65 protein-coding genes (2 of these 65 only partly in view) are annotated in these 53966 nt (G+C 70.4%); 58 read left to right on the top strand and 7 right to left on the bottom strand.

Annotated features, from left to right (window positions below; genetic code table 11):
- The 9 genes from JEK78_RS13625 to JEK78_RS13665 all read left to right on the top strand — a co-directional run.
- Positions 1–1788 carry the end of a DNA-directed RNA polymerase subunit beta' gene (locus JEK78_RS13625; protein ID WP_200258850.1) on the top strand. The gene continues 2130 nt to the left of window position 1, outside the view, so 1788 of the gene's 3918 nt are visible here — the last part of the coding sequence; its start codon lies beyond the left edge, outside the window; the stop codon is at positions 1786–1788.
- A gap of 145 nt (positions 1789–1933) precedes the next feature.
- Positions 1934–2404 carry a DUF1707 and DUF4190 domain-containing protein gene (locus tag JEK78_RS13630; protein ID WP_200258851.1) on the top strand — a complete coding sequence of 157 codons (471 nt, stop codon included), beginning with the start codon at positions 1934–1936 and terminating at the stop codon, positions 2402–2404.
- Between the two features lie 323 nt (positions 2405–2727).
- On the top strand, positions 2728–3099 hold the full coding sequence (rpsL, locus tag JEK78_RS13635) for a 30S ribosomal protein S12 (protein ID WP_003948652.1): 372 nt from the start codon (positions 2728–2730) through the stop codon (positions 3097–3099).
- Between the two features lie 2 nt (positions 3100–3101).
- Positions 3102–3572 (top strand): 30S ribosomal protein S7, encoded by a 471-nt coding sequence (rpsG, locus tag JEK78_RS13640; RefSeq protein ID WP_003998848.1) that lies wholly within the window; start codon positions 3102–3104, stop codon positions 3570–3572.
- A gap of 39 nt (positions 3573–3611) precedes the next feature.
- Positions 3612–5738 carry an elongation factor G gene (gene fusA / locus JEK78_RS13645; RefSeq protein WP_200258853.1) on the top strand — a complete coding sequence of 709 codons (2127 nt, stop codon included), beginning with the start codon at positions 3612–3614 and terminating at the stop codon, positions 5736–5738.
- A 156-nt stretch (positions 5739–5894) separates the two neighbouring features.
- Entirely contained in the window at positions 5895–7088 is a 1194-nt protein-coding gene (tuf, locus tag JEK78_RS13650) for an elongation factor Tu (RefSeq protein ID WP_200258855.1), read from the top strand.
- Between the two features lie 548 nt (positions 7089–7636).
- Positions 7637–8302 (top strand): hypothetical protein, encoded by a 666-nt coding sequence (locus JEK78_RS13655; protein ID WP_200258858.1) that lies wholly within the window; start codon positions 7637–7639, stop codon positions 8300–8302.
- Positions 8299–10623, top strand: a complete 2325-nt coding sequence (locus tag JEK78_RS13660) for a bifunctional serine/threonine-protein kinase/ABC transporter substrate-binding protein (protein ID WP_200258860.1) — start codon at positions 8299–8301, stop codon at positions 10621–10623. Before JEK78_RS13655 ends, JEK78_RS13660 begins: the two co-directional genes overlap by 4 nt.
- Positions 10623–12812: a bifunctional serine/threonine-protein kinase/ABC transporter substrate-binding protein gene (locus JEK78_RS13665; protein WP_200258862.1), complete on the top strand. Its 2190-nt coding sequence runs from the start codon at positions 10623–10625 to the stop codon at positions 12810–12812. The genes JEK78_RS13660 and JEK78_RS13665 overlap by 1 nt, the downstream gene beginning before the upstream one ends.
- A gap of 43 nt (positions 12813–12855) precedes the next feature.
- Here JEK78_RS13665 and JEK78_RS13670 read toward each other — a convergent pair whose 3' ends face one another.
- Both JEK78_RS13670 and JEK78_RS13675 read right to left on the bottom strand, forming a co-directional pair.
- The gene (locus JEK78_RS13670) at positions 12856–13755 is read right to left on the bottom strand and encodes an NAD-dependent protein deacetylase (protein ID WP_200258863.1); all 900 of its coding nucleotides are present in this window, start codon (positions 13753–13755) and stop codon (positions 12856–12858) included.
- 69 nt (positions 13756–13824) lie between these two features.
- Positions 13825–14190, bottom strand: coding sequence for a nuclear transport factor 2 family protein (locus JEK78_RS13675; protein ID WP_200258864.1), 366 nt, complete (start codon positions 14188–14190; stop codon positions 13825–13827).
- A gap of 100 nt (positions 14191–14290) precedes the next feature.
- Between JEK78_RS13675 and JEK78_RS13680 the strand changes: the two genes are divergently transcribed.
- The 31 genes from JEK78_RS13680 (at position 14291) to rplQ (ending at position 32428) form a co-directional block, all read left to right on the top strand.
- Positions 14291–15181, top strand: a complete 891-nt coding sequence (locus JEK78_RS13680; RefSeq protein ID WP_200258865.1) for a LysR family transcriptional regulator — start codon at positions 14291–14293, stop codon at positions 15179–15181.
- Between the two features lie 635 nt (positions 15182–15816).
- A complete protein-coding gene (rpsJ, locus tag JEK78_RS13685; RefSeq protein ID WP_003948644.1) occupies positions 15817–16125 on the top strand; it encodes a 30S ribosomal protein S10 in 309 nt (102 codons plus the stop codon).
- A gap of 17 nt (positions 16126–16142) precedes the next feature.
- A complete protein-coding gene (gene rplC, locus JEK78_RS13690; RefSeq protein WP_107465881.1) occupies positions 16143–16787 on the top strand; it encodes a 50S ribosomal protein L3 in 645 nt (214 codons plus the stop codon).
- 8 nt (positions 16788–16795) lie between these two features.
- Entirely contained in the window at positions 16796–17452 is a 657-nt protein-coding gene (rplD, locus tag JEK78_RS13695) for a 50S ribosomal protein L4 (RefSeq protein WP_200258866.1), read from the top strand.
- On the top strand, positions 17452–17871 hold the full coding sequence (gene rplW / locus JEK78_RS13700; protein ID WP_200258867.1) for a 50S ribosomal protein L23: 420 nt from the start codon (positions 17452–17454) through the stop codon (positions 17869–17871). The genes rplD and rplW overlap by 1 nt, the downstream gene beginning before the upstream one ends.
- 54 nt (positions 17872–17925) lie before the next feature.
- A complete protein-coding gene (rplB, locus tag JEK78_RS13705; protein WP_200258868.1) occupies positions 17926–18762 on the top strand; it encodes a 50S ribosomal protein L2 in 837 nt (278 codons plus the stop codon).
- A 12-nt stretch (positions 18763–18774) separates the two neighbouring features.
- Positions 18775–19056, top strand: a complete 282-nt coding sequence (rpsS, locus tag JEK78_RS13710) for a 30S ribosomal protein S19 (protein WP_053759516.1) — start codon at positions 18775–18777, stop codon at positions 19054–19056.
- Between the two features lie 44 nt (positions 19057–19100).
- The gene (gene rplV, locus JEK78_RS13715) at positions 19101–19448 is read left to right on the top strand and encodes a 50S ribosomal protein L22 (protein ID WP_200264155.1); all 348 of its coding nucleotides are present in this window, start codon (positions 19101–19103) and stop codon (positions 19446–19448) included.
- Complete coding sequence (gene rpsC, locus JEK78_RS13720) at positions 19448–20275, top strand: 30S ribosomal protein S3 (RefSeq protein WP_200258870.1); 828 nt, start codon at positions 19448–19450, stop codon at positions 20273–20275. The genes rplV and rpsC overlap by 1 nt, the downstream gene beginning before the upstream one ends.
- A 5-nt stretch (positions 20276–20280) precedes the next feature.
- Positions 20281–20700, top strand: a complete 420-nt coding sequence (gene rplP / locus JEK78_RS13725) for a 50S ribosomal protein L16 (RefSeq protein WP_200258872.1) — start codon at positions 20281–20283, stop codon at positions 20698–20700.
- Positions 20700–20924 (top strand): 50S ribosomal protein L29, encoded by a 225-nt coding sequence (gene rpmC / locus JEK78_RS13730; RefSeq protein WP_004984525.1) that lies wholly within the window; start codon positions 20700–20702, stop codon positions 20922–20924. The genes rplP and rpmC overlap by 1 nt, the downstream gene beginning before the upstream one ends.
- The gene (rpsQ, locus tag JEK78_RS13735; RefSeq protein ID WP_200258875.1) at positions 20924–21229 is read left to right on the top strand and encodes a 30S ribosomal protein S17; all 306 of its coding nucleotides are present in this window, start codon (positions 20924–20926) and stop codon (positions 21227–21229) included. The genes rpmC and rpsQ overlap by 1 nt, the downstream gene beginning before the upstream one ends.
- A gap of 129 nt (positions 21230–21358) precedes the next feature.
- Positions 21359–21727 carry a 50S ribosomal protein L14 gene (gene rplN / locus JEK78_RS13740; protein ID WP_003998823.1) on the top strand — a complete coding sequence of 123 codons (369 nt, stop codon included), beginning with the start codon at positions 21359–21361 and terminating at the stop codon, positions 21725–21727.
- Between the two features lie 2 nt (positions 21728–21729).
- Positions 21730–22053 (top strand): 50S ribosomal protein L24, encoded by a 324-nt coding sequence (gene rplX, locus JEK78_RS13745; protein WP_200258877.1) that lies wholly within the window; start codon positions 21730–21732, stop codon positions 22051–22053.
- Positions 22053–22610: a 50S ribosomal protein L5 gene (gene rplE, locus JEK78_RS13750; protein ID WP_200258879.1), complete on the top strand. Its 558-nt coding sequence runs from the start codon at positions 22053–22055 to the stop codon at positions 22608–22610. The genes rplX and rplE overlap by 1 nt, the downstream gene beginning before the upstream one ends.
- Before the next feature lie 5 nt (positions 22611–22615).
- Entirely contained in the window at positions 22616–22801 is a 186-nt protein-coding gene (locus tag JEK78_RS13755; protein ID WP_003956452.1) for a type Z 30S ribosomal protein S14, read from the top strand.
- Positions 22802–23040: 239 nt separating this feature from the next.
- A complete protein-coding gene (gene rpsH / locus JEK78_RS13760; RefSeq protein ID WP_200258880.1) occupies positions 23041–23439 on the top strand; it encodes a 30S ribosomal protein S8 in 399 nt (132 codons plus the stop codon).
- Between the two features lie 24 nt (positions 23440–23463).
- Positions 23464–24003, top strand: coding sequence for a 50S ribosomal protein L6 (gene rplF, locus JEK78_RS13765; protein WP_200258882.1), 540 nt, complete (start codon positions 23464–23466; stop codon positions 24001–24003).
- Positions 24004–24006: 3 nt separating this feature from the next.
- Positions 24007–24390, top strand: coding sequence for a 50S ribosomal protein L18 (rplR, locus tag JEK78_RS13770; protein WP_200258883.1), 384 nt, complete (start codon positions 24007–24009; stop codon positions 24388–24390).
- Between the two features lie 66 nt (positions 24391–24456).
- Positions 24457–25062 carry a 30S ribosomal protein S5 gene (gene rpsE / locus JEK78_RS13775; RefSeq protein WP_200258884.1) on the top strand — a complete coding sequence of 202 codons (606 nt, stop codon included), beginning with the start codon at positions 24457–24459 and terminating at the stop codon, positions 25060–25062.
- A 2-nt stretch (positions 25063–25064) separates the two neighbouring features.
- Positions 25065–25247, top strand: coding sequence for a 50S ribosomal protein L30 (gene rpmD / locus JEK78_RS13780; protein WP_200258886.1), 183 nt, complete (start codon positions 25065–25067; stop codon positions 25245–25247).
- 2 nt (positions 25248–25249) lie between these two features.
- Complete coding sequence (gene rplO / locus JEK78_RS13785; protein ID WP_200258888.1) at positions 25250–25705, top strand: 50S ribosomal protein L15; 456 nt, start codon at positions 25250–25252, stop codon at positions 25703–25705.
- A 241-nt stretch (positions 25706–25946) separates the two neighbouring features.
- Positions 25947–27260 carry a preprotein translocase subunit SecY gene (secY, locus tag JEK78_RS13790; RefSeq protein WP_200258890.1) on the top strand — a complete coding sequence of 438 codons (1314 nt, stop codon included), beginning with the start codon at positions 25947–25949 and terminating at the stop codon, positions 27258–27260.
- Positions 27260–27913 carry an adenylate kinase gene (locus JEK78_RS13795; RefSeq protein ID WP_200258893.1) on the top strand — a complete coding sequence of 218 codons (654 nt, stop codon included), beginning with the start codon at positions 27260–27262 and terminating at the stop codon, positions 27911–27913. Before secY ends, JEK78_RS13795 begins: the two co-directional genes overlap by 1 nt.
- A gap of 236 nt (positions 27914–28149) precedes the next feature.
- On the top strand, positions 28150–28986 hold the full coding sequence (map, locus tag JEK78_RS13800) for a type I methionyl aminopeptidase (protein ID WP_200258895.1): 837 nt from the start codon (positions 28150–28152) through the stop codon (positions 28984–28986).
- Positions 28987–29132: 146 nt separating this feature from the next.
- The gene (infA, locus tag JEK78_RS13805) at positions 29133–29354 is read left to right on the top strand and encodes a translation initiation factor IF-1 (protein ID WP_003948620.1); all 222 of its coding nucleotides are present in this window, start codon (positions 29133–29135) and stop codon (positions 29352–29354) included.
- A gap of 67 nt (positions 29355–29421) precedes the next feature.
- The gene (gene rpmJ, locus JEK78_RS13810) at positions 29422–29535 is read left to right on the top strand and encodes a 50S ribosomal protein L36 (RefSeq protein WP_003974245.1); all 114 of its coding nucleotides are present in this window, start codon (positions 29422–29424) and stop codon (positions 29533–29535) included.
- A gap of 195 nt (positions 29536–29730) precedes the next feature.
- The gene (gene rpsM / locus JEK78_RS13815; RefSeq protein ID WP_200258898.1) at positions 29731–30111 is read left to right on the top strand and encodes a 30S ribosomal protein S13; all 381 of its coding nucleotides are present in this window, start codon (positions 29731–29733) and stop codon (positions 30109–30111) included.
- Between the two features lie 65 nt (positions 30112–30176).
- Positions 30177–30581: a 30S ribosomal protein S11 gene (gene rpsK, locus JEK78_RS13820; protein ID WP_003948617.1), complete on the top strand. Its 405-nt coding sequence runs from the start codon at positions 30177–30179 to the stop codon at positions 30579–30581.
- Positions 30582–30723: 142 nt separating this feature from the next.
- Positions 30724–31746, top strand: a complete 1023-nt coding sequence (locus JEK78_RS13825; RefSeq protein WP_069171149.1) for a DNA-directed RNA polymerase subunit alpha — start codon at positions 30724–30726, stop codon at positions 31744–31746.
- A gap of 175 nt (positions 31747–31921) precedes the next feature.
- On the top strand, positions 31922–32428 hold the full coding sequence (gene rplQ, locus JEK78_RS13830) for a 50S ribosomal protein L17 (protein ID WP_200258900.1): 507 nt from the start codon (positions 31922–31924) through the stop codon (positions 32426–32428).
- A 335-nt stretch (positions 32429–32763) separates the two neighbouring features.
- Here rplQ and JEK78_RS13835 read toward each other — a convergent pair whose 3' ends face one another.
- Positions 32764–33177, bottom strand: coding sequence for a hypothetical protein (locus JEK78_RS13835; protein WP_200258902.1), 414 nt, complete (start codon positions 33175–33177; stop codon positions 32764–32766).
- Between the two features lie 251 nt (positions 33178–33428).
- Between JEK78_RS13835 and truA the strand changes: the two genes are divergently transcribed.
- Both truA and JEK78_RS13845 read left to right on the top strand, forming a co-directional pair.
- The gene (truA, locus tag JEK78_RS13840; protein ID WP_200258904.1) at positions 33429–34283 is read left to right on the top strand and encodes a tRNA pseudouridine(38-40) synthase TruA; all 855 of its coding nucleotides are present in this window, start codon (positions 33429–33431) and stop codon (positions 34281–34283) included.
- A gap of 152 nt (positions 34284–34435) precedes the next feature.
- Positions 34436–34942, top strand: coding sequence for a hypothetical protein (locus tag JEK78_RS13845; protein ID WP_200258907.1), 507 nt, complete (start codon positions 34436–34438; stop codon positions 34940–34942).
- 65 nt (positions 34943–35007) lie between these two features.
- Here JEK78_RS13845 and JEK78_RS13850 read toward each other — a convergent pair whose 3' ends face one another.
- Positions 35008–35532: a GNAT family N-acetyltransferase gene (locus JEK78_RS13850; protein ID WP_200258909.1), complete on the bottom strand. Its 525-nt coding sequence runs from the start codon at positions 35530–35532 to the stop codon at positions 35008–35010.
- Between the two features lie 291 nt (positions 35533–35823).
- Here JEK78_RS13850 and JEK78_RS13855 point away from each other — a divergent pair, with 291 nt between their 5' ends.
- On the top strand, positions 35824–36582 hold the full coding sequence (locus JEK78_RS13855; RefSeq protein WP_347341186.1) for a phosphotransferase: 759 nt from the start codon (positions 35824–35826) through the stop codon (positions 36580–36582).
- Entirely contained in the window at positions 36579–36941 is a 363-nt protein-coding gene (locus JEK78_RS13860; protein ID WP_200258911.1) for a hypothetical protein, read from the top strand. Before JEK78_RS13855 ends, JEK78_RS13860 begins: the two co-directional genes overlap by 4 nt.
- 374 nt (positions 36942–37315) lie before the next feature.
- Here JEK78_RS13860 and JEK78_RS13865 read toward each other — a convergent pair whose 3' ends face one another.
- Positions 37316–38194: a hypothetical protein gene (locus JEK78_RS13865; protein WP_200258913.1), complete on the bottom strand. Its 879-nt coding sequence runs from the start codon at positions 38192–38194 to the stop codon at positions 37316–37318.
- 671 nt (positions 38195–38865) lie between these two features.
- Between JEK78_RS13865 and rplM the strand changes: the two genes are divergently transcribed.
- The 3 genes from rplM to glmM all read left to right on the top strand — a co-directional run bounded on the left by rplM (position 38866) and on the right by glmM (position 41437).
- Positions 38866–39309 carry a 50S ribosomal protein L13 gene (rplM, locus tag JEK78_RS13870; protein ID WP_200258915.1) on the top strand — a complete coding sequence of 148 codons (444 nt, stop codon included), beginning with the start codon at positions 38866–38868 and terminating at the stop codon, positions 39307–39309.
- A 42-nt stretch (positions 39310–39351) separates the two neighbouring features.
- Positions 39352–39864, top strand: a complete 513-nt coding sequence (gene rpsI / locus JEK78_RS13875) for a 30S ribosomal protein S9 (RefSeq protein WP_200258917.1) — start codon at positions 39352–39354, stop codon at positions 39862–39864.
- Positions 39865–40078: 214 nt separating this feature from the next.
- On the top strand, positions 40079–41437 hold the full coding sequence (glmM, locus tag JEK78_RS13880) for a phosphoglucosamine mutase (protein WP_200258919.1): 1359 nt from the start codon (positions 40079–40081) through the stop codon (positions 41435–41437).
- A 53-nt stretch (positions 41438–41490) separates the two neighbouring features.
- On the opposite strand, the gene coaA is transcribed toward glmM, so the two are convergent.
- The gene (coaA, locus tag JEK78_RS13885; protein ID WP_200258920.1) at positions 41491–42480 is read right to left on the bottom strand and encodes a type I pantothenate kinase; all 990 of its coding nucleotides are present in this window, start codon (positions 42478–42480) and stop codon (positions 41491–41493) included.
- Between the two features lie 204 nt (positions 42481–42684).
- On the opposite strand from coaA, the gene glmS reads away from it, so the two are divergent.
- From glmS to JEK78_RS13920, 7 genes are all read left to right on the top strand, one after another.
- A complete protein-coding gene (gene glmS / locus JEK78_RS13890) occupies positions 42685–44532 on the top strand; it encodes a glutamine--fructose-6-phosphate transaminase (isomerizing) (protein WP_200258923.1) in 1848 nt (615 codons plus the stop codon).
- A 35-nt stretch (positions 44533–44567) separates the two neighbouring features.
- Positions 44568–44939, top strand: coding sequence for a holo-ACP synthase (locus JEK78_RS13895; protein ID WP_200258926.1), 372 nt, complete (start codon positions 44568–44570; stop codon positions 44937–44939).
- A gap of 199 nt (positions 44940–45138) precedes the next feature.
- Positions 45139–46572, top strand: a complete 1434-nt coding sequence (locus JEK78_RS13900) for an NAD(P)H-hydrate dehydratase (RefSeq protein WP_200258929.1) — start codon at positions 45139–45141, stop codon at positions 46570–46572.
- Positions 46573–46710: 138 nt separating this feature from the next.
- On the top strand, positions 46711–47877 hold the full coding sequence (gene alr, locus JEK78_RS13905) for an alanine racemase (RefSeq protein WP_200258931.1): 1167 nt from the start codon (positions 46711–46713) through the stop codon (positions 47875–47877).
- 82 nt (positions 47878–47959) lie between these two features.
- Positions 47960–49201 (top strand): alpha/beta hydrolase, encoded by a 1242-nt coding sequence (locus tag JEK78_RS13910; RefSeq protein WP_200258933.1) that lies wholly within the window; start codon positions 47960–47962, stop codon positions 49199–49201.
- Positions 49167–49691, top strand: a complete 525-nt coding sequence (gene tsaE / locus JEK78_RS13915; protein WP_200258936.1) for a tRNA (adenosine(37)-N6)-threonylcarbamoyltransferase complex ATPase subunit type 1 TsaE — start codon at positions 49167–49169, stop codon at positions 49689–49691. Before JEK78_RS13910 ends, tsaE begins: the two co-directional genes overlap by 35 nt.
- A 182-nt stretch (positions 49692–49873) precedes the next feature.
- The gene (locus tag JEK78_RS13920) at positions 49874–50353 is read left to right on the top strand and encodes a roadblock/LC7 domain-containing protein (RefSeq protein WP_200258939.1); all 480 of its coding nucleotides are present in this window, start codon (positions 49874–49876) and stop codon (positions 50351–50353) included.
- A gap of 437 nt (positions 50354–50790) precedes the next feature.
- On the opposite strand, the gene JEK78_RS13925 is transcribed toward JEK78_RS13920, so the two are convergent.
- Positions 50791–51339: a hypothetical protein gene (locus JEK78_RS13925; protein ID WP_200258942.1), complete on the bottom strand. Its 549-nt coding sequence runs from the start codon at positions 51337–51339 to the stop codon at positions 50791–50793.
- Between the two features lie 134 nt (positions 51340–51473).
- Between JEK78_RS13925 and tsaB the strand changes: the two genes are divergently transcribed.
- The 4 genes in view from tsaB to JEK78_RS13945 are tightly spaced (at most 38 nt apart) and all read left to right on the top strand, a layout consistent with a single transcriptional unit that may run on beyond the window.
- Entirely contained in the window at positions 51474–52127 is a 654-nt protein-coding gene (gene tsaB / locus JEK78_RS13930; protein WP_200258946.1) for a tRNA (adenosine(37)-N6)-threonylcarbamoyltransferase complex dimerization subunit type 1 TsaB, read from the top strand.
- Positions 52128–52165: 38 nt separating this feature from the next.
- The gene (gene rimI / locus JEK78_RS13935; protein WP_200264157.1) at positions 52166–52651 is read left to right on the top strand and encodes a ribosomal protein S18-alanine N-acetyltransferase; all 486 of its coding nucleotides are present in this window, start codon (positions 52166–52168) and stop codon (positions 52649–52651) included.
- Positions 52644–53750, top strand: coding sequence for a tRNA (adenosine(37)-N6)-threonylcarbamoyltransferase complex transferase subunit TsaD (gene tsaD, locus JEK78_RS13940; RefSeq protein WP_200258949.1), 1107 nt, complete (start codon positions 52644–52646; stop codon positions 53748–53750). Before rimI ends, tsaD begins: the two co-directional genes overlap by 8 nt.
- Positions 53747–53966, top strand: partial view of a hypothetical protein gene (locus JEK78_RS13945; RefSeq protein WP_242483069.1) — the 5' portion only. Its footprint extends 116 nt past the window's final position; the window shows 220 of its 336 coding nt (coding positions 1–220); its start codon is at positions 53747–53749; its stop codon lies beyond the right edge, outside the window. The genes tsaD and JEK78_RS13945 overlap by 4 nt, the downstream gene beginning before the upstream one ends.

Consider the following 53966-nt stretch of genomic DNA (forward strand, 5'->3'; position numbering starts at 1 on the left):
GCGGCCACGCTCGACAACCTGAAGGCGGCGGGCTTCTACTGGGCGACGCGTTCCGGTGTCACCGTGGCCATCTCCGACGTCGTCGTCCCCGAGGCGAAGAAGGAGATCGTCCGCGGCTACGAGGCGCAGGACGAGAAGGTCCAGAAGCAGTACGAGCGCGGTCTGATCACGAAGGACGAGCGGACCCAGGAGCTCATCGCGATCTGGACCAAGGCGACCAACGAGGTCGCCGAGGCGATGAACGACAACTTCCCCAAGACCAACCCGATCTTCATGATGGTGAACTCGGGCGCGCGAGGCAACATGATGCAGATGCGTCAGATCGCCGGTATGCGTGGTCTGGTGTCGAACGCGAAGAACGAGACGATTCCGCGGCCGATCAAGGCCTCGTTCCGCGAGGGTCTGTCCGTGCTGGAGTACTTCATCTCCACGCACGGTGCCCGCAAGGGTCTGGCGGACACCGCTCTGCGGACCGCCGACTCGGGCTACCTCACCCGTCGTCTGGTGGACGTCTCCCAGGACGTCATCATCCGCGAGGAGGACTGCGGCACCGAGCGCGGACTGCGGTTGCGGATCGCCGAGCGTGGCGCGGACGGTGTGCTGCGCAAGGGCGAGGACGTCGAGACCTCGGTGTACGCACGCTGCCTCGCCGAGGAGATCGTGGTCGACGGCAAGGTGCTGGCTCCGGCCGGTACCGACCTCGGCGATGTCCTCATCGAGGAGCTGGTCCGCCACGGCGTCGAGGAGGTCAAGACCCGCTCGGTGCTGACCTGCGAGTCCGCCGTGGGAACCTGTGCGATGTGCTACGGCCGTTCGCTGGCCACCGGCAAGCTGGTGGACATCGGCGAGGCGGTCGGCATCATCGCGGCCCAGTCCATCGGCGAGCCGGGCACCCAGCTCACGATGCGGACCTTCCACACCGGTGGTGTGGCAGGTGACGACATCACCCAGGGTCTGCCGCGTGTCGTCGAGCTGTTCGAAGCTCGCACCCCGAAGGGTGTCGCCCCGATCTCCGAGGCGTCCGGCCGGGTGCGGATCGAGGAGACCGAGAAGACCAAGAAGTTGGTCGTCACCCCGGACGACGGCAGCGACGAGACGGCGTTCCCGATCTCGAAGCGCGCCCGTCTGATGGTGTCGGAGGGCGAGCACGTCCAGGTGGGCCAGAAGCTCACCGTCGGTGCCACCAACCCGCACGACGTGCTGCGCATTCTGGGGCAGCGCGCCGTCCAGGTCCACCTGGTCGGCGAGGTCCAGAAGGTCTACAACTCCCAGGGTGTGTCGATCCACGACAAGCACATCGAGATCATCATCCGCCAGATGCTGCGGCGTGTGACGATCATCGAGTCGGGTGACGCGGAACTGCTGCCCGGCGAGCTGGTCGAGCGCTCGAAGTTCGAGGGCGAGAACCGGCGTGTGGTGCAGGAGGGCGGTCACCCGGCCTCCGGTCGTCCGCAGCTGATGGGTATCACCAAGGCCTCGCTGGCGACCGAGTCCTGGTTGTCGGCGGCGTCCTTCCAGGAGACGACGAGGGTGCTGACGGACGCGGCGATCAACGCCAAGTCCGACTCGCTGATCGGTCTCAAGGAGAACGTGATCATCGGTAAGCTGATCCCGGCCGGTACGGGTCTGTCCCGTTACCGCAACATCCGGGTGGAGCCGACCGAGGAGGCGAAGGCCGCCATGTACTCGGCCGTCGGCTACGACGACATCGACTACTCCCCGTTCGGGACCGGTTCCGGCCAGGCCGTACCGCTGGAGGACTACGACTACGGTCCTTACAACCAGTAGAGGCGTGGGTTCATGAGCGCGAGGGGCGGTTCTCCCGACGGAGAGCCGCCCCTCGGCGCATCATGGAAAGGGATCCCTATTCGGGAGGTGCTCGTCGGTGTCGTATCCCGTGTGGCAGCCCGGGTCCGGTCGGAACCCCCCCTCCATGCTGGCCGCTCAGGCCGACCGCGAGCGCGCGGCGGACGTCCTGAGGGCCGGCTACGGAGAGGGTCGACTGGATCACGCGGAGTTCGAGAATCGGGTGGCCCGGGCCTACGCGGCCCGCACGGTCGGTGAACTGTCCCTGTTGGTGGCCGATCTGCCGCAGGGGCCCGCGTCCCAGTCCGGCGTGCCGGTGGCTCAGGTGCCCGGCACGTTCCTGCCTCGACCGGCTCCGGCCAACGCCAAGGCGGTCGCCTCGATGGTCTGTGGGGCGCTGTGCCTGGTGACGCTGGGCGTCACCGGCGTTCCCGCGGTCGTCCTCGGGCATGTGGCGCGTTCGGAGATCCGCCGCAGCGGCGAGGGAGGGGACGGCTACGCGCTGGTCGGACTGGCGCTCGGTTGGGTCTCGGTGGCCGGGTGGGCCTTGGTGATGGTCTTGTTCTCCCTGGTGCTGCTGGTGTCCGGGTCCGCCTGAGGGGCCGTCGCGTCGCCACCGGGTCGCCGCCCGCGCGGGGTGGCGGCCCGGAGGGCGTACGCCGTCGTGGAGTCCGGAGTGTCGGGCCGCGTTCCATTTGTTTTGACCGAAGTCCGTGCGGTAGGTACGCTCAGACCTTGTGCCTGGGGTGTGCCCTGGCCTTGGTGCGTGCCTTCGACCGCACAGGGGCCGTCAGCGGCCACCGTGATCTGCGCCCTTTTCGCCGCTCGGCGGGAGTCTGCCGGATTCGACACACCCGACCGCGTGGGTCGGCGACGTTCCAGGTTAGCTGTACCCATCGGCACACAGAAACCGGAGAAGTAGTGCCTACGATCCAGCAGCTGGTCCGCAAGGGCCGGCAGGACAAGGTCGAGAAGAACAAGACGCCCGCTCTCGAGGGTTCCCCTCAGCGTCGGGGCGTCTGCACGCGTGTGTTCACGACCACCCCGAAGAAGCCGAACTCGGCCCTGCGCAAGGTCGCGCGTGTGCGTCTGACCAGCGGGATCGAGGTCACGGCCTACATTCCGGGTGAGGGACACAACCTGCAGGAGCACTCCATCGTGCTCGTGCGCGGCGGCCGTGTGAAGGACCTGCCGGGTGTTCGCTACAAGATCATCCGCGGTTCCCTCGACACCCAGGGTGTCAAGAACCGCAAGCAGGCCCGCAGCCGTTACGGCGCCAAGAAGGAGAAGTAAGAATGCCTCGTAAGGGCCCCGCCCCGAAGCGCCCGGTCATCATCGACCCGGTCTACGGCTCCCCTCTGGTGACCTCCCTGATCAACAAGGTGCTGCTGAACGGCAAGCGCTCCACCGCCGAGCGCATCGTCTACGGCGCCATGGAGGGCCTGCGCGAGAAGACCGGCAACGACCCGGTGATCACGCTCAAGCGCGCTCTGGAGAACATCAAGCCGACCCTTGAGGTCAAGTCCCGCCGTGTCGGTGGCGCCACCTACCAGGTGCCGGTCGAGGTCAAGCCCGGCCGCGCCAACACCCTGGCACTGCGCTGGCTCGTCGGCTACTCCCGCGCCCGTCGCGAGAAGACCATGACCGAGCGGCTGCTCAACGAGCTCCTCGACGCCAGCAACGGCCTGGGTGCCGCTGTGAAGAAGCGCGAGGACACGCACAAGATGGCCGAGTCCAACAAGGCCTTCGCGCACTACCGCTGGTAGTCGCTACCCACATCGAGACCGAGAGAAGACTGAAGCCTTATGGCTACCACTTCACTTGACCTGGCCAAGGTCCGCAACATCGGGATCATGGCCCACATCGACGCGGGCAAGACGACCACCACCGAGCGGATCCTGTTCTACACCGGCGTGTCCTACAAGATCGGTGAGGTCCACGACGGCGCCGCGACCATGGACTGGATGGAGCAGGAGCAGGAGCGTGGCATCACGATCACCTCTGCTGCCACCACCTGTCACTGGCCGCTGGAGGACGTCGACCACACGATCAACATCATCGACACGCCCGGTCACGTCGACTTCACCGTCGAGGTGGAGCGTTCCCTGCGGGTGCTCGACGGTGCCGTGACGGTGTTCGACGGTGTCGCCGGCGTCGAGCCGCAGTCCGAGACGGTGTGGCGCCAGGCGGACCGCTACGGCGTCCCGCGGATCTGCTTCGTCAACAAGCTCGACCGCACCGGCGCGGAGTTCCACCGCTGCGTCGACATGATCACCGATCGTCTGGGCGCGCAGCCGCTGGTCATGCAGCTGCCCATCGGTGCCGAGGCCGACTTCCAGGGTGTCGTCGACCTGGTGACGATGAAGGCCCTGGTCTGGTCCGCCGAGGCCACCAAGGGCGAGATGTACGACACCGTCGACATCCCGGACACCCACACGGAGGCCGCCGAGGAGTACCGCGGCAAGCTTCTGGAGGCCATCGCCGAGAACGACGAGGAGATGATGGAGCTGTACCTCGAGGGCCAGGAGCCCTCGGTGGAGCAGCTCTACGCGGCGGTACGTCGCATCACCATCGCCTCCGGCAAGAGCTCGGGTACCACCGTGACCCCGGTGTTCTGCGGCACCGCGTTCAAGAACAAGGGTGTCCAGCCGCTGCTCGACGCGGTCGTGCGCTACCTGCCGTCGCCGGTCGACATCGAGGCCATCGAGGGTCACGACGTCAAGGACCCGGAGCTGGTCGTCACGCGCAAGCCGTCCGACGACGAGCCGCTGTCGGCACTGGCGTTCAAGATCATGAGCGACCCGCACCTCGGCAAGCTCACCTTCGTCCGGGTGTACTCCGGCCGCCTGGTCTCCGGCACCGCCGTGCAGAACTCGGTCAAGGGCCGCAAGGAGCGCATCGGCAAGATCTACCGCATGCACGCCAACAAGCGTGAGGAGATCGAGTCGGTGGGTGCCGGCGACATCGTCGCCGTGATGGGTCTGAAGCAGACCACGACCGGCGAGACGCTCTGCGACGACAAGAAGCCGGTGATCCTGGAGTCCATGGACTTCCCGGCGCCGGTCATCGAGGTCGCGATCGAGCCGAAGTCCAAGGGCGACCAGGAGAAGCTGGGTGTCGCGATCCAGCGCCTGGCCGAGGAGGACCCGTCCTTCCAGGTCCACACCAACGAGGAGACCGGCCAGACCGTCATCGGCGGTATGGGCGAGCTGCACCTCGAGGTGCTCGTGGACCGCATGAAGCGCGAGTTCCGCGTCGAGGCCAATGTCGGCAAGCCGCAGGTCGCGTACCGCGAGACGATCCGCAAGTCGGTCGAGAAGGTCGAGTACACCCACAAGAAGCAGACCGGTGGTACCGGTCAGTTCGGTCGGGTCATCATCTCGGTCGAGCCGATCGAGGGTGGTGACGCCTCGTACGAGTTCGTCAACCAGGTCACCGGTGGTCGTATCCCGAAGGAGTACATCCCTTCGGTCGACGCCGGTTGCCAGGAGGCCATGCAGTTCGGCATCCTCGCCGGTTACGAGATGACCGGCGTGCGTGTGAAGCTGCTCGACGGCGCCTACCACGAGGTCGACTCCTCGGAACTGGCCTTCAAGATCGCCGGTTCGCAGGCCTTCAAGGAGGCCGCGCGCAGGGCGTCTCCCGTGCTCCTGGAGCCGATGATGGCCGTCGAGGTCACCACGCCCGAGGACTACATGGGCGACGTGATCGGCGACATCAACTCCCGACGTGGCCAGATCCAGGCCATGGAGGAGCGGGCGGGTGCCCGCCTCGTGAAGGGCCTCGTGCCCCTGTCGGAGATGTTCGGCTACGTCGGCGACCTCCGCAGCAAGACGTCGGGTCGCGCGAGCTACTCGATGCAGTTCGACTCCTACGCCGAGGTTCCGCGGAACGTCGCCGAGGAGATCATCGCGAAGGCCAAGGGCGAGTAACGGACCACGTGTCCACGCCGTAGGCTTGACTCCGGAGCCTTGAGGGGTGAGCAGCCGCGCAGCGGCTGTTCGCCCCGGGGGCCCGGGCTTTGACAGCAAAGATCACCTGGCGCCGATGAAGCAAGGCGTTCAGAACCACTCCACAGGAGGACCCCAGTGGCGAAGGCGAAGTTCGAGCGGACTAAGCCGCACGTCAACATCGGCACCATCGGTCACATCGACCACGGTAAGACCACCCTCACGGCGGCCATTACCAAGGTGCTGCACGAGGCGTACCCGGACCTGAACGAGGCCACCCCGTTCGACAACATCGACAAGGCGCCCGAGGAGCGCCAGCGCGGTATCACCATCTCCATCGCGCACGTCGAGTACCAGACCGAGGCGCGTCACTACGCCCACGTCGACTGCCCGGGTCACGCGGACTACATCAAGAACATGATCACCGGTGCCGCGCAGATGGACGGCGCGATCCTGGTGGTCGCCGCGACCGACGGCCCGATGCCGCAGACCAAGGAGCACGTGCTCCTGGCCCGCCAGGTCGGCGTGCCGTACATCGTGGTCGCCCTGAACAAGGCCGACATGGTGGACGACGAGGAGATCCTGGAGCTCGTCGAGCTCGAGGTCCGTGAGCTCCTCTCCGAGTACGAGTTCCCCGGCGACGAGCTTCCGGTCGTCAAGGTCTCCGCTCTGAAGGCCCTTGAGGGCGAGAAGGAGTGGGTGGACTCGGTCCTCAACCTGATGAAGGCCGTCGACGAGTCGATCCCGGAGCCGGAGCGCGACGTCGACAAGCCGTTCCTCATGCCGATCGAGGACGTCTTCACGATCACCGGTCGCGGCACCGTCGTGACCGGCCGTATCGAGCGCGGCATCCTCAAGGTCAACGAGGAAGTCGAGATCATCGGCATCAAGGAAGAGAAGACCAAGACCACGGTCACCGGCATCGAGATGTTCCGGAAGCTGCTGGACGAGGGTCAGGCCGGTGAGAACGTCGGTCTGCTGCTCCGCGGCATCAAGCGCGAGGACGTCGAGCGCGGCCAGGTCATCATCAAGCCGGGCACCGTGACCCCGCACACCGAGTTCGAGGCGCAGGCCTACATCCTGTCCAAGGACGAAGGTGGCCGTCACACGCCGTTCTTCAACAACTACCGCCCGCAGTTCTACTTCCGTACGACGGACGTGACCGGCGTGGTTACCCTCCCCGAGGGCACCGAGATGGTCATGCCGGGTGACAACACCGAGATGAAGGTGGAGCTCATCCAGCCCGTCGCCATGGAGGAGGGCCTGAAGTTCGCCATCCGCGAGGGTGGTCGGACCGTGGGCGCCGGCCAGGTCACCAAGATCAACAAGTGAGTCTCGCGACTCGCCTGACGGTCGCCTGACCCGAGTGGCTCGAAGGGGCCCGTACGACTTCGGTCGTGCGGGCCCCTTCTCGTCGTCCTCCCGACGGGCGGCACGCGGGCCGGGCGAGGGGCGCCGTGTCCGGGGGGCCCGAGCGCGGTCGGCTTTCACGGTTTCGGCGGTGGGGACCGCCCGACCGTCGCGCCGGGTCGACGTCTTTCCCACTCGGTGCGTCGGCTACCGCCCGGTCAGTCCCCACGTCACGCCGATCGTCGACGACGACGCTGTGTACCGATGGGAGGACCGCCGGTAGCCTCGGTGGGAACGCTCCTCCCGGTCGTGCCGGGGCGGACGGCACACCGGCATGGGGGTGCGAGGTGGTCAGGGCTCTTCGTGGGTCACGGCGCGGGCTCGTTTCGTCGCTCGCGATATGCCTGCTCGCTCAGGCCGCGTTCACCGCGGGATGCTCCGCCGGGTCGGCGGACACCGGGGCCGAGGGGGAGTCCGCCGCCCGGTCGCCCGACGGCGCCGGTTCATCCTCGGCCTCCGCCACCCCCACGGTGCCCCGGGCCGCGCGTTCCTTCCGGCCCGAGCCCGACCTGCTTCCCCGGGACCGGGCGGCGGCGCTGCGCCTGGCCCGAGCGGTCGCCCTTCTCCCCGAGGACTGGGGCGCGGGCTTCGTCGCGCAGGACCCGCCGGAGAGCGATCCGGACACCTGGGCCGTGCTCGACGACGACTGCCGCTGGACCAGGAAACCCTTGCCCCAAGGCGTGCTCACCGCGCTCTCCCGCTACAGCGAACTCCCCGTCGGCGAAGGGGGGGAGGCGGTCCAGGTGTCCGCCGTCGTCACCGTCCACACCACCGAAGCGGGCGCCGACGACCGGCTCAACGCCAGTCTGGAGGAGGCCATGCGCTGCTCGCGGCAGGAGCTTCGACCGGGCCGTTGGATCGAGAACCTGAACTCCGCGGAGCAACCGCCTGGAGCGGACGGCAGCTACGCGGAGGACTCCGTCTTCGAGGTGGGCGTGCAGGGTGAGGGCAGCGGCGATGGTGCCACCGTGCTGCCCTTCCGCTGGGCCGTGGACCGGCTCGGGCCGGTCACCGTGGCCGTCTCGGTGCGGGCGGCGGCGAGCGAGGACGCGCCCGACCCCGGCACACTCCAGTCGCGAGGCCTGATCGTCATGGGCGCTCGCCTCGTCGACCTCCTGGAAGGCGGCGACCGGTGAGATCGCTGGGCCCCGCGGATCCCGCGACGGTCGCCGGACACCGCCTCCTCGGCCGGCTCGGCGAGGGTGGCATGGGCGTGGTCTACCTTGCCCGGTCGCCAGGCGCTGCCTTGGTGGCGCTGAAGGTGGTGCACGCCGACTTCGCCCGCGACGAGGGGTTCCGTGACCGCTTCCGCCGGGAGGTGGAGACGCTGAGCAGAGTCCGCAACCCCTGGATCGTGCCCCTGCTGGCCGCCGACCCGGACGCCCCGGCGCCCTGGCTCGCCACCGCCTTCGTCGCCGGCCCCTCCCTGGCGGAGGCCGTCGCCGCCCACGGGCCCCTGCCCCAGCCGACCCTCCGGGTACTCGGGGCCCGCCTCGCCGGGGCCCTGCGCGACGTGCACGACGCCGGGTTGGTGCATCGGGACGTCAAGCCCGGCAATGTTCTGCTCGCCCTGGACGGCCCCCGGCTCATCGACTTCGGCATCGCCCGCGAACCGGGGGACACCTCCCTGACAGCGACCGGCGTGGTGGTCGGCACCCCGGGCTTCCTCGCCCCCGAGCAGATCGACGGGGCCGGGCGGGCGGAGGTCGGCCCACCCGCCGACATCTTCGCCCTGGGCTGCGTCCTCGCCTACGCGGCGACCGGCAGACCGCCCTTCGGTACCGGCCCGGTGGACGCCCTCCTGTTCCGCGCCGTGCACGAGAGCGCCGACCTCGACGGGGTGCCGGCCGGTGTGGCGCCGACCCTGAGGGCATGCCTCGAGAAGAGCGCCGAACTCCGCCCCGGCGCGCGCGACCTCCTACGATCCCTCGACCCGTCCGGCGCCGAGGACGGCGCCCCGGCCGCTTCCGGTCCGCGCCCGCCGGACGGCGGTGCCGAGGTCGGGGGCGAGGAGACGTCCTGGCTCCCGGAGCGCGTGACCCGGCTCGTCGCCGCCCGCGCGGCCGAGGGAGCCGCGCTCCCGGACATCGCCCCCACCGAGGTGGACGCGAACCCGGTCCCGCAGGCGCCCGCCCCGGCCGACCCCGCGTCGCGTTCCCCGGCTCCGGACGGGGCCGGGACCGCGCCCGACGCCGAGCGCGGTCCCGGCGGCGCCGATCCGCTCGGCGTCCCAGAGGCGCGCCGGCCCGACGGGCGTCCGCCGCGGCGCCGGTTCCTCCTGCTCGCGGGTGGTGCGGTGGCCGTCGCCGCCGGTGGAGCGGCCCTCGGGTGGCGGGGCGACCGCGAGACCCCCGGGCCGGCCGCCACCGGCGAGCCCGGGCACACCCTGGGCCTCCAGGCCGACCTGACCGGGTCCGGGAAGAGCGTCGGCCTGGCGCAGGAACGGGGTGTGCGGTTGGCCGTGGACGAGTTCAACGCCCGCCCGGACGTCCCCTTCCCGCTCGCCTTGGAAGTCCGGGACGACGCCGGCGACCCCGGACGGTCCGCGGCCGTCGCCGAGGAGTTCGTCGCGGACCCCTCCGTCGTCGCCGTGATCGGCCCGACCGGCGACGCGGAGGCCGCCACGGCGCTGCCCGTCTACGACCGCGCCCTGCTGCCCGTGGTGACGGTCTCGGCGGGCGCCGTCAAGCTCCTCGTCCTCGGCGCCCGTTCCTTCGCCCAGGCCACACCGGGAGATTCCCAACTTCCCTTCTTCCTCACCGCCCACCTCCGTGACGCAGCCCGCTCCGGCACCGTCGGCGTCGTCTACGACCGCAGCGCCGGCGACCACGGCTGGGAGGTCACCGGCGTGCTCAGCCGCGTCCTCGACCGCTATCAGCGCCCCTTCGTCCCGAAGGTGATCAGCTCGCTGCGCGTGGACCTCGGCCCCACGGTCGAGGAACTGCTCGCCGAAGAGGTCGACGCCGTGGTCTTCGCGGGGCCGCCCGACCGGGCCGGTCGGCTGGCCGAGGCGCTCGGCGTCCGCGGGTTCGACGGCCCCCGCATGGGCTTCGACCCGCTCCTCGACCCCCGCTTCCTCACCGCCGCGGGCCAGGCCGCCGAGGGCTGGGTCATCGTGGCCCCCGCCCTGGACCCCGAAACCCACGCCTCGGGGCGGCCCTTCGCCGCCGCGCACCGGAAACGTTTCGGCGCCCAGGCCGCCCCCTTCGCCGCCGAGGCGTACGACGCCACCGGACTCGTCCTGCACGCGCTGGCCGAGCTGCCCGCCCGCCGTCGCGAACGCGGCGACCTCGCCACGGCGATCCGCACCACCACCTACGAGGGCGTCACCCAGGAGCTGAGCTTCACCCCGGACAACGGGGCCCGCACCCTCGACCAGACCGGCGTGTACCTGTGGACGGTGGAGGACGGCCGGTTCCGCTGTCTCGGCCCCGCCCCCTTCGGCCCGCCCGTCTGATGCCGCCGCTTCTGCCCTCCGACCCCTCCCGTATCGGCCCGTACCGCCTGCTGGGGCGGCTCGGCGCGGGCGGCATGGGCGTGGTCTACCTCGGGCGCGCGCCCGGTGGCGCCCTGGTGGCGGTCAAGGCGATCCGCTCCGCGTACGCCGACGACCTCGCCTTCCGCGCCCGCTTCCGACGCGAGGTCCGGACCGCCGGTCGGGTCCGCGACCCTAGGGTGGCGCGGCTCCTGGACGCCGACGCCGAGGGAGACCCACCGTGGCTGGCCACGGTCTTCGTCCCCGGCCCGTCGCTGGCCGAGGCGGTGACCGAGTGCGGCCCGCTCCCGGAGACCTCCACCGCCGCACTGGGCGCCCGGCTGGCCGGGGCGCTGCGGGCCGTGCACGGCGTCGGACTGGTGCATCGGGACGTCAAGCCGGGGAACGTCCTGCTCGCCCTGGACGGCCCCCGGCTCATCGACTTCGGCATCGCCCGCGCCCCCCGGGACACCGCGCTCACCGGAACCGGCGCCGTCGTCGGCTCCCCGGGCTTCCTCTCCCCGGAGCAGGCCCGGGGAGCGGGACGGGAGGTCGGCCCGTCCGCCGACGTGTTCTCGCTGGGATGTCTGCTGGCCTACGCCGCCACCGGCGACCGGCCCTTCGGCACCGGCTCGCCCGCCGCCGTCCTCATGCGCACCGTCTACCGGGAACCGGACCTGGCCCGGCTGCCCGCCGGGCTCCTGCCCCTCGTGCGCGCCTGCCTCGACAAGGACCCGGCTCGCCGCCCCGACACCGCGCGGGTCGCCTCCGAGCTGCGCGACGTGGCGGACCCCGAGGACTGGGCACCCGAGCCCGTCGTCCGACTGATCGCACGGCACTCCGTCGAGGCGCTGGACCTCCCGCCCGCCCCGGACACCCGGCCGGACACCCCCCGCCGCGTGGGAGCCGAACCGGCCGCCTCCACCCTCGCCGCGTGGGAGACCGAGGCCGAGGGCCCGCGCCGTGCCCGCGCCTCGCGAAGACGCCTGCTCGCCTGGGGCGCGGCGACGGCCGCCGCCGCCACAGCCGGCACGGTCGGACGGTGGGCGCTCGCGAGCCCAGAGCCCCCGGCCGGCAACGCCCCCGGTCGACGGGAGAGACACACCGTGGCCCTCCACGCCGATCTCTCCGGTCCGGGGCAGGCGGTCGGCCGGGCCCAGGAGCGTGGCATCCGCATCGCGCTGGCCGAGATCAACGCCGACTCCCCGGACCTTCTGCTCGACCTCGCGGTCCACGACGACGGCGGCGACCCGGACCGCGCCCGTGCCATAGCGGACGAACTCACCGCCGACGACTCCGTCCTCGCCCTGCTCGGCCCCACCGACACCGGCTGTGCCGAGGCCGTGATCGAGCGCTGTCAGCGGGCGCTCCTCGCGTGCGTGTCCGTCTCGCTGGGGTCCCTGCCTGTCGAACTCCAGGTCCAGCGTGTCAACGTGGCCACCTGCCCCAGTGACGAGGCCCTCGCCGTGCTCCTGGCAGCCCACCTCGTGCACGTCGCCCACACCCGACACACCGTGCTGCTCCCCGACGCCGCTCTCGGGGAGATGGGCTGGCTCGTGTGCGCCCACACGGACGAGGCCCTGGGCTCCGATGTCCGGACCGACCGATGGGCCGTCGACGTCGATACCGACACCGACGGATTCGACGGGATCGCCGCGCGGGTCGTCGAGTCCGGTGCCGACGCCGTCGTCTTCGTCGGGACCGCCCGGCGGTCGGCGTCGCTCGCCGGCGCGCTGCGGAGGGCGGACTTCTCCGGAGATCGGCTCGGCACCTACCACGCCATGACCGGTGAACTTCTCGCCGTGCCGGAGGAGGACACCCGGGGCTGGCTCTTCGCCGCCCCTTTTCTCGACCCCTCGGACGTGGCCTCCGCCGCGCCGTTCGTCGCCGCCTATCGTCGCCGCCATGACGACTCCGAGCCGCCCCGCTACGCGGCCGAGGCCTACGACGCCGCCCACTTCCTGGCCCGGGCCGTCGCGGAACTGGGCGGCACGCCCGTCGAACGGGGCGGCCTCGTACGGCAACTGCGCGAGACCCGCCACGAGGGTGTCACCAAGGTGCTCCAGTGGGACCCCGCGACCTCCGTCTACTACCGGGACGCCCACCATCTGTTCGCCGTGGCCGACGGTTCCTTCGCCCATCGGGGCCGGATGTCCGACATCACCGCGTGACGCGCGCCGGCGCCGAGCGCCGTGACACGCGGGCGGGCGTCGCTCACGCCGTCCCCGCCTCCCCGACCGGGAGACGCAACCGCGTCGCCACCTCGGTCAGGGTGGCACCCAGCGGCAGGGCGACGCGGGTCACGGCATGGGTGTCCCCACGTGTCGGGTCCCGGTTGACGATGAGCACCGGCTTGCCGAGCCCGGCCGCGAGGCGGACGAACCGCAGCCCGGACATCACGGTGAGCGACGACCCCAGGACCAGCAAGGAGGTCGCGGACCTCACCAGGGCGCGGCACCGCGCGACCCGCGCCGGCGGCACCGCTTCCCCGAAGAACACCACGTCCGGCTTGAGTACACCCCCGCAGACGTCGCACGGCACCACACGGAAGTCCCCCACCCGCGCTTCGGCGAGGTCGGCGTCGCCGTCCGGGTTGAGCCCCGCCACGACCGGCGCGAAGCCCTCGTTGGCCCGGGACAGCCGCACGGCCAGTGCGGCGCGCGGGCTCGACACGCCGCAGGACAGGCAGACGACCCGATCCAACCCGCCGTGCAACTCGACGACGTCCGCACTCCCCGCCGCCTGGTGCAGCCCGTCCACGTTCTGCGTGATCACGCCGGAGAGCAGGCCGCCTCGCTCGAAGGCCGCGACGGCCCGGTGCCCGGCGTTGGGGCGGGCCCGGCTGAACGTGCGCAGTCCGAGGTGGCTGCGCGCCCAGTAGCGACGGCGTGCCCTGGGGTCGGCGACGAAGTCCTGGTACGTCATCGGGGTGTGTCGTTCCAGGCTGCCGCCCTCGCTCCGGTAGTCGGGGATGCCCGACTCCGTGGACAGTCCCGCCCCGCTCAGCACCAGCACCCCGCCCGCCGCCAGTGCCTCGGCGACCGGCTCCGGGTCCGTGCCCGCCGGAGGAAGGTCCCCGGTGGGCGTCCAGCTCAGCGTGGGGCGCGTGCGCATATCGCCCAGGGTACGGTCCGTCGGGCCCGGTCCGTAGGGCCCGACGGGTTCGCGTGCTCCGGAGCGAGGTCAGTCGGTGGGCGAGACGAATTCGGGTTGGTCGAGCAGGCGCAGCCAACTGCCGTCGGGCTGGCGACGCACGACCTGTGCGCGGGCTCCGGACCCGTCGCGGGGTGGGGTGGAGGTGAGTGCGATGTCCTCGCCGACCAGCGTCGGCAGAGGCGCCTCGGGCTCGAAGTGGGGGCGGTCGGCGAGGACGCGTTCCCACAAGGCCCGGATCGCCTCGCGACCCACCGTCCGGGCGCCGGGCGGATAGGCCATCACCGCTCCCTCCTCGTAGAGGGCGGCGACCCCGGCGGCGTCTCCGGCGTTGGAGCGTTCGACGAACAGGCGCGTGATGTCCTCGGGGCACATGGCCTTCTCGCGGTCCGGCATGGGTCCACTCCTGTTCCTGGGGATTCGACGCCTCCCAGCCTGGCCGCCCGACATTCACAAGTCCAACAGATGAATCTACTGGCATCTAGAATCAGCAGTCATGGAGTTGAGGCAGCTGGAGTACTTCGTCGCGGTCGCCGAGGAACGGAGCTTCACCGGTGCGGCGGAGCGCGTGCATATCAGTCAGTCCGGGGTCAGCGCTCAGATTCGTCGGCTGGAACGCGAGGTCGGAGCGGAGCTGTTCGACCGCTCCACGCGCGCCGTCGCGTTGACGGCGGCCGGGAAGGCGGCGTTGGAACACGCCCGCGCCGCCCTCGCCGCGGCCGGGTCCCTCGGGCAGGCCGTGGGCGAGGTCACCGACCTGATCAGAGGCCGACTCACCGTCGGGATGGTCGTCGGCTGCACTCTCGCGCCGTTGTTCGACGCCCTCTCCGCGTTTCACCAAGCCCATCCCGGCGTGCGGGTGGGCCTGTTCGAGGACAACTCCGACCGGCTCGTGGACGGTGTGCGAGCCGGTGCCGTCGACCTGGCGCTCGTCGGGACCGCGCACACCAGCCACGAAGGACTGGACACACTGACCGTCGTCAGGGAGCGCCTCGTCGTGGCGGTCCCGGCCGGGCATCCGTTGGCGAAGCCGGGGCGGGCCACTCTGCGCGACCTGCTCGCTCATCCGATCGTGTGCATGCCGCGTGGAACCGGTCTGCGCACGGTGTTCGACCAGGCCTGTGCCGCCCGCAACCTTCAGCCCGAGATCGCCCTGCAAGCCAGTGCCGCCGACGCCATCGTCGGACTCGCCGAGCGCGGCTTCGGAGCGGCGGTCCTCAGTGAGTCCATGGCCCTCCACTACCGTGACCGCCTCACCGCACGCGTCATCGACGACCTCGAAGAACCCGCGATGCTCGCCCTGGTCGCCAAGTCCTCGCACGGGCCCGCCGCGCGTGAGCTGCTCGCGCACGGTCGGCGGGCCTTCGCCGCGTGGGGGCAGGCGTGACCTCGGCGTCGACCGCTTCGCCCGACGCGGGTCCGCCCCCGGACGGGACAGGGCCGGTTGGTCGAGCCGACCGCGCCTACGGCGGCGGGTACCGGCGGCGAGGTGGCGGCCGGCTCGGTCACGTGAGAGACCCGGAGGGCCAGTCGGAGGTCACGTCGGGGCAGATCGCCGTGGATGCTCGCGTGAACGCCGGGCTCCGGCCGCCCCCGGGGCGTTCGGATCCGGCGGCCCGGCGGGGCGGGTTTGACCTTCGGCGACCCCGGGGTAATCTCTTCGGCCCGATTGGCGCCCGAGCCGCCCCTTGTGGCAGACTGTCCGAGTTGCTCGGTCGAGTGTTGATGTTGCGCGCCTCCCGCCGGGAGGACCGAAAGCGAGTCCCACAGTACTCGTCGCCCCGTTCGGGGCGGACGTACGGGAATCTTTCGGGAAGCGTCTGCGCGGCGCCGGCCAGGCACCCGGTGGGCCTTTCGCCCCCGGCCCGCGGTTCCGGAAGGGTCCGCGCCTCCCCGGCAGGGATGCTCGTCCAAGGGACATCCGTGTCAGCGAGAGTGCGACACGCCCGACCGCGTGGGCCGGAGTGAAGGCAGGAAACTCCGGGTTCCGGAGCGTTAGAGAGACAGGACTACGAAGTAGCCATGGCGGGACAGAAGATCCGCATCCGGCTCAAGGCCTACGACCACGAGGTCATCGACTCCTCGGCGAAGAAGATCGTCGAGACGGTGACCCGTACTGGTGCGTCGGTCGCGGGCCCGGTGCCGCTGCCCACTGAGAAGAACGTGTACTGCGTCATCAAGTCGCCGCACAAGTACAAGGACTCGCGCGAGCACTTCGAGATGCGCACGCACAAGCGCCTGATCGACATCCTCGACCCGACGCCCAAGACCGTTGACTCCCTGATGCGACTCGACCTCCCGGCCGGTGTCGACATCGAGATCAAGCTCTGAGGCCGGTGATCTGAGAGATGGCTAAGCAGATCAAGGGCATCCTGGGCGAGAAGCTCGGCATGACGCAGGTGTGGGACGAGAACAACCGTGTCGTTCCCGTCACCGTGGTCAAGGCCGGACCGAACGTCGTCACCCAGGTCCGTACCAACGACGCCGACGGCTACGAGTCCGTCCAGATCGCCTTCGGCGAGATCGACCCGCGCAAGGTGAACAAGCCCCTCAAGGGCCACTTCGCCAAGGCCGACGTCACCCCCCGTCGTCACCTCGTCGAGATCCGCACCGCGGACGCCTCCGAGTACACGCTGGGGCAGGAGATCACCGCCGAGGTGTTCGAGGCCGGCGTGAAGGTCGACGTCACCGGCAAGAGCAAGGGCAAGGGCTTCGCCGGTGTCATGAAGCGCCACAACTTCCGTGGCCTCGGCGCCGGGCACGGTACCCAGCGCAAGCACCGCTCGCCCGGCTCCATCGGCGGCTGCGCCACCCCGGGCCGTGTGTTCAAGGGCCTGCGCATGGCGGGTCGCATGGGCAACGAGCGGGTCACCACCCAGAACCTGACCGTCCACGCCGTTGACGCGGAGAAGGGTCTGCTGCTCATCAAGGGCGCGGTTCCCGGTCCGAACGGCGGCCTCGTCCTGGTCCGCACCGCGGCCAAGGGGGCCTGAGGTAACCGATGAGCACTGTTGACATCCTTTCGCCGGCGGGCGACAAGGCCGGTACCGTCGAGCTCCCCGCGGAGATCTTCGGCGTTGAGAAGGTCAGCATCCCGCTGATCCACCAGGTCGTCGTCGCGCAGCTGGCCGCTGCCCGTCAGGGCACGCACAAGACCAAGACGCGCGGCGAGGTCCGCGGCGGTGGCAGGAAGCCGTACCGCCAGAAGGGCACCGGCCGGGCGCGTCAGGGTTCGACCCGCGCCCCGCAGTTCGCCGGTGGTGGCGTCGTGCACGGTCCCGTGCCGCGCGACTACTCGCAGCGCACCCCGAAGAAGATGAAGGCCGCCGCCCTGCGGCACGCCCTCACCGACCGGGCGCGTCACGACCGCATCCACGTCGTCTCCGGCGTGATCGAGGGCGAGACCCCGTCGACCAAGTCCGCGAAGAGCCTGCTCGGCAAGATCAGTGAGCGCAAGAACCTGCTCCTGGTCATCGACCGCTCGGACGAGGCCGCGTGGCTGTCCGCCCGCAACCTGCCCCAGGTCCACATCCTGGAGCCGGGCCAGCTGAACACGTACGACGTTCTCGTCTCGGACGACGTGGTCTTCACCAAGGCCGCTTTCGAGTCCTTCGTCGCCGGCCCGAAGGCCAACGACAACGAAGGGAGCGAGGTCTGATGGCCATCCGTCACCCCTCCATCGCCTCGAAGGCCGCCAAGGCCGCCAAGGCCGCGCGCGTCGCCAAGGCGCGTCGCCACGCCACCGAGGGCAAGAACACCGTCGTCACGCCCGTCAGCAAGGCGTACACGGACCCCCGTGACGTGCTGCTGAAGCCGGTCGTGTCCGAGAAGAGCTACGCGCTGCTCGACGACAACAAGTACACGTTCGTCGTCGACCCGCGGGCCAACAAGACCCAGATCAAGCAGGCCGTGGAAGCGGTCTGGGAGGTCAAGGTCACCGGGGTCAACACGATCAACCGCCAGGGCAAGCGCAAGCGGACCCGCACGGGCTTCGGCCAGCGCGCCGCCACCAAGCGCGCGATCGTGACCCTCGCCGAGGGCGACCGAATCGACATCTTCGGCGGTCCGACCTCCTAACCGGAGGTCCGGAACGTCCAGGATTTCGGAAATACTTCCGAGGACTGAGAGACAATGGGTATCCGCAAGTACAAGCCGACGACTCCTGGCCGTCGTGGCGCCAGCGTCGCCGACTTCGTCGAGGTCACGCGGTCCACGCCGGAGAAGTCGCTGGTTCGCCCGCTGCACAGCAAGGGCGGCCGTAACAACACCGGTCGTGTGACCGTCCGCCACCAGGGTGGTGGCCACAAGCGCGCCTACCGAGTGATCGACTTCCGTCGTCACGACAAGGACGGCGTGCCGGCGAAGGTCGCGCACATCGAGTACGACCCCAACCGCACCGCGCGCATCGCGCTGCTGCACTACGCCGACGGCGAGAAGCGCTACGTCCTCGCGCCGCGCGGCCTGTCGCAGGGCGACCGCGTCGAGAACGGTCCCGGGGCCGACATCAAGCCGGGCAACAACCTGGCTCTGAGGAACATCCCGGTCGGCACCACGATCCACGCGATCGAGCTCCGTCCCGGCGGGGGCGCGAAGTTCGCCCGCTCCGCCGGTGCCTCGGTGCAGCTGCTGGCGAAGGAGGGCGCCTACGCCCACCTGCGCATGCCGTCCGGTGAGATCCGCCTGGTCGACGTGCGCTGCCGCGCCACCGTCGGCGAGGTCGGCAACGCCGAGCAGAGCAACATCAACTGGGGCAAGGCGGGCCGCAAGCGGTGGCTGGGCGTCCGCCCGACCGTCCGCGGTGTCGTCATGAACCCGGTCGACCACCCGCACGGTGGTGGTGAGGGTCGGACCTCCGGTGGTCGCCACCCCGTGTCCCCGTGGGGCAAGAAGGAAGGCCGTACTCGTTCGCCCAAGAAGGCGTCGAACAAGTACATCGTCCGCCGCCGCAAGACGAACAAGAAGCGCTAAGGACGGGTTGAGATGCCTCGTAGCTTGAAGAAGGGGCCCTTCGTCGACGACCACCTGATGAAGAAGGTGGACGCCCAGAACGAAGCCGGCACCAAGAACGTCATCAAGACCTGGTCCCGTCGCTCGATGATCGTGCCGGCCATGCTCGGCCACACGCTCGCGGTGCACAACGGCAAGACCCACATCCCGGTGTTTGTCACCGAGTCCATGGTCGGCCACAAGCTCGGCGAGTTCTCGCCGACGCGCACCTTCCGGGGTCACGTCAAGGACGACCGGAAGTCGAAGCGCCGCTAGTCAGCGGGGTGTGAAAGATCATGACAAACATCGAAGGGACGACCATGGAAGCCAGGGCCCAGGCGCGGTACATCCGCGTCACGCCCATGAAGGCCCGCCGTGTGGTGGACCTCATCCGTGGCATGGACGCCACGGAGGCTCAGGCGGTCCTGCGCTTCGCCCCGCAGGCCGCGAGCGTGCCGGTCGGCAAGGTGCTGGACAGCGCCATCGCCAACGCCGCGCACAACTACGACCACCCCGATGTCGACAGCCTCTTCATTTCCGAGGCCTACGTCGACGAGGGCCCGACCCTGAAGCGGTTCCGGCCGCGTGCCCAGGGCCGCGCCTACCGGATCCGCAAGCGGACCAGCCACATCACCGTGGTCGTCAGCAGCAAGGAAGGAACCCGGTAATGGGCCAGAAGGTAAACCCGCACGGGTTCCGGCTCGGTGTCACGACCGACTTCAAGTCGCGTTGGTACGCCGACAAGCTGTACAAGGACTACGTCAAGGAAGACGTCGCCATCCGTCGGATGATGACGTCCGGCATGGAGCGCGCGGGCATCTCCAAGGTGGAGATCGAGCGCACCCGTGACCGTGTCCGCGTGGACATCCACACCGCGCGTCCGGGCATCGTCATCGGCCGCCGCGGCGCCGAGGCCGACCGCATCCGCGGCGATCTGGAGAAGCTCACCGGCAAGCAGGTCCAGCTGAACATCCTCGAGGTCAAGAACCCCGAGACCGATGCCCAGCTGGTCGCGCAGGCCGTCGCCGAGCAGCTGTCCTCCCGTGTCTCCTTCCGCCGCGCCATGCGCAAGAGCATGCAGTCGGCCATGAAGGCGGGCGCCAAGGGCATCAAGATCCAGTGTGGTGGCCGCCTCGGCGGTGCCGAGATGTCCCGCTCGGAGTTCTACCGCGAGGGTCGTGTGCCGCTGCACACGCTCCGCGCCAACGTGGACTACGGCTTCTTCGAGGCCAAGACGACCTTCGGCCGCATCGGTGTGAAGGTCTGGATCTACAAGGGCGACGTCAAGAACATCGCCGAGGTCCGCGCCGAGAACGCCGCCGCGCGTGCGGGCAACCGCCCGGCCCGCGGTGGTTCGGACCGCCCGGCCCGTGGTGGTCGTGGCGACCGGCGCGGTCGCAAGCCGCAGCAGCAGGCTCCGGCCGCCGAGGCCCCCAAGGCCGACGCGCCCGCAGCCGCCGCCGCTCCGGCTGAGAGCACCGGAACGGAGGCCTGACCACCATGCTGATCCCCCGTAGGGTCAAGCACCGCAAGCAGCACCACCCCAAGCGCAGTGGCATGGCCAAGGGTGGCACGCAGGTTGCGTTCGGCGAGTACGGCATCCAGGCGATGACCCCGGCCTATGTCACCAACCGCCAGATCGAGGCGGCTCGTATCGCCATGACCCGCCACATCAAGCGTGGCGGCAAGGTCTGGATCAACATTTACCCGGACCGCCCCCTCACCAAGAAGCCTGCCGAGACCCGCATGGGTTCAGGCAAGGGTTCGCCGGAGTGGTGGGTGGCCAACGTCAAGCCCGGACGTGTGATGTTCGAGCTGTCGTACCCCAACGAGAAGATCGCGCGCGAGGCCCTGACCCGTGCGGCTCACAAGCTGCCGATGAAGTGCAAGATCGTCAAGCGCGAGGCAGGTGAAGCGTGATGTCGGCCGGTACCAAGGCGTCCGAGCTGCGCGAGCTGGGCAACGAGGAGCTTCTGACGAAGCTCCGCGAGGCCAAGGAAGAGCTGTTCAATCTCCGCTTCCAGGCGGCGACGGGCCAGCTCGAGAACCATGGCCGTCTCAAGGCGGTCCGCAAGGACATCGCCCGGATCTACACCCTCATGCGTGAGCGTGAGCTCGGCATCGAGACGGTGGAGAACGCCTGATGAGCGAGAGCAACGTGACTGAGACTGGAAACAAGAGCGGCTCGGGGACGGAGCGGCGCGGCTTCCGTAAGACCCGCGAGGGCTACGTCGTCAGCGACAAGATGCACAAGACCGTCGTCGTCGCCGTCGAGGACCGCGTCAAGCACGCGCTGTACGGCAAGGTCATCCGCCGTACGAACAAGCTCAAGGCGCACGACGAGCAGAACGCCGCGGGCGTCGGCGACCGTGTCCTCCTCATGGAGACCCGGCCGCTGTCCGCCACCAAGCGCTGGCGTGTCGTCGAGATCCTCGAGAAGGCCAAGTAGGTAATTCGCGCAAGCGAATTCCCCCTAGAGACGCCTGTGGGGAAAACCCGCAGGTCAGTTCCGCCAGGCTCCGGGGGTCGCTCGTGAGGAGCGCCCCCCGGGGAACCGGCAGACGATCAGGAGATAGACGTGATCCAGCAGGAGTCGCGACTGCGCGTCGCCGACAACACGGGTGCGAAGGAGATTCTCTGCATCCGTGTGCTCGGTGGCTCCGGTCGCCGCTACGCGGGTATCGGTGACGTCATCGTCGCCACCGTCAAGGACGCGATCCCCGGTGGCAACGTGAAGAAGGGTGACGTCGTCAAGGCGGTCATCGTTCGCACCGTCAAGGAGCGCCGCCGTCCCGACGGCTCGTACATCCGCTTCGACGAGAACGCCGCCGTCATTCTGAAGAACGACGGCGACCCTCGTGGCACCCGTATCTTCGGCCCGGTCGGCCGTGAGCTGCGCGAGAAGAAGTTCATGAAGATCATCTCCCTCGCGCCGGAGGTGCTGTGAGCATGAAGATCAAGAAGGGCGACCTGGTCCAGGTCATCACCGGCAAGGACAAGGGCAAGCAGGGCAAGGTCATCGCCGCTTTCCCGCGCGACGAGCGTGTCCTGGTCGAGGGTGTCAACCGGGTCAAGAAGCACACCAAGGCCGCGCCGACGGCTCGTGGTTCGCAGGCCGGGGGCATCGTCACCACCGAGGCGCCGATCCACGTCTCCAACGTCCAGCTGGTCGTGGAGAAGGACGGCCAGAAGGTCGTGACCCGCGTCGGCTACCGCTTCGACGACGAAGGCAACAAGATCCGCGTTGCCAAGCGGACGGGTGAGGACATCTGATGGCTACCACCACGACTCCGCGTCTGAAGCAGAAGTACCGCGAGGAGATCGCGGGCAAGCTGCGTGAGGAGTTCTCCTACGAGAACGTCATGCAGATCCCCGGTCTCGTCAAGATCGTGGTCAATATGGGCGTCGGCGACGCCGCCCGTGACTCGAAGCTCATCGAGGGCGCCGTCCGCGACCTGACCACGATCACCGGTCAGAAGCCGGCCGTCACCAAGGCCCGGAAGTCCATCGCGCAGTTCAAGCTGCGCGAGGGTCAGCCGATCGGCGCCCACGTCACCCTCCGTGGCGACCGCATGTGGGAGTTCCTGGACCGCACCCTGTCGCTCGCGCTCCCGCGCATCCGCGACTTCCGCGGCCTGTCCCCCAAGCAGTTCGACGGCCGGGGCAACTACACCTTCGGTCTCACGGAGCAGGTCATGTTCCACGAGATCGACCAGGACAAGATCGACCGCGTCCGGGGTATGGACATCACCGTGGTCACCACGGCGACCAACGACGAAGAGGGCCGCGCGCTGCTCCGTCACCTCGGCTTCCCGTTCAAGGAGGCGTGAGCGAGATGGCGAAGAAGGCTCTCATCGCGAAGGCTGCTCGCAAGCCCAAGTTCGGTGTGCGCGCGTACACCCGCTGCCAGCGCTGCGGCCGTCCGCACTCCGTTTACCGCAAGTTCGGCCTCTGCCGCGTGTGCCTTCGTGAGATGGCTCACCGCGGCGAGCTGCCGGGCGTGACCAAGAGCTCCTGGTAGTCCCCTCAGGGGACGCCCAGGGCTCTCGGTAAGCATCTGGGTACGGCGGAGCGCCCGCCTCGCATGCCTTAGGCTTGTGGGGTTGGGCGCCTGCCGTGCCCGTACGCCACGCGGACCCAGGTCCGCTCATCGAATGCTTACTACGCCGTAGGTCCACCGCGCCGCACCCGTCCCGTCTCGGATCGGGGAGAGGGACGGCGCACCGGGAAACCACGGCGAGAGAGGCCGAAGGCCAATTCATGACCATGACTGATCCGATCGCAGACATGCTCACGCGTCTGCGCAACGCGAACTCGGCGTACCACGACTCCGTGGCCATGCCGCACTCGAAGATCAAGTCTCACATCGCGGAGATCCTCCAGCAGGAGGGCTTCATCACGGGCTGGAAGGTCGAGGACGCCGAGGTCGGCAAGAGCCTCGTCCTGGACCTGAAGTTCGGTCCCAACCGTGAGCGCTCCATCGCGGGCATCAAGCGGATCTCCAAGCCCGGTCTCCGGGTGTACGCGAAGTCCACCAACCTGCCGAAGGTGCTCGGCGGCCTGGGCGTGGCGATCATCTCCACGTCGCACGGGCTCCTCACCGACAAGCAGGCCGGCAAGAAGGGCGTGGGTGGGGAAGTCCTCGCCTACGTCTGGTAGCGGAAGGGAACGGAGGAAACAGCTATGTCGCGCATCGGCAAGCTCCCCATCGCGGTTCCCGCCGGCGTGGACGTCACCATCGACGGCCGTACGGTCAAGGTCAAGGGCCCCAAGGGCGAGCTGACCCACACCGTCGTGGCCCCGATCGAGGTCGTCAAGGGTGAGGACGGCGTCCTGAGCGTCACCCGCCCCAACGACGAGCGTCAGAACAAGGCCCTTCACGGCCTGTCCCGCACGCTGGTGGCGAACATGATCACCGGCGTGACCCAGGGGTACGCGAAGAAGCTCGAGATCAGCGGTGTCGGTTACCGCGTTGTCGCCAAGGGCTCGAACCTGGAGTTCTCCCTCGGCTACAGCCACCCGATCCTGGTCGAGGCCCCCCAGGGCATCACCTTCAAGGTGGAGTCCGCGACCCGGTTCTCGGTCGAGGGCATCGACAAGCAGAAGGTCGGTGAGGTCGCCGCCAACATCCGCAAGCTGCGCAAGCCCGACCCGTACAAGGCCAAGGGCGTCAAGTACGAGGGTGAAGTCATCCGCCGCAAGGTCGGAAAGGCGGGTAAGTAAGCCATGGCATACGGGCAGAAGATCCTCAAGGGCGATGCCTACAAGCGCGCCTCGATCAAGCGCCGCCACATCCGGATCCGCAAGAAGGTCTCCGGTACCGCGGAGCGTCCCCGTCTGGTCGTGACCCGGTCCAACCGCCACATCGTGGCGCAGGTGATCGACGACCTGAAGGGCCACACCGTGGCTTCGGCGTCCTCCCTGGACAGCTCGATCCGTTCCGGCGAGGGCGACAAGTCCGCGCAGGCCAAGCAGGTCGGGGCCCTGGTCGCCGAGCGTGCCAAGGCCGTCGGTGTCGAGGCCGTCGTGTTCGACCGTGGCGGCAACCAGTACGCGGGGCGCATCGCCGCCCTCGCGGACGCCGCTCGCGAAGCCGGGCTGAAGTTCTAAGCCGCCCGTCGCGGCAGCGGCCAATCGCTGTCGTGTGGCTAGCGGAAACAGAGAGAGGTAATTCCAATGGCTGGACCCCAGCGCCGCGGTAGCGGTGCCGGTGGCGGCGAGCGGCGGGACCGGAAGGGCCGTGACGGTGGCGCAGCCGCCGCCGAGAAGACCGCTTACGTCGAGCGTGTCGTCGCGATCAATCGCGTCGCCAAGGTTGTGAAGGGTGGTCGTCGCTTCAGCTTCACCGCGCTGGTCGTGGTGGGCGATGGCGACGGCACCGTGGGTGTCGGCTACGGCAAGGCCAAGGAGGTGCCGGCCGCCATCGCCAAGGGTGTGGAGGAGGCCAAGAAGCACTTCTTCAAGGTCCCCCGGATCCAGGGCACCATCCCGCACCCGATCCAGGGTGAGAAGGCCGCCGGTGTCGTGCTGCTCAAGCCGGCGTCGCCCGGTACCGGTGTGATCGCCGGTGGACCGGTGCGCGCCGTGCTGGAGTGCGCGGGCATCCACGACGTGCTGTCGAAGTCGCTCGGCTCCGACAACGCGATCAACATCGTGCACGCGACCGTGGAGGCCCTGAGGGGTCTTCAGCGTCCCGAGGAGATCGCGGCCCGTCGCGGTCTGCCGCTCGAGGACGTCGCTCCCGCGGCCCTGCTGCGGGCGCGTGCCGGGGCGGGTGCGTGATCATGGCTCAGCTGAAGATCACGCAGGTCAAGTCCTACATCGGCAGCAAGCAGAACCACCGTGACACCCTGCGTTCGCTCGGCCTGAAGAAGGTCGACGACGTGGTCGTCAAGGAGGACCGTCCCGAGTTCCGCGGCATGGTGCACACCGTCCGCCACCTCGTGTCGGTCGAGGAGGTCGACTGATCATGGCGGAGCAGAACCCGCTCAAGATCCACAACCTCCGTCCCGCCCCGGGCGCCAAGACCGCCAAGACCCGTGTGGGTCGTGGTGAGGCGTCCAAGGGTAAGACGGCCGGTCGTGGTACCAAGGGCACGAAGGCCCGCTACCAGGTTCCGGAGCGCTTCGAGGGCGGCCAGATGCCGCTGCACATGCGCCTCCCGAAGCTGAAGGGCTTCAAGAACCCCTTCAAGACCGAGTACCAGGTGGTGAACCTGGACCGCTTGGCCAAGCTCTACCCGCAGGGTGGCGAGGTCACGGTCGAGGACCTGGTGGCCAAGGGCGCCGTTCGCAAGAACAGCCTGGTCAAGGTGCTCGGTGAGGGTGAGATCTCCGTGGCGCTGACGGTGCGGGTCGACAAGGCCTCCACCTCCGCCAAGGAGAAGATCACCGCCGCCGGCGGCAGCGTCACCGAGCTCGTCTGAACACTTCGGGCGCCTCGATGACTTGAGCGACACCGACCGGGGATACCCCACAAATGGGGTATCCCCGGTCGGTCGTTCCTAGGGCAGTGGTCGCGCAGGTATGGTGGCCAGCACTGCCCACTTCCACGGGTGCCGCACTTGGGGCACTCTGAGCGGCAGTCGGCCGTTCCGTATTCCGTCGTCAGTCCAACCTCAAGACCGTCGCCCTTGACGCAGTTGCGCGGGGGTCGCAGGAGGCACCGTGCTCACCGCGTTCGCCCGGGCGTTCAAGACGCCCGACCTGCGCAAGAAGCTGCTCTTCACGCTGGGCATCATCGTGGTGTACCGGATCGGTACGCACATCCCGATCCCCGGCGTGGACTACACGGCCGTTCAGGAGTGTGTGGACCAGGCGTCCGGCAACCAGGGCCTCTTCGGTCTGGTCAACATGTTCAGCGGCGGCGCGCTGTTGCAGATCACGGTGTTCGCGCTGGGCATCATGCCCTACATCACGGCCAGCATCATCCTGCAGTTGCTCACCGTGGTGATCCCCCGTCTGGAGGCCCTGAAGAAGGAGGGGCAGTCCGGTACGGCGAAGATCACCCAGTACACCCGCTACCTGACCGTGGCGCTGGCCGTCCTCCAGGGCACCGGCCTGGTGGCCACCGCCCGCAGCGGCGCCCTCTTCTCCGGTTGCACGGTGGCCAATCAGGTCGTCCCGGACCAGGCCATCTTCACCACCGTCGTGATGGTGATCGCCATGACCGCCGGCACCGCCCTGGTGATGTGGCTCGGCGAGCTGATCACGGACCGCGGTATCGGCAACGGCATGTCGATCCTGATGTTCATCTCGATCGCGGCGACGTTCCCCGCGGCCCTGTGGGCCATCAAGCAGGAGGGCGACCTGGCGGGCGGCTGGATCGAGTTCGGCACCGTGGTCGCCGTGGGCCTCGTCATGATCGGCCTGGTGGTCTTCGTCGAGCAGGCGCAGCGCCGCATCCCGGTCCAGTACGCCAAGCGCATGATCGGGCGGCGTTCCTACGGAGGCACGTCGACGTACATCCCACTGAAGGTCAACCAGGCGGGCATCATCCCGGTGATCTTCGCGTCGTCACTCCTCTACATCCCCGCGCTGATCGTGCAGTTCTCCAACTCCGACGCGGGTTGGGCCCTGTGGATCGAGCGGAACCTGGCGGCGACGGACGCGGCCGCGCACATCGTCCTGTACTTCCTTCTCATCGTGTTCTTCGCGTTCTTCTACGTGGCGATCACCTTCAACCCCGAGGAAGTCGCCGACAACATGAAGAAGTATGGTGGCTTCATCCCGGGCATCCGGGCTGGCCGACCGACCGCTGAGTATCTGAGCTACGTACTCAACCGGATCACCTGGCCGGGTTCGCTGTACTTGGGTCTGATCGCTCTCGTGCCGACGATGGCGTTGGCAGGTTTCGGGGCAAACCAGAACTTCCCGTTCGGTGGTACCAGCATCCTGATCATCGTGGGTGTGGGTCTGGAGACGGTGAAGCAGATCGAGAGCCAGCTCCAGCAGCGCAATTACGAAGGGTTCCTCCGCTGATGCGAATCGTCCTCGTCGGGCCGCCGGGTGCCGGAAAGGGTACGCAGGCCACCCGACTTGCCGAGACGTTGCACATCCCGCACATCTCCACGGGCGACCTGTTCCGCGCCAACATCAGCCGACAGACCGAACTCGGCAAGCTCGCCAAGTCCTACATGGACGCCGGCAACCTCGTCCCCGACGAAGTCACCATCGGCATGGCGAAGGACCGGATGGAGCAGCCCGACGCGGAGGGCGGTTTCCTCCTCGACGGCTTCCCGCGCAACGTCTCCCAGGCGGAGGCACTGGACCGACTGCTCGACACCGAGCGGATGACGCTGGACGCGGTCCTGGATCTGGAGGCGCCCGAGGAGGAGGTCGTGAAGCGGATCGCCGGACGGCGCGTCTGCCGGCACGACTCGGCGCACGTCTTCCACGTCACCCACACCCCGCCCGCCCGTGAGGGCGTCTGCGACGTCTGCGGCGGAGAGCTGTACCAGCGGGACGACGACTCCGAGGAGACGGTCCGCAAGCGGCTCGAGGTCTACCACACCAAGACCGAACCGATCATCGACTACTACAAGGCGCAGGGCCTGGTGGTGACCATCTCCGCGATGGGCGCGGTCGACGACGTCACCTCCCGGGCGTTGGAGGCGCTGAAGCGGGGGGAATAGCCCCTCGCGCCGGCCGAGGCAGCCGCGGTTCCCGTCGAGGGGCCGCGGCTGCGGCGCGCGAAGCGCGTGCCGTTCGTCACACGCCCGACTCCGCCGGAGTCCCGCTCGCTCGCGAACCCCGAGGGTTCCCCCCTGTCCGCCGTCGGCGGCGTGGAATCCGACCCCGGTGCGTCGACGCCCGGGCCCGTATCGTGGTGTAGTCCCCTTCTTCCAGGTCCAGAAAGGCCGCCGCCGTCATGGTGCAGATCAAGACCCCCGAGCAGATCGCCAAGATGCGTGAGGCGGGGTTGGTCGTCGCCGCGATGCACGCGGCCACCCGCGAGGCCGCCGTGCCCGGCGCCACCACCGAGGACCTCGACCAGGTGGCCCGCGAGGTCCTCGCCGAGCACGGCGCCAAGCCGAACTTCCTCGGCTACGGCGGGTTCCCCGCCACGATCTGCACCTCGGTGAACGAGGTCGTCGTGCACGGCATCCCCTCGGAGAAGACGGTCCTTCGCGACGGCGACGTCATCTCCATCGACTGCGGGGCCATCATCGACGGCTGGCACGGCGACGCCGCCTACACCGCCTTCGTCGGATCCGGCCACGCCCCGGAGGTGGTCGAGCTGTCCCGGGTCACCCAGGAGTCCATGTGGGCCGGTATCGCGGCGATGCGCCAGGGCAACCGCCTGGTCGACATCTCCCGCGCGATCGAGACCTACATCCGCAGGCAGCCCAGGCCCGGCGGCGGTCGCTACGGGATCATCGAGGACTACGGCGGCCACGGCATCGGCACCGAGATGCACATGGACCCGCATCTGCTGAACTACGTGGAGCGCCGTCGGGGCAAGGGGCCGAAGCTGGTCCCGGGTCTCTGCCTGGCCATCGAGCCGATGGTGTCCCTCGGCACCCCGAAGACCGTCGTCCTGGAGGACGAGTGGACGGTCGTCACCACCGACGGCACCTGGTCGTCCCACTGGGAGCACTCGGTCGCGCTCACCGAGGAGGGCCCCCTGGTGCTGACCGCCCCCGACGGGGGTCGGGCCAAGCTCGCCGAGTACGGCGTCACCGCCGCCCCCGACCCGCTGGCCTGAGCGGCCACCTCGGGGGCGGATTAGTCGTTTCGCCTTTCCGTGGGTGCCGGCGTAGACTGACGCGTCGACTCCGGTGCGCCCGTATGTCCACATGCGGCGAACAACGTGCTGGGGTCGATCAAGGTAGTCGATTCGAAGGGCGAAGCGTGGCCAAGAAGCAAGGTGCCATCGAGATCGAGGGCACTGTCGTCGAGTCTCTTCCGAACGCCATGTTCAAGGTCGAGCTCCAGAACGGCCACCAGGTCCTGGCACACATCAGCGGCAAGATGCGCATGCACTACATCCGTATCCTCCCTGACGACCGGGTCGTGGTGGAGCTCTCTCCGTACGACCTGACGCGTGGCCGGATCGTCTACCGATACAAGTAGATCTTGCCCATGTCCCGCGCGCAGGCGCGGGGCGGCCGGCAACCGAGCCCGGAGAACCTCACATCCCATGAAGGTCAAGCCGAGCGTCAAGAAGATCTGCGACAAGTGCAGGGTGATCCGCCGTCACGGTCGGGTCATGGTCATCTGCGACAACCCGCGCCACAAGCAGCGCCAGGGCTGACGCACGACAGACCGCTCCCTCCGCACCGCATTCGCAGGGATTCGCGCGACGCGAGCTGAACATGTTCATACGCAGGCCCCGGGCACGTACGTGCCCGACACCCCCGGCTCGGAGGCCGGGGACCCAGTTCGTACCTCGTACGGCGGCTGGGGGCGGTCCTGTGGAAGACCTCCGAATATCACCAGGAGCCATTGAATGGCACGCGTTTCCGGTGTCGACATCCCGCGCGACAAGCGCGTGGAGATCGCCCTCACCTATGTGTTCGGCATCGGCCGAACCCTCTCCCAGCAGACGCTGGCCGCCACCGGTGTCGACCCCGACACCCGCGTTCGCGACCTCTCCGAGGAGCAGCTCGTCGCGATCCGCGAGTACGTCGACAACAACTTCCGGACCGAGGGCGACCTCCGCCGCGAGATCCAGGCCGACATCCGCCGCAAGGTCGAGATCGGTACCTACCAGGGTCTGCGGCACCGTCGCGGCCTGCCCGTCCGCGGTCAGCGCACCAGCACCAACGCCCGTACCCGCAAGGGCCCGCGTCGCGCCATCGCCGGCAAGAAGAAGCCGGGCAAGAAGTAGTCCGCAGCGGACGCCGTCCACGGTCTTCGCTGTAGGACCGACCACCTCCCCGTAGGAGACTGAAGATGCCCCCCAAGGGACGTCAGGGCGCTGCCAAGAAGGTGCGCCGCAAGGAAAAGAAGAACGTCGCTCACGGCCACGCGCACATCAAGAGCACGTTCAACAACACCATCGTCTCGATCACCGACCCGACCGGCAACGTGATCTCCTGGGCCTCCGCCGGCCACGTCGGCTTCAAGGGCTCGCGGAAGTCCACGCCGTTCGCCGCGCAGATGGCCGCGGAGTCCGCCGCCCGCCGCGCCCAGGAGCACGGCATGCGCAAGGTCGACGTGTTCGTGAAGGGCCCGGGTTCCGGTCGTGAGACCGCGATCCGCTCCCTGCAGGCCACGGGTCTGGAGGTGGGCTCCATCCAGGACGTCACCCCCACCCCGCACAACGGCTGCCGTCCGCCGAAGCGTCGTCGCGTCTGACGCGCTTCGCGGCGAGGTTCTCGGGCGGTACGGCTCATCCGGGCCGTATCGCCCGTACCCTTGCAGTACCCGCACCGCTCCCGGTGCGGACCCGTCGGGTGTCATATAGCGGGCGCCCACGACTGAAGGAACTGATCACCCCATGCTGATCGCTCAGCGTCCCTCGTTGACCGAAGAGGTCGTCGACGAGTTCCGCTCCCGGTTCGTCATCGAGCCGCTGGAGCCGGGCTTCGGCTACACCCTCGGCAACTCCCTGCGTCGGACCCTCCTGTCCTCGATCCCGGGCGCCGCCGTCACGTCCATCCGGATCGACGGTGTCCTGCACGAGTTCACCACCGTGCCGGGCGTCAAGGAGGACGTCACCGACCTCATCCTCAACATCAAGCAGCTGGTCGTCTCCTCGGAGCACGACGAGCCCGTCGTGATGTACCTGCGCAAGCAGGGTCCCGGGCTGGTCACCGCCGCCGACATCGCGCCCCCGGCCGGTGTCGAGGTGCACAACCCGGACCTCGTCCTGGCCACGCTGAACGGCAAGGGCAAGCTGGAGATGGAGCTGACCGTCGAGCGCGGTCGCGGCTACGTCTCCGCGGTGCAGAACAAGCAGCTCGGCCAGGAGATCGGCCGGATCCCGGTCGACTCGATCTACTCGCCGGTGCTCAAGGTCACCTACAAGGTCGAGGCCACCCGTGTCGAGCAGCGCACCGACTTCGACAAGCTGATCGTCGATGTGGAGACCAAGCAGGCGATGCGTCCGCGCGACGCCATGGCCTCCGCCGGCAAGACGCTGGTCGAGCTGTTCGGTCTCGCCCGCGAGCTGAACATCGACGCCGAGGGCATCGACATGGGTCCGTCCCCGACGGACGCCGCCCTGGCCGCCGACCTCGCGCTGCCGATCGAGGAGCTGGAGCTGACCGTCCGGTCCTACAACTGCCTCAAGCGCGAGGGCATCCACTCCGTGGGCGAGCTGGTCGCTCGCTCCGAGGCGGACCTGCTCGACATCCGCAACTTCGGTGCGAAGTCCATCGACGAGGTCAAGGCGAAGCTGGCCGGAATGGGCCTCGCGCTGAAGGACTCGCCCCCCGGGTTCGACCCGACCGCCGCGGCCGACGCCTTCGGTGCCGACGACGACGCGGACGCCGGTTTCGTCGAGACCGAGCAGTACTGAGAGTCCGGCCGACCGGCCCGACTCGGGTGCGGTGGGGCGACGCGACGCGCGTCGCTCCCCGCGCCCTCTCCGGAGAGGGCGAAGGGCCCGATCCGGAGATCCGGCAGGCGACCGCCTGATCGGATCCTGACCCCGGTACCTGACACGGCCGGGGCAGACACTGAGGAGAGACACCATGCCGAGGCCCACCAAGGGTGCCCGTCTGGGCGGCAGCGCCGCGCACGAGAAGCTGCTCCTCGCGAACCTCGCGAAGAGCCTCTTCGAGCACGGCAGGATCACCACCACCGAGGCGAAGGCCCGCCGCCTGCGGCCCTACGCCGAGCGTCTGATCACCAAGGCGAGGAAGGGCGACCTTCACAACCGCCGTCAGGTGCTCCAGGTCATCACGGACAAGAGCATCGTCCACACGCTCTTCACCGAGATCGGCCCCCGCTACGAGAACCGTCCCGGCGGCTACACCCGGATCACCAAGATCGGTAACCGCCGCGGCGACAACGCGCCGATGGCCGTCATCGAGCTGGTCGAGGCTCTCACCGTGCGACAGGAGGCCGTCGGCGAGGCCGAGGCCGCCACGAAGCGCTCGGCGCAGGACGCCGAGGCCACCGAGACCGCCGATGCGGCCGAGACCAAGGTCGACGTGACCAAGGCCGAGGACGCCGCCGAGGAGTCCAAGGACGCCTGAGTCCCGACCAGGGGCGGCGTCGCCTCTCCGCGGAGGTCCGTGACGCCGTCCCACCGGCACGGCGGAAGGGGCCCGTTCCTTCAGGGGAACGGGCCCCTTCCGCCGTCTTCGTGAGGGAACGGACGTGGCCGTCGAGCCGGTCGCGAGGCGGCCGACCGAGTCCGTCGTCCCGTTCCGGGCGTGTACGACCACGGCGGGAGGCCGGGCCGGAGATCTCCGGCCCGGCCTCCCGCCGCGCGCCCCCCGACTCTCCCGCAGACCTCCCCGGATCGCGGTCGAGTCCGTTCGACGGCGGTCCGGTCACCCCCCGACCGCCGTCCACGTCGAGCCGATCCCTATCGGACGTACTTGACCACCAGGGGCGGCCAGCCCAGCTGCACGCCGACGTAGAGCTTGTCCTGCGGACCGGGGGCGCCCAGTGCCGCCACTCCGCTCAGCGAGCCGGAGAGCATCGGGCAGAGCACGGCGCCGGTGGAGGCGGGGAGGGTGGACTCGCAGAGAGCCTTGAAGGCGCTGGTGGACTGCGTCACCGCGTACTGGTAGAGCGCGGCGGTGGTGGCGTGGTCGAAGGTGTAGCCGACTCGGGCGGCGGAGGCCGAGGCCGCGCCCACGCCCTGCGGGGCGGCGACCGAGGTGGAAGCGGCGACCGCGGAGTGGCCGTCCGCGGTCGCGGCCATGGCGCCGGTGCCGCTCAGGACGAGTGCGCCGGTGACGGCGGAGACGGTCAGCACCTTGGCGAGCGAGTTCATGGGGTTCCTTTCACCGGGTGCCGCCCGTCGGGCGGCACCCGCCGCGCGAAGCGCGGCGATAGGGGGTAGGGGATGCCGAATCGGGGCGGTTTCAAGGCCGTTGGCGCCCGTTCCGGCATGATCTGAAGGTTATATGAATATGACTGTCGTTTTCAATAATGTCCGTGTGGCGTGGACCATGTCGTGACCGGCGGGAGGCCGAAGCGGGCTCCGAGGTCGGTTCGCCCTGGCGCTCTGAGAGGATCTGTGCCGTGAGTGACGCACCCGCACCCGGCGATGTCCGTGTCCGCCTCGATCTGTCCTACGACGGTTCCGCCTTCCACGGCTGGGCCAGGCAGGCCGGCGGGAGGCGCACCGTACAGGGGGAGATCGAGGACGCCCTGCGCACCGTCACCCGATCCGCCCGGGCGTACGAGTTGACCGTCGCCGGCCGCACGGACGCGGGGGTGCACGCCCGCGGGCAGGTCGCCCACGTCGACCTGCCCGCGGAGGTCTGGGCGGAGCACCGCGGCAGGCTCGTCAAGCGGCTCGCGGGGAGGCTCCCCAGGGACGTGCGGGTATGGGCGCTCCGCGAGGCCCCCGCCGGGTTCGACGCGCGCTTTTCCGCCGTCTGGCGTCGCTACGCCTACCGCGTCACCGACAACCCCGGCGGTGTGGACCCCCTCCTGCGCGACCACGTGCTGTGGCACGCCTGGCCGCTGGACGTCGACGCGATGAACGAGGCGGCGAGCGGGTTGCTCGGCGAGCACGATTTCGCCGCGTACTGCAAGAAGCGCGAGGGCGCCACGACCATCCGGACGCTGCGTCGACTGAGCCTGGTTCGCGACGATGACGGCGTCGTGACGGCGACGGTCGTGGCCGACGCCTTCTGCCACAACATGGTCCGCTCGCTGATCGGCGCGCTGCTGTTCGTGGGGGACGGGCACCGCCCGTCGGACTGGCCGGGGCGGGTGCTGCGGGCCGGGGTGCGGGACTCGGCCGTGCACGTCGTGCGACCGCACGGACTGACCCTGGAGGAGGTCGGCTATCCGGCCGACGATCTGCTGGCCGAGCGGAGTCGGGAGGCCCGGAACCGGCGGACGCTGCCCCGGCCCGGTTGCTGCTGAATCGACGGGTCCGCCGACCCGGTGGGCCGGTGTCGAGGGCCCGTTCACTCATGGGTGCGGATCCTTTCCAGGGACGGTTGAGCTGGGGTTTCGCTGATCCGGGTGTGGGTGGGGTGGCACCCCCTCTACCGTGGCGGTAGAGGGGGTGCCGGATGGGCTCGTGGATCGGTGAGCTGGAGGAACGCCAGGCGGCGGTGCGGTTGCGGGTGGAGGAACTCGAGCGGGAGATGGCCGCGTTGAGTATTCGGCTGGAGGCCGAGCGGGGCCGGCTGGATCGGCTGACGGTGACGCGGGAGACTCTGGAGGAACTCGCGGCCGAGGGAGTGGCCCTCGAAATGGACCCGCCGCCGGCGGAGACCGAGCCGGTGGGCGGGGGCCGGGTGGTGGGGGTGCAGACCGTGACCTTCTGGCGGGAGGGGATGACCAGCGCGGATCTCCCGCCGGTCTACCGCGACATCGTGGACGTGATCGACGACGCGCCGGGGGCGGTGCAGGCGAAGCAGATCGTGCCCAGGATCGGGCTGCCCGCCCAGACCTCGAAGATCGAGGCGACGCGGTCGAAGCTGAAGCGGCTGGTCGAGCTGGGCTGGCTGGCCGAACAGGCGCCGGGGCAGTTCACCGTCTCGGCCCACCGGGCGGCGGCCGGCTCGGTCAGGTAGGTCAACTCCCGGTGTTCAAAGGGCCCTTCAGCAAGCACAGCGAACGGTCTGGGACCGCAGCCTTTTCAACGCCGAGATCGCCCGACGGCTACGGCACCCTCGCTACGGCCGACACGAGAACGACCGGTAAACCCCAGCTTTGCGGCGAGGCGCATCGAGCCGACGTTGGCGGTCTGGGTGGCGAGCACCACCGGCTCGCCGGGAAGGACGCCGTCGAACCAGTCGAGTGCCGCCGCGCACGCCTCGGCGGCGTATCCGAATCCCCATGCCCGCGGCAGGAACAGGTAACCGAGATCGGCCTTCCCCGCAGCAGCCGGGCGACGGTGCTCCGGTGCTCTCCTGAGCAGGATCTGGCCGATCATCGCTCCATCGAGATCGACGACGAAACTCCCCGGACACCGCCCGGGCGCCTCGGCCATCTCGCGTTCTAGCTCGTCACGCGGCCGGGAGCCGCCGAGGTAGGTGTGCACCTCCGGCGAGGCGTGCAACTCGATGAACGCCGCACGGTCTCGGGCCTCGGACCCACGGAGCACGAGCCTCTCGGTCCTGATCGGGGCAGGTGGCCAGGCGACGGGTCCAAGATCAGTCATGCCGGCCAGCCAATCAACAGACTCGGCAGCGATCAAGAGTCGCGGCTCTGGCACAGATCTTGGGGAATGGTCGCGGAGCCTCACTGAAGCAGCATCATCTTGCGGAGCAGTTCGAATCCAGCTCGTCCGCGAAAGTCTGTCGTTTGCCACCTTCGGCGCGTCCTTGTTTCGGCGAACCCGCCTCGTTCAGAAAGTCACTTGCCTCCCGTTCCCCTCTTGCGGTGAGATTTCCGACGTGACGCTTCACGAGGATGAGATCCCAGTCGGTATCGGCTGGGCGATGACCTGCTCGTGCGACTGCCACGAACTACCCAGAAGGGATATTCCTTGCGAAAAGAGCAGGAATGGCTTCCCCGCCTAGCGCCCTTCCTGTCATGCCCTATTCCCGAGCCCATCCATGCTGGGACCCCCACCGACGTCTTCCCGCTCGTCTGGTCGGTCTACCGCTGGATTGACGGCGACGAGGCCAGCCTGGATACCGTCCAGGACTGGGCCGCCTTCGGAGTCGACCTGGCGGCGATCGTGAGGGAACTCCACAGCGTCGACCTCATGGGAGCGACTCGCGTGGATGACCTCAGCTGGTACCGCGGAGGCAGCTTGGGGCCATGCAGCCAGTGGATCGCGAGGTGTCTCGACGATTGCCGAACCACTGTGGGTTCTGAACTCGACGTTGACTCCCTCGAACAGATGTGGAGGGCCGCGCTCACACTACCCGAGCCTTCCAGACCTCACGTGTGGCTCCACGGCGACCTCAAGCCGACCAACCTTTTGGTCCGGGAAGGCAAGCTCCACGCAGTCATCGACTTCGGAGGACTCTCGGTCGGCTTTCCCGACGCCGAGCACTCCACGCTCTGGGACCTGCCGACACAAGCACGGCAGGCCTACCGGGACACCTTGAACCTCGACGATGCGACCTGGGCCCGGGCCCGCGCCTGGGCGATCGCGGTGGGCGTCAGCGGCATCTCCTACTACTGGCACACCTTCCCCACCTTCGTCGCCGAGTGCCGAGCACGTCTTCGGGCAATCATCATCGACGCCGCTGCGTGTTGAGCGGTTTCCCATCGCGAAAACGCAAGATTGATCTGCACAACTCCTGCGCCGACCGCGCAGACAAAACCTTCATCCTGCTGGCCACGGCCACCTCCACATGCAGCCTCTTGCGGCACCGGACAGCCGGGGCGGGCAGCATCGACGACCTGGACGTTCCGCGCCATGGCGGGCTGCCGCGTCTGTTCGGCGAGGTGCGGGCGCCATCCACACTGCGATCGTTCGTGCTTGCCCTCACCTGGAGGCGCGTGCGCCAACTGAATTACAGCACAAAGGCGTTCACCTGCCGCCTGGCCGCCCGCGCCGGTCTGGTCCTGCGCGGGGACGAGGGTGCGTCCGTGGACATCGACTCCACGGCCTAGCAGGGCGCCTCGCTCGGCTACACCAAGCAGCGCGGGCGCACTTCCAGATCGTCGCCGTGAATTCCCCCACCCGCGCGCCGGTCATTGTGGCCACCAGTCCGCGCAAGGGCTCGGCCAACTCCGGCAAGTGCGCCGCCAGTCTGCTACGGGAGGCGCCGGCCACGGTCCGGGCCATGGGCATCACCGCAACGTCAAGTGAAGCCCGCAGCGTCGTTGGCACCGACCCGCGTGAGCCGGGTCAAGAAGGAGCCGAGCTCGTGCCTTGGAGGGTGGAGTCACGAGGTGTGGCAGGGCGAGGGGCGTCGACTGGGGGTATGGGTGAGGTACTGCGACGACTTCGTCGCCCTGTGCCCGACCGGGGAACGTGGCGAGAGTCAGTCTGCCTCGGCCGCGGCAGAGGCTTGGGCCTGACCGCGCTGGAGTATCTGCCGGAAGGTGAACTCGGCCAGGTCGTCGCCGGCCCGGAAGACCTCGGTGTCCTTCTCGGTCACGTCCGTGCCGTCGGTGAAACCGGCCAGGGTGAAGTAGGCGTACCTGCCATAGGAGTTGGCGGTCGACCGGCAGACGGCGCCGTTGCAGAAGTCTGCCACGCCGCCTCCGGACAGGGACCGCACGATGCTCTTGCCGTCCACCTCGCTCTTGGTCTTGGTGGCCTGTGCGGCGCTGTCGAACACCGCGACGCCGACGGTGACCGCCACGTCGTCCGCGGAGTAGGTGATCCGGATCAGGCGCGCGCAGTCGTTGGCGTCGAGGATCGCGGGCAGGTCGTTGCGCGCGGCGGAGGAGCAGGTGCGGGTGTCGGCGGTCGGCCCCTTGCGGTACACGACGTCGTCGACGGTGAGCTGGGTGCCGGGAAAGAGGCTGTCCGTGTCCAGTGGGGCCTTGTCCTTCGAGGCGCTGGCGACGAAGTCCTTCGGGTTCAGGGGCGGCGGAGCGCTGGTGGGGGCGAAGGAGGGGGCGGTGGCTCCGGCGCTCGGCAGGTCCGCGGCCGACGGCAGCCCGGTGGGGTCGCCGGTCGCGGTGTCGTCGCCGTCGGCCGACACGACGGCGAGTGCCACGGCGACGGCCACGCCGACGGTGGCCAGCGCGCCCCCCGCGACGAACAGCACCCGGCGCCGTTTCTGGCGGGTCTCGGACGCCTCGGCGAGCGCCGCCCAGTCCGGTGTCCGTCCGCCGTCGCCGCCCCAGGGCTGCTCGGTTTCCGGTTTCCAGGGATCCCAACGGGACTCGGGTCCCCCCTGCCCAAAGCTCATGCAGCGCATCTTAGACGGGTCGCCCTCCCGGTCCGTCCCTCCCAATCGGGGCCGGGAGCTGGGGTGTTCGACTCCGGTGGAGGTCGAACCAGGCATCCTGGGGCGGTCCGGGCGGTCCGGGCGGTCCGGGCGGTCCGCGCGTGCTCGGTCCGCGCGTGCTCGGGGCGGGGGCGCTAGGCGGAGGCGCGCCGGAGGGCGTGCGGAGTACACGCGTGAGTACCCGCACACGTGGTGGTCCGAGCGGCGGGGCACGCCTGGCGTGCCGTGATGCCCTCGTCGACGTCCCGCCGGGACCCGGAATCCCGCGTGGGCGCGGGGGAGGGGTGTTCGGCGTCCCGGCGTCGCGTTCGCCGGTGACAGCCGATGCGCGCGGGGCGGCCGGGGGGCGGCGCTCACTCGACGTCTTCGCGTGGTCACGGCGAGTGTGGGGGTGGTGCGGGCGTGGTGGCGGCGGTGCCGCCGCGTTTTGACCCGGTCCGGCCGCCCCGGTAGTCTGCTTGTTCGTTGTGTATTGGCTTGCTCATTCTCACGGGACGGGCCCTTACACCGGTCCACCGGGCCGATGACCAGCGATCGGCACGCGGTTTGCGTCACCGTGGTGCGGTCGAGGCTGTCGTGATCGTTTCGGTGACCTGTTCAGGACCATTCACTCGAAGCGAAGGCTACGAACCGTGCGTACGTACAGCCCCAAGCCCGGCGATGTGACGCGCCAGTGGCACGTCATCGACGCCCAGGACGTTGTCCTGGGGCGTCTCGCCTCCACCGCCGCCACGCTCCTGCGGGGCAAGCACAAGCCGATCTACGCGCCGCACGTCGACACCGGTGACTTCGTCATCATCGTCAACGCCGACAAGGTGCACCTGTCCGGCAACAAGCGCACCCAGAAGATGGCGTACCGCCACTCCGGCTACCCGGGCGGTCTGCGCTCCGTCCGCTACGACGAGCTGCTGGACAAGAATCCCGAGAAGGCCGTCGAGAAGGCCGTCAAGGGCATGCTCCCCAAGAACTCCCTGGGCCGTCAGATGCTCTCGAAGCTGAAGGTCTACAAGGGTGACCAGCACCCGCACGGCGCGCAGCAGCCGCAGCCGTACGAGATCACCCAGGTCGCGCAGTAAGTCCGGCCACCCCCAAGACCGAACAGAATTCCGAGGAGAATCGTGGCCGAGACCACTGCCGAGCAGCCGCTCGAAGAGCTTGACATCGACAGCTACACCACCGAGTCCGAGGTTCCCGTCGAGGGCGAGTACACCTCGGAGTCCATGGCCTCCCGCTTCGGCGAGGCGCAGCCGGCCGCCGGCCTGGGCCGCCGGAAGAACGCCATCGCCCGCGTCCGGATCATCCCGGGCACCGGCAAGTGGAAGATCAACGGCCGCACCCTCGAGGACTACTTCCCGAACAAGGTGCACCAGCAGGAAGTCAACGAGCCCTTCAAGGTGCTGGAGCTCGAGGACCGCTACGACGTGGTCGCCCGCATCGCCGGTGGCGGCGTCTCCGGCCAGGCAGGTGCCCTCCGTCTCGGTGTCGCCCGCGCCCTGAACGAGGCGGACGTCGACAACAACCGCGGCCCGCTGAAGAAGGCCGGCTTCCTCCGCCGCGACGACCGCGCGGTCGAGCGGAAGAAGGCCGGTCTCAAGAAGGCCCGCAAGGCTCCGCAGTACAGCAAGCGCTAGTCGACGCGCTCGCGCGTACTCCGAACGCCCCGGCGGCACGCCTGTGTGCCGCCGGGGCGTTTCGTCTATCGCCGTCGCCGGGCGTATAACCGGCGTCAGAGGCCCCATGGCCTGTGTGATCGTAGGGACGGGCGCCGGCCTGTGCCCGTGACCGGAAGCGGATGTGCGGGCCGCACCGCCGTCCGCTCCGGACGAAGCTTTCTCGGGAGGACAAGTGGGACGACTCTTCGGTACGGACGGTGTGCGCGGCGTCGCCAACGCGGACCTGACGGCCGAGATGGCGCTGGGTCTGTCGGTCGCGGCGGCGCACGTCTTGGCCGAGGCCGGCACCTTCGAGGGCCACCGGCCGACGGCGGTGGTCGGCCGCGACCCGCGGGCGTCGGGGGAGTTCCTGGAGGCGGCGGTAGTCGCGGGCCTGGCCAGCGCCGGCGTGGACGTGCTGCGGGTCGGGGTCCTGCCGACACCGGCGGTGGCCTACCTCACCGGTGCTCTCGGCGCCGACCTCGGCGTCATGCTCTCCGCCAGCCACAACGCCATGCCGGACAACGGAGTCAAGTTCTTCGCCCGCGGTGGACACAAGCTCGCCGACGAGTTGGAGAATCGCATCGAGGCGGTCTACGCCGAGCACCGCACCGGGGCCCCCTGGGACCGTCCGACCGGCGCCGGCGTGGGGCGGGTCCGGGAGTACGGCGAGGGGTTCGACCAGTACGTCGCCCATCTGATCGGCGTCCTGCCGGAGCGACTGGACGGCCTGCGGATCGTCCTCGACGAGGCGCACGGCGCCGCCGCCCGTGTCTCACCCGAGGCGTTCGCCCGGGCCGGGGCCGAGATCGTCACCATCGGCGCCGAACCGGACGGCCTCAACATCAACGACGGCTGCGGCTCCACTCACCTGGATCTCCTCAAGGCCGCCGTGGTCGAGCACGGCGCCGATCTCGGCATCGCCCACGACGGTGACGCCGACCGCTGCCTGGCGGTGGACCACACCGGCGCCGAGGTGGACGGTGACCAGATCCTCGCCGTGCTCGCCCTGGCGATGCGCGAGCGGTCGGCGCTGCGCCACGACACCGTCGTCGCCACCGTGATGTCCAACCTGGGCTTCACGCTCGCGATGGAGCGCGAGGGGGTCCGGGTGGTGCGGACCGCTGTCGGCGACCGGTATGTCATGGAACGACTGAAGGAGGGCGGCTTCGCCCTGGGGGGCGAGCAGTCCGGCCACGTCATCATCCTGGACCACGCCACCACCGGCGACGGCACGTTGACCGGCCTGATGCTGGCCGCCCGGGTCGCCCAGACCGGACGGAGCCTGCGGGACCTGGCCTCCGTCATGGAGCGGCTGCCCCAGGTCCTCGTCAACGTGTCCGACGTCGACCGGTCGCGGGTGGCGACTTCCGCCGAACTGGCCACCGCGGTCGCCGAGGCGGAGCGTGAACTCGGCGCCTCGGGGCGGGTGCTGCTGCGCCCCTCCGGCACCGAGCCCCTGGTCCGGGTGATGGTCGAGGCGCCCGACCTCGAACAGGCCCGTTCCGTCGCCGGCCGCCTCGCAGACTCGGTGAAGTCGGCCCTGGGCTGACGTCCGGCCCCTCGCCGCGAGGGGCCTCCTCGCCGGAGGGGCCCTCGCGGCGCTCAGAGCTTGCGCAGGCTGAGCCGCTGCACCTTGTGGTCGGGGCCCTTGCGGAGGATCAGCGTGGCGCGGCCTCGGGTCGGGGCCACGTTCTGCATGAGGTTCGGGTGGTTGATGGTCCGCCAAGTGGTGCGCGCGTACTCCAACGCCTCCTCCTCGGACACCTGGGTGTACCGACGGAAGTACGAGGACGGGTTCTGGAAGGCGGTCGCGCGCAGCTTCCGGAAGCGGCTGAGGTACCAGCGCTCGATGTCCTCGGGGCGGGCGTCGACGTACACGCTGAAGTCGAAGTAGTCGGCGAGCCCCACCCGGGTCCGGCCGTCCTTGCCCGGCTGCGCGGGCTGCAACACGTTGAGGCCCTCGACGATCAGGATGTCGGGCCGGCGCACCACGAGCTTCCGGCCGGGGACGATGTCGTAGATCAGGTGGGAGTAGACGGGGGCGGTCACCTCGTCCTTGCCCGCCTTGATGTCGGCGACGAAGCGGGTGAGGGCGCGGCGGTCGTAGGACTCGGGGAAGCCCTTGCGGGAGAGCAGGCCCCTGGCCTGGAGTTCCCGGGTGGGGAAGAGGAAGCCGTCGGTGGTGACCAGCTCCACGCGCGGGTGCTCCGGCCAGCGGGACAGCAGGGCCTGGAGCAGCCGCGCCACGGTGGACTTGCCGACGGCGACGGACCCGGCCACGCCTATCACGAACGGCGTTCCCGACTGGGAGCCCTGTTCGCCGAGGAAGGTGTTGAGCGCCGTCCTCAGTCCGGCGGTGGCCCCCACGTAGAGATTGAGCAGGCGGGACAACGGAAGGTAGATGTCCCGGACCTCGTCGAGGTCGATCACGTCGCCCAGGCCACGCAGCTTCTCGACCTCCTCGGCGCTCAGGGGCAGCGGGGTCTTCTCGCGCAGGGCGCTCCACTCCGCACGAGTGAGGTCGACGTAGGGGGTCGCCTCGGGCCGGTGCCGGGGGGCGCTCCGGGGGGTCGGGGAGGCGGAAGAGATCACATTCCATTGTTAACGGACTTCGGGAGCCTCGGCAGGTGGGGTGCGTCACGCCGGCGCCGGCCGGTCCGTTCCGCCCCGGTCGGGCTTCGACGGGCGACCGCTCGCGAGGGGGGCGGTCGGGTCGGTTCGTTCCGGAGTGGGAATTTCCGCATACGCGCAAGTGGTGACAGCCTGACCGCGGAACGTGATCGTAGGCTGGCGTTCATGTGCGGAATCGTGGGATATGTGGGGGCGCGATCGGCGCTCGATGTCGTGGTGGCGGGTCTGAGGCGGCTTGAGTACCGCGGCTACGACTCCGCCGGCGTCGCCGTGCTCGCGGACGGTCAGGTCGCCGCGGCCAAGCGCGCCGGCAAGCTGGTCAACCTCGACAAGGAACTCGCCGAGCGCCCGTTGCCCGCCGGCGCCGTCGGCATCGGTCACACCCGCTGGGCCACGCACGGTGCCCCCACCGACGCCAACGCCCACCCTCACCTGGACTCCGGCGGTCGGGTCGCCGTCGTGCACAACGGCATCATCGAGAACTTCGCCGCGCTGCGGGCCGAGTTGACCGCCCGCGGGCACGACCTGGCCTCGGAGACGGACACGGAGGTGGTCGCGTACCTCCTCGCCGAGGAGTCCTCCGCCGGTGCCGACCCGGCGGAGGCGATGCGCCTGGTGTGCCGGCGTCTGGCGGGGGCGTTCACCCTGGTGGCGGTGCACGCCGACGTACCGGACGTGGTGGTGGGGGCACGACGGAACTCACCGCTGGTCGTCGGCGTGGGCGAGGGCGAGGCCTTCCTCGCCTCCGACGTGGCCGCCTTCATCGCCCACACCCGGCACGCCGTGGAGCTGGGCCAGGACCAGGTGGTCGAGCTGCGCGCCGACGGCGCCACGGTGACCGGCTTCGACGGCGCGCCCGCCGAGACCCGGTCCTACCACGTCGACTGGGACGCCTCGGCGGCCGAGAAGGCGGGATTCGACCACTTCATGCTCAAGGAGATCGCCGAGCAGCCGAAGGCCGTCGCCGACACCCTCCTCGGCCGTGTCGACGACACCGGCTCGCTCTTCCTCGACGAGGTTCGCATCGCCGATGCCGAACTGCGCGAGACGGACAAGGTCGTCATCGTCGCCTGCGGCACCGCGTTCCACTCCGGGCTGATCGCCAAGTACGCCATCGAGCACTGGACGCGGGTTCCCTGCGAGGTCGAGTTGGCCAGCGAGTTCCGGTACCGCGACCCGATCCTGGACCACCGGACCCTGGTGATCGCCGTCTCCCAGTCGGGCGAGACCATGGACACCCTCATGGCGCTGCGTCACGCCCGCGAACAGGGCGCCAGGGTACTGGCGATCTGCAACACCAACGGCTCGACCATCCCCCGCGAGTCGGACGCCGTCCTGTACACCTACGCCGGACCCGAGACCGCCGTCGCCTCGACCAAGGCGTTCTTGACCCAGCTCGTCGCCTGCTACCTGGTCGCCCTCTACCTGGGGCAGGTGCGCGGCACCCAGTGGGGCGACGAGATCCGCGCGGTCGTGCGCGACCTGGCCAAGATCCCCGCGGCGCTGGAACGGGTCCTCGACACCATGGGCCCGGTGCGGGAGCTGGCCCGCTCGCTGGCCTCCAAGGACACCGTGCTCTTCCTCGGGCGGCACGTCGGCCACCCGGTGGCCCTCGAAGGCGCGCTCAAGCTCAAGGAGTTGGCCTACATGCACGCCGAGGGCTTCGCGGCCGGGGAACTCAAGCACGGGCCGATCGCCCTGATCGAAGACGACCTGCCGGTGGTCGTCGTCGTCCCGTCGCCTCGGGGCCGCTCGGTCCTGCACGACAAGATCGTCTCCAACATCCAGGAGATCCGGGCCCGCGGCGCCCGCACCATCGTGATCGCCGAGGAGGGCGACGAGGCGGTCGTCCCTTACGCCGACCACCTGATCCGCGTCCCGGCCACCCCCACCCTGCTGCAACCGCTGGTCGCCACCGTCCCGCTCCAGGTCTTCGCCTGCGAACTGGCCACCGCCCGGGGCAACGACGTGGACCAGCCGCGCAACCTCGCCAAGTCCGTGACGGTCGAGTAACCGCCGGGAAGGGGGCCGGCCGTAGGGTGCACGCCATGGGCATCATCGGGGTCGGCATCGACGTGGCGGAGATCGAGAGGTTCGGGGCGTCCCTGCGACGGACCCCGGCACTGGCCGACCGGCTCTTCCTGACGAGCGAACTGACGCTGCCGGACGGCGAGCGGCGCGGGGTCGCCTCGCTCGCCGCGCGCTTCGCCGCCAAGGAGGCGCTGGCCAAGGCGCTGGGCGCGCCGGCCGGTCTGCAGTGGACGGACGCCGAGGTCTGGGTCGAGGACGGCGGACGCCCCCGACTGCGCGTGACCGGCACGGTGGCGGCGCGCGCGGCGGAGCTGGGAGTGGTCACGTGGCATGTCTCGTTGAGCCACGACGCCGGCGTCGCCTCCGCCGTGGTGATCGCCGAGGGTTGACGCCGTGCCCGGCCACCGTTCACCGGAGACGACGGACGGCGGAGGAAGGCACGGCCCCGGGCGCCGTCGGCGGCGAAGCACGCGGCGACGGGGCCATGGAGGGGCCGGCCTCTCGCGGAGCAGGGGCGCCCTGGCGAAAGGGTGGTGTGCCACCGGGTGGCGTGACGCGCTCCGCGCCGGGCGGGGAAGACTCTGCCCCATGCGAACTGCTTACAGCGTGGAGACGGTCAGGGCGGTGGAGAGCGACGCGATGGCGGCGCTTCCCGAGGGGACGTTGATGTCGCGGGCCGCGGCCGGACTCGCCGCGGCCTGCGCCGACCTGCTCGGGCGGGTCTACGGGAGTCGGGTGGTGCTCCTGGTCGGCACCGGCGACAACGGCGGCGACGCCCTTCACGCCGGGGCCCGTCTGGCCCGTCGGGGCGCCGGGGTGACGGCCGTCCCGCTGCGTCCGGACCGCGTCCACCCCGGCGGGCTCGCCGCGCTGCTCCGCGCCGGCGGCACACTCACACCGCCGGCAGCGGCGACGGGGACGATCGAGCGTGCCGATCTGGTGCTGGACGGCATCGTGGGGATCGGGGGGAGCGGGGGGCTCCGCCCGGACGCGCGGGCGCCGGCCGAGGCCGTGGCCAGGTCCCGGGCGGCGGTCGTCGCCGTCGATCTGCCCAGCGGTGTCGACGCCGACACGGGGGAGGTGCCGGGAGCGGTGCTGTCGGCGGACCTGACGGTGACCTTCGGCGCGCACAAGCCCGGGCTGCTGATCGACCCCGGGCGCGGGCACGCCGGGACCGTCCGGCTCGTCGACATCGGGTTGAGGCTGCCCGCCGACCCGGTGCTGGAGGCGCTCCAGCACGCCGACGTGGCCGGGGTGCTCCCGGTGCCGGGCCACGACAGCGACAAGTACCGGCGCGGCGTGGTCGGTGTCGCGGCGGGCTCGGCGCGCTATCCGGGAGCGGCCGTGCTCGCCGTGGCCGGCGCGCTCCGAGCCGGCGCGGGCGCGGTGCGGTACGTCGGCCCCTCGGGGGGCGACGTGATCGCGCGTTTCCCGGAGACGCTCGTCTCGGATCGGGGTCCCAAGGGCGCGGGGCGGGTCCAGGCGTGGGTGGTGGGGCCCGGCCTCGGCGACGACCAGGACACGACCGCCGCCGTGGTCGCCGCCGACGTGCCGGTCCTGATCGACGCCGACGGTCTGCGGCTGGCGGACGTCGCGGCCGTGCGGGCGCGTACGGCGCCGACGCTGCTGACCCCGCACTGCGGGGAGGCCGCCGCGCTGCTCGGAGTGAGCCGGGGGAAGGTCGAGGCGGCGCGGCTGTCGGCCGCCCGCGAACTCGCCGCCCGCTACCGTGCGACCGTTCTGCTCAAGGGGTCCACCACGTTGGTCGCCGACCCGGGCGGCGGGCCGGTGCGGGTCAACGCCACCGGCACGCCCTGGCTGGCGACCGCCGGCAGTGGCGACGTCCTGTCCGGCCTCGCCGGCTCGCTGCTCGCGTCGGGCCTGTCCGCCCGTGACGCCGGCAGCGTCGCCGCCTACCTGCACGGCCTGGCGGGGCGCCGGGCGGCCCGAGGCGGTCCGATCGGGGCGCACGAGGTGGCGGAGGCGATCCCGGCGGCATGGCGCGACGTGCGGGGTGTCTGAGGCGCGCGGCCGTCCGACGAACCGGACGGCCCGCGGCGCGTGGGCGCGTGTGTGGGGCGCCGGCGCTCCGCCGGTGTCCGATGTCACGGCGCCGAGAAGGCGCGGTCCCCCCGGGCCTCTCTGCGACACTGATGCGCGATGAACGAGACTGCACTCCTGCGGACGCCCGCCCCGCGGGCCCGCGCCGAGATCGATCTGTCCGCGCTGCGAGCCAACGTGCGGACCCTGCGCGCCCTGGTGCCCGGCGCCCAGGTGATGGCCGTGGTCAAGGCCGACGGGTACGGCCACGGGGCCGCGCCCTGTGCCAGGGCGGCGGTCGCCGCCGGCGCGACCTGGGTCGGCACCGCCACGCCCGAGGAGGCTCTCGCGCTGCGGGCAAACGCCGGTCTGCCGCAGGACCTGCGGATCATGTGCTGGCTCTGGACGCCCGGTGGCCCGTGGCGCGAGGCGGTCGAGGCCGATCTGGACGTGTCGGTCAGCGGTCTGTGGGCGTTGACCGAGGTGGTCCGGGCCGCTCGGGACGCGGGCCGTACGGCCCGGGTGCAGCTCAAGGCGGACACCGGCCTCGGCCGCAACGGCTGTCAGCCCGGCGAGGACTGGGCCGCGCTGGTCCGGGCCGCCCGGCGGGCGGAGGCGGAGGGCGTGGTCAGGGTCACCGGGCTCTGGTCGCACTTCGCCTGCGCCGACGAACCCGGTCATCCGTCGATCGCCGCCCAGCTCGGTCTCTTCCGCCAGATGACGACGTACGCCGAGGAGCGCGGCGTACGGCCGGAGGTCCGACACATCGCCAACTCGCCGGCCGCGCTCACCCTCCCCGACGCGCGCTTCGACCTGGTCCGCGCGGGCATCGCCATGTACGGGATCTCGCCCAGCCCGGAGCTGGGCACGTCCGCCGACTTCGGGCTGCGGCCGGCGATGACGCTCTCCGCCTCGTTGGCTCTGGTCAAGCACGTACCCGGCGGTCACGGGGTGTCCTACGGGCACCGCTATACCACCTCCGGGCGGACCACCCTCGGTCTCGTCCCCCTGGGGTACGCCGACGGGGTCCCCCGGCACGCCTCCGCCGGGGGGCCGGTCCTGGTCGACGGCAAGTGGCGGACGGTCGCCGGCCGGATCGCCATGGACCAGTTCGTCGTCGATCTCGGAGGGGACGCCCCTCCTCCCGGCACGGAGGCGGTGTTGTTCGGGCCGGGGGATCGCGGGGAGCCGACGGCCGAGGACTGGGCCCGTGCGGCCGGCACCATCGGCTACGAGATCGTCACCCGCATCGGGAGCCGGGTGCCGCGCGTCTACGTGGGCGAGTGAGGCGCGGGCGCCGGCCGGTCGCGGGTGTTCCGACGGCGCGGCCGGTGCCGACGACCGGGGGCGGCGAGAAGAGGAGCGGCGGGTGAGCGAGGGCAGGGCGAGGTCCGCGGCGGTGTCCGCCGTCTCCGCCGCGGCGCACGGCGGGCGCCGTCGGGCGACCGGGGTCGTCGGCGCCGCCATAGGCGTCCTCGCCGCCGGCGCGGCGGCGGGGGTCGCGATAGAGCGGCTCGCCGTCGGCCGCGAGGTGCGCCGGCGGGCCCGCCTCGCGCTGGACTCGGCGGGCCCCTACGGCACCCTTCGCGGTGCCCCCGGCCGCGTGCGCGCGGACGACGGAGCCGAGCTGTACTACGAGGTCGACGACGTCGACCCGGAGATCGGCTCCGAGGATCGGCGGCGGCGCCTGTTCGGTGGCCGGTGTCCCGAGCCGGTCACGGTCGTCTTCAGCCATGGCTACTGTCTCCATCAGGACTCCTGGCACTTCCAGCGCGCCGCCTTGCGCGGAGTCGTGCGGACGGTGCACTGGGACCAGCGCGGCCACGGTCGATCGGGGCGGGGCGGCGCCGGGCCGGCCGAGCCGGTCAGCATCGACCGGCTCGGCCGGGACCTCGGGGCGGTGCTGGAGGCGGCCGTCCCCGAGGGTCCGATCGTGCTGGTCGGCCACTCCATGGGCGGCATGACGGTGATGGCCCTGGCGGACCTGTTCCCGGAGCTGATCCGCGACCGGGTGGTCGCGGTCGCCTTGGTCGGCACCTCCCCCGGACGACTGGGCGAGGTGAACTTCGGGCTGCCGGTGGCCGGGGTGAACGCCCTGCGCAAGGTGCTTCCCGGGGTCCTCAAGGCGCTCGGGCGGCGCGCGGACCTGGTGGAGAGGGGCCGGCGGGCGACCGCCGACCTGTTCGCCGGGATCGTCAAGCGCTACTCGTTCGCCTCCCGGGACGTCGACCCGGTCGTGGCGCGTTTCGCCGAGCGGATGATCGAGTCCACACCCGTCGACGTCGTCGCCGAGTACTACCCGGCCTTCGACGACCACGACAAGGCCGCGGCGCTGGCCCGCTTCGTCGGGCTGCCGGTGCTGGTCCTGGCCGGGGTGCACGACCTGGTCACCCCCAGCGAGCACAGCGAGGCCATCGCCCGGTCCCTGCCGGAGGCCGAGCTGGTGCTGGTGCCCGACGCCGGGCATCTCGTGATGCTGGAGCACCCGGACGCGGTCACCGACCGTCTCGCCGATCTGCTGGCCCGCGTGGGCGCGGCGCGTGCCGGGGCGCCGGCAGCGGATACCGTGGACGGCTATGGAGACACCGGCAGCACCGCACCGCCCCGCTGACCCGAGGCGTGCCGTCGAGATCACCGTCACCTCTCCGGAGCGGATGCGGGATCTGGGGCGCGCCCTGGCCCGACTGTTGCGCGCCGGGGATCTGGTGATGCTCTCCGGGGAACTGGGGGCGGGCAAGACGACGCTCACCCGGGGGTTGGGCGAGGGGCTGGGAGTGCGTGGCGCCGTGACCTCCCCCACCTTCGTGATCGCTCGCGCGCACCCGCCGCTCGGCGACGGTCCCGCGCTGGTCCACGTCGACGCCTACCGTCTGCCGGGGGGGCTGGACGAGATGGAGGACCTCGATCTGGACGTGTCGCTGCCGGAGTCGGTGGTCGTGGTGGAGTGGGGAGAGGGGAAGGTGGAGGAGCTGGCCGACGACCGACTCCACCTGACCATCGACCGCGCGGTCGGGGACACCTCCGACGAGCTGCGCCGGGTGACCCTCGTCGGGCTCGGCGCGCGTTGGGCCGGGGTGGACCTGGCCGGTCTCGCCGACTGACCTCCTCGCCCGAGCCTCTTTCCGTGAGCCCGAGCCCCCGCGGCGGTGCCCGCCGACTGCTTGACACCCCCGGTGGCCACGCAGAGTGCCGGCGTGCGCGCGAAGGGTGACCGACTGGATAGGGTGAGCGGCGGCCGGTCCGATCGGGGCCCGCCTTTCGACGGCGCCGGGAGGGCTCACCCATGACGACAGCGGACTCCGTGCACGATGCCGAGGAGATCGAGACCGTGCGGCGCCTCCTGCACCGCCTTCGGCAGGACGCCCGAGCCAAGGGGGTCCTCCTGGTCGACGGGAGTGGCGGGCTCCTGGGGGCCGCGGGCGAGGCCGAGCGGTACGACACGACCTCCCTCGCCGCGCTGACCGCGGGCAGTGTCGACGCCGTCGACGGGCCGGCCGAGCTGATCCGGGAGCGCGAGCTCTTGGTGATGTGCCACGAGGGGCGACGGGATCACCTCCACCTCTCGATCGTGGCGAACCGGGCCCTGCTGCTCGTCGCGTTCGACGAGCGTTCCTCCTCGGGCCTGGTCCGGCTCCGGGTGGAGAGGGCCGACTCGGATCTCGCCGGAGCCCTGCGGGCGATGTCCGAGCGGACCGGGCCCGCCGGTGGGGCCGCCATGCCCGAGATCACCGAGGGCGACCTCAGGGCGCTCCTCGGCGACTGACCCTCCCCCGGTGGGGGCGGGTCCGGGCCGGCCTGGAGGTCGCCGTGTGGTCGGGCGTCCGCGGGTCGACCCGTGTGGATCCCTCCGGGCGTGGCGCGGTCCGCCGGTATCCGGTGGGATCGGCGCCTTGCGGTTTTCCGACGGAACGTCGGGAACGTGTTGCCTTCGATGTGCCGCCCGTGGTCACATGGTGGCTCAGTCGTAGTTAGGTTTGCCTAACTACGTTGGCCGTCGATTCTCAGGAGGCGACATGTCCGGTCCCGGACCTCAGACCCCGCCCGCGGTGTCGATGGGCGAGTTGCTCGCGTCCTGTGCCGCCGCGAGAGCGGTCTCCACACCGCCGCGCGATGCGGAACAGCGCCGTCCGAGGCCGCCGCGGCCCGGACCGAGCGCGAGGGCCGCCTGACGACCCGACCGGGAGCCTCGCCGGGACCCGTTCAGCGGACGACGACGACCTGCTGACCGATCGTCGCGAACTGCCACATGGCCTCGCCGTCCGCTCGCGATTCGCGGATGCCACCGGTCCGCAGCCCCGGATCCGGCTTCGGAGTGGAGCCGTCCACCGCCGCGCTGAACCCGACGACCACGCCCTCGACGTCGGCGAACCGTACGACGTGTTCCACCGGGACGCCGTCGGAGCCGGTGACCCGGTTGGACCGGGACGTGACCGCGTACTCGCCCGGCGGCGGGTCGACCGTGCTCGGGACGACCCGGAACGTGCGCCGGGTCTTCCCGTTCGGCCCGACGAGCCACACCCGGTCGTCGTCGAGTGCGTACACCACGCGTTCGCCCGAGCCGGATTCGAGGGGCAGGGCGGTCGGGTCGGCGTCGGCCCGCCGGGCCGCGACCGCCGAGGGAGAGGCGGACGACTCCGGCTCGCGCAGCTCCGCCGGGACGTTCTCCGAGGCCCGGTGGCCGAGGAACCCGACGGTGGCCAGGGCCGCCGCGGTGAGCGCGACCACGGCCGCCGAACTGCTGCTTCCCACTGGCGACCACCTTGGTGTCGGACGTCCCTCCGGACGCCTCCTGCGGCGTTCCCCCTGTCTCGGCGACGGTAGCAGCAGCGGGCCGCGCGGACGTGGCGGCCGACAGAGGGCCCGGCGCGCCGTACGCTGTTCGTGTGCTCTTGCTCGCTCTGGATACCGCCACACCCGCCGTCTCCGTCGCCCTGCACGACGGCGCGGACGTCGTCGCCTCGTCGAGCCAGGTGGACGCCCGCCGCCACGGCGAACTGCTGCTGCCCGCGATCGACCGGCTGCTCGCCGAGACCGGTCTGACGCTCGACTCCGTCACCGACATCGTCGCGGGGGTGGGTCCGGGACCGTACACGGGGCTGCGCGTCGGCCTCATGACCGCCGAGACGTTCGGGCTGGCGCTCGGGGTGCCGGTCCACGGGCTGTGCACGCTGGACGGGCTGGCCCGCGCCGCCGACCTCGGCGGCCCCTTCGTCGTGGCGACCGACGCCCGACGCAAGGAGGTCTACTGGGCGCGCTACGCCGACTCCCGCACCCGGCTGACCGAACCGTCCGTCGATCGCCCCGCCGACATCGCCGAGCGGGTGGCCGGGCTGCCGGCCGTCGGCGCGGGCGCGCTGATGTATCCGGAGGTCTTCCCCCGGGCGCGCGAGCCCGAGCACGCCACCGCCGCGGCGCTGGCCCGGCTGGCCGCGGAGCGGCTGGCGGCCGGCGAGGCGCTTCCTCGACCCCGCCCGCTCTATCTGCGCCGGCCCGACGCGCGGGTCCCGCGCGACTACAAGGTGGTCACCCCCCGGTGACCGGGTCCGCCGTGCCGGCCGCCGTCGAGTTGCGCGAGATGCGCTGGTGGGACATCGACCCGGTGCTGTCGCTGGAGCGGGCGCTGTTCCCCGAGGACGCGTGGTCGCGAGGGATGTTCTGGTCCGAGCTGGCCCACGCCCGGGGGCCGGACGCCACCCGCGCCTATCTGGTCGCCGAGCACGCCGACCGGATCGTCGGCTACGCGGGCCTGGCCGCCTCCGGTGACCAGGGGGACGTGCAGACCATCGCGGTCGCCCGTGAGCATTGGGGAACGGGCCTCGGGTCCCGCCTGCTGACCCGCCTGCTCCGGGCCGCCGCCGATTTCGACTGTGGCGAAGTGCTGTTGGAATGCCGCGTCGACAACGCCCCCGCCCGGCGGCTGTACGAGCGCTTCGGCTTCGAGCACGTCGGCCTTCGCCGCGGCTACTACCAGCCGGGGAACGTGGACGCCCTGGTGATGCGCCTGACCGACCCCGCCACCTCCGCGGCGGGAACCGACCGAGGAACCGAGAAGCATGCCTGACGAACCCCTGGTGCTGGGGATCGAGACCTCCTGTGACGAGACCGGTGTCGGCGTCGTGCGCGGCACCACACTCCTCGCCGACGCGGTGGCCTCCAGTGTCGACGAACACGCGCGCTTCGGCGGTGTCGTGCCGGAGGTGGCCAGCCGCGCCCATCTGGAGGCGATGGTCCCCACCATCGAGCGCGCCCTCGCGGCGGCGGGCGTGCGCGCCCGGGACTTGGACGGCGTCGCCGTCACCGCGGGGCCGGGTCTGGCCGGGGCGCTCCTGGTCGGCGTGTCGGCCGCCAAGGCGTACGCCTACGCGCTCGGCAAGCCCCTCTACGGCGTCAATCACCTCGCCTCGCACATCTGCGTCGACCAGTTGGAACACGGCCCGCTGCCCGAGCCGACGATGGCGCTGTTGGTCTCCGGCGGGCACTCGTCGCTGCTGCTGTCCTCCGACATCACCTCCGACGTGCGGCCGATGGGCGCCACCATCGACGACGCGGCGGGCGAGGCCTTCGACAAGATCGCCCGGGTGCTGAACCTGGGTTTCCCCGGCGGCCCCGTCATCGACCGGTACGCGCGCGAGGGGGACCCGGCCGCCATCGCCTTCCCGCGCGGGCTGACCGGGCCGCGCGACCCCGCGTACGACTTCTCGTTCTCCGGGCTGAAGACCGCCGTGGCCCGGTGGATCGAGGCGCGGCGGGCGGCGGGGGAGGACGTGCCGGTGCGGGACGTGGCGGCCTCGTTCCAGGAGGCGGTCGTGGACGTGCTGACCCGCAAGGCGGTCCGTGCCTGCCGTGACCAGGGCGTCGACCACCTGATGGTCGGCGGTGGGGTGGCGGCGAACTCGCGACTGCGGGCGCTGGCGGCCGAGCGTTGTGAGGCCGCCGGCATCCGGCTGCGGGTGCCGCGGCCCAAGCTGTGCACCGACAACGGCGCCATGGTGGCCGCGTTGGGCGCCGAGATGGTCGCCCGGAATCGGCCCGCCTCGGCCTGGGACCTGTCGGCGGACTCCTCGCTGCCGGTCACCGATCCGCATGTGCCGGCACCCGAGGCCACCTCGCACGGCCACCGTCACAGCCACGCGATCGACGGGGAGAACCTGTACCGATGACCGTGGCGCTGATGTGGGAGGCGCGGGCCGTTCCCGGCCGGGGGGAGGATCTGCTGGCCTGGGTCCGCGCGCGGGAACTCGCCGCCCGGCCGGTGCGCCGGGAGACCTTCCGCGCCCCGGGGGACCGGGTCCTCGTCGTCACCTGGTGGGACGCCGCCTACGACGCCGAACTGCCGGAGTTGCCCGATCCGGACGCCTTCCTGGTCTCCAGGCCGG

This window comes from Streptomyces sp. HSG2 (assembly GCF_016598575.1).
GTDB lineage: Bacteria > Actinomycetota > Actinomycetes > Streptomycetales > Streptomycetaceae > Streptomyces.

What these genes read in the sequence shown, in the direction of transcription:
- JEK78_RS13630 (WP_200258851.1), top strand. Translation starts at nt 1,934, where the DNA reads ATGCTGGCCGCTCAGGCCGACCGCGAGCGCGCGGCGGACGTCCTGAGG.
- rpsG (WP_003998848.1), top strand. Translation starts at nt 3,102, where the DNA reads ATGCCTCGTAAGGGCCCCGCCCCGAAGCGCCCGGTCATCATCGACCCG.
- fusA (WP_200258853.1), top strand. Translation starts at nt 3,612, where the DNA reads ATGGCTACCACTTCACTTGACCTGGCCAAGGTCCGCAACATCGGGATC.
- JEK78_RS13665 (WP_200258862.1), top strand. Translation starts at nt 10,623, where the DNA reads ATGCCGCCGCTTCTGCCCTCCGACCCCTCCCGTATCGGCCCGTACCGC.
- JEK78_RS13670 (WP_200258863.1), bottom strand. Translation starts at nt 13,755, where the DNA reads ATGCGCACGCGCCCCACGCTGAGCTGGACGCCCACCGGGGACCTTCCT.
- JEK78_RS13675 (WP_200258864.1), bottom strand. Translation starts at nt 14,190, where the DNA reads ATGCCGGACCGCGAGAAGGCCATGTGCCCCGAGGACATCACGCGCCTG.
- JEK78_RS13680 (WP_200258865.1), top strand. Translation starts at nt 14,291, where the DNA reads ATGGAGTTGAGGCAGCTGGAGTACTTCGTCGCGGTCGCCGAGGAACGG.
- rpsJ (WP_003948644.1), top strand. Translation starts at nt 15,817, where the DNA reads ATGGCGGGACAGAAGATCCGCATCCGGCTCAAGGCCTACGACCACGAG.
- rplC (WP_107465881.1), top strand. Translation starts at nt 16,143, where the DNA reads ATGGCTAAGCAGATCAAGGGCATCCTGGGCGAGAAGCTCGGCATGACG.
- rplD (WP_200258866.1), top strand. Translation starts at nt 16,796, where the DNA reads ATGAGCACTGTTGACATCCTTTCGCCGGCGGGCGACAAGGCCGGTACC.
- rplW (WP_200258867.1), top strand. Translation starts at nt 17,452, where the DNA reads ATGGCCATCCGTCACCCCTCCATCGCCTCGAAGGCCGCCAAGGCCGCC.
- rplB (WP_200258868.1), top strand. Translation starts at nt 17,926, where the DNA reads ATGGGTATCCGCAAGTACAAGCCGACGACTCCTGGCCGTCGTGGCGCC.
- rpsS (WP_053759516.1), top strand. Translation starts at nt 18,775, where the DNA reads ATGCCTCGTAGCTTGAAGAAGGGGCCCTTCGTCGACGACCACCTGATG.
- rplV (WP_200264155.1), top strand. Translation starts at nt 19,101, where the DNA reads ATGGAAGCCAGGGCCCAGGCGCGGTACATCCGCGTCACGCCCATGAAG.
- rpsC (WP_200258870.1), top strand. Translation starts at nt 19,448, where the DNA reads ATGGGCCAGAAGGTAAACCCGCACGGGTTCCGGCTCGGTGTCACGACC.
- rplP (WP_200258872.1), top strand. Translation starts at nt 20,281, where the DNA reads ATGCTGATCCCCCGTAGGGTCAAGCACCGCAAGCAGCACCACCCCAAG.
- rpmC (WP_004984525.1), top strand. Translation starts at nt 20,700, where the DNA reads ATGTCGGCCGGTACCAAGGCGTCCGAGCTGCGCGAGCTGGGCAACGAG.
- rpsQ (WP_200258875.1), top strand. Translation starts at nt 20,924, where the DNA reads ATGAGCGAGAGCAACGTGACTGAGACTGGAAACAAGAGCGGCTCGGGG.
- rplX (WP_200258877.1), top strand. Translation starts at nt 21,730, where the DNA reads ATGAAGATCAAGAAGGGCGACCTGGTCCAGGTCATCACCGGCAAGGAC.
- rplE (WP_200258879.1), top strand. Translation starts at nt 22,053, where the DNA reads ATGGCTACCACCACGACTCCGCGTCTGAAGCAGAAGTACCGCGAGGAG.
- JEK78_RS13755 (WP_003956452.1), top strand. Translation starts at nt 22,616, where the DNA reads ATGGCGAAGAAGGCTCTCATCGCGAAGGCTGCTCGCAAGCCCAAGTTC.
- rpsH (WP_200258880.1), top strand. Translation starts at nt 23,041, where the DNA reads ATGACCATGACTGATCCGATCGCAGACATGCTCACGCGTCTGCGCAAC.
- rplF (WP_200258882.1), top strand. Translation starts at nt 23,464, where the DNA reads ATGTCGCGCATCGGCAAGCTCCCCATCGCGGTTCCCGCCGGCGTGGAC.
- rplR (WP_200258883.1), top strand. Translation starts at nt 24,007, where the DNA reads ATGGCATACGGGCAGAAGATCCTCAAGGGCGATGCCTACAAGCGCGCC.
- rpsE (WP_200258884.1), top strand. Translation starts at nt 24,457, where the DNA reads ATGGCTGGACCCCAGCGCCGCGGTAGCGGTGCCGGTGGCGGCGAGCGG.
- rpmD (WP_200258886.1), top strand. Translation starts at nt 25,065, where the DNA reads ATGGCTCAGCTGAAGATCACGCAGGTCAAGTCCTACATCGGCAGCAAG.
- rplO (WP_200258888.1), top strand. Translation starts at nt 25,250, where the DNA reads ATGGCGGAGCAGAACCCGCTCAAGATCCACAACCTCCGTCCCGCCCCG.
- JEK78_RS13795 (WP_200258893.1), top strand. Translation starts at nt 27,260, where the DNA reads ATGCGAATCGTCCTCGTCGGGCCGCCGGGTGCCGGAAAGGGTACGCAG.
- map (WP_200258895.1), top strand. Translation starts at nt 28,150, where the DNA reads ATGGTGCAGATCAAGACCCCCGAGCAGATCGCCAAGATGCGTGAGGCG.
- rpmJ (WP_003974245.1), top strand. Translation starts at nt 29,422, where the DNA reads ATGAAGGTCAAGCCGAGCGTCAAGAAGATCTGCGACAAGTGCAGGGTG.
- rpsM (WP_200258898.1), top strand. Translation starts at nt 29,731, where the DNA reads ATGGCACGCGTTTCCGGTGTCGACATCCCGCGCGACAAGCGCGTGGAG.
- rpsK (WP_003948617.1), top strand. Translation starts at nt 30,177, where the DNA reads ATGCCCCCCAAGGGACGTCAGGGCGCTGCCAAGAAGGTGCGCCGCAAG.
- JEK78_RS13825 (WP_069171149.1), top strand. Translation starts at nt 30,724, where the DNA reads ATGCTGATCGCTCAGCGTCCCTCGTTGACCGAAGAGGTCGTCGACGAG.
- rplQ (WP_200258900.1), top strand. Translation starts at nt 31,922, where the DNA reads ATGCCGAGGCCCACCAAGGGTGCCCGTCTGGGCGGCAGCGCCGCGCAC.
- JEK78_RS13835 (WP_200258902.1), bottom strand. Translation starts at nt 33,177, where the DNA reads ATGAACTCGCTCGCCAAGGTGCTGACCGTCTCCGCCGTCACCGGCGCA.
- JEK78_RS13845 (WP_200258907.1), top strand. Translation starts at nt 34,436, where the DNA reads ATGGGCTCGTGGATCGGTGAGCTGGAGGAACGCCAGGCGGCGGTGCGG.
- JEK78_RS13850 (WP_200258909.1), bottom strand. Translation starts at nt 35,532, where the DNA reads ATGACTGATCTTGGACCCGTCGCCTGGCCACCTGCCCCGATCAGGACC.
- JEK78_RS13865 (WP_200258913.1), bottom strand. Translation starts at nt 38,194, where the DNA reads ATGAGCTTTGGGCAGGGGGGACCCGAGTCCCGTTGGGATCCCTGGAAA.
- glmS (WP_200258923.1), top strand. Translation starts at nt 42,685, where the DNA reads ATGTGCGGAATCGTGGGATATGTGGGGGCGCGATCGGCGCTCGATGTC.
- JEK78_RS13895 (WP_200258926.1), top strand. Translation starts at nt 44,568, where the DNA reads ATGGGCATCATCGGGGTCGGCATCGACGTGGCGGAGATCGAGAGGTTC.
- JEK78_RS13900 (WP_200258929.1), top strand. Translation starts at nt 45,139, where the DNA reads ATGCGAACTGCTTACAGCGTGGAGACGGTCAGGGCGGTGGAGAGCGAC.
- alr (WP_200258931.1), top strand. Translation starts at nt 46,711, where the DNA reads ATGAACGAGACTGCACTCCTGCGGACGCCCGCCCCGCGGGCCCGCGCC.
- tsaE (WP_200258936.1), top strand. Translation starts at nt 49,167, where the DNA reads ATGGAGACACCGGCAGCACCGCACCGCCCCGCTGACCCGAGGCGTGCC.
- JEK78_RS13920 (WP_200258939.1), top strand. Translation starts at nt 49,874, where the DNA reads ATGACGACAGCGGACTCCGTGCACGATGCCGAGGAGATCGAGACCGTG.
- rimI (WP_200264157.1), top strand. Translation starts at nt 52,166, where the DNA reads ATGCGCTGGTGGGACATCGACCCGGTGCTGTCGCTGGAGCGGGCGCTG.
- tsaD (WP_200258949.1), top strand. Translation starts at nt 52,644, where the DNA reads ATGCCTGACGAACCCCTGGTGCTGGGGATCGAGACCTCCTGTGACGAG.